The 56,634-nt window shown below is 71.7% G+C and carries 51 protein-coding genes (2 of these 51 cut by a window edge); 24 read left to right on the forward strand and 27 right to left on the reverse strand.

Annotated elements, in window-relative coordinates; all coding sequences use genetic code 11:
- Positions 1-273 carry the beginning of a peptidoglycan bridge formation glycyltransferase FemA/FemB family protein gene (locus tag DI272_RS29895; RefSeq protein ID WP_109498309.1) on the reverse strand. Its footprint begins 885 nt before the window's first position, so 273 of the gene's 1,158 nt are visible here — the first part of the coding sequence; its start codon is at positions 271-273; its stop codon lies beyond the left edge, outside the window.
- A 160-nt stretch (positions 274-433) separates the two neighbouring features.
- On the opposite strand from DI272_RS29895, the gene DI272_RS29900 reads away from it, so the two are divergent.
- Complete coding sequence (locus tag DI272_RS29900) at positions 434-1,558, forward strand: HAMP domain-containing sensor histidine kinase (protein ID WP_109501113.1); 1,125 nt, start codon at positions 434-436, stop codon at positions 1,556-1,558.
- Positions 1,559-1,624: 66 nt separating this feature from the next.
- Here the strand turns inward: DI272_RS29900 and DI272_RS29905 are convergent, their stop codons facing one another.
- Positions 1,625-2,521, reverse strand: a complete 897-nt coding sequence (locus tag DI272_RS29905; RefSeq protein ID WP_109498310.1) for an aminoglycoside phosphotransferase family protein — start codon at positions 2,519-2,521, stop codon at positions 1,625-1,627.
- A gap of 229 nt (positions 2,522-2,750) precedes the next feature.
- Between DI272_RS29905 and DI272_RS29910 the strand changes: the two genes are divergently transcribed.
- On the forward strand, positions 2,751-3,680 hold the full coding sequence (locus DI272_RS29910; protein ID WP_109498311.1) for a LysR family transcriptional regulator: 930 nt from the start codon (positions 2,751-2,753) through the stop codon (positions 3,678-3,680).
- An 82-nt stretch (positions 3,681-3,762) separates the two neighbouring features.
- On the opposite strand, the gene DI272_RS29915 is transcribed toward DI272_RS29910, so the two are convergent.
- The 4 genes from DI272_RS29915 to DI272_RS29930 form a co-directional block, all read right to left on the reverse strand.
- Positions 3,763-4,956 (reverse strand): cytochrome P450, encoded by a 1,194-nt coding sequence (locus DI272_RS29915; RefSeq protein WP_109498312.1) that lies wholly within the window; start codon positions 4,954-4,956, stop codon positions 3,763-3,765.
- 151 nt (positions 4,957-5,107) lie between these two features.
- A complete protein-coding gene (locus tag DI272_RS29920; RefSeq protein WP_109498313.1) occupies positions 5,108-6,325 on the reverse strand; it encodes a metallophosphoesterase in 1,218 nt (405 codons plus the stop codon).
- Positions 6,326-6,503: 178 nt separating this feature from the next.
- Positions 6,504-8,183: an FAD-dependent oxidoreductase gene (locus DI272_RS29925; protein WP_109498314.1), complete on the reverse strand. Its 1,680-nt coding sequence runs from the start codon at positions 8,181-8,183 to the stop codon at positions 6,504-6,506.
- Between the two features lie 38 nt (positions 8,184-8,221).
- A complete protein-coding gene (locus DI272_RS29930) occupies positions 8,222-9,136 on the reverse strand; it encodes a diiron oxygenase (protein WP_109498315.1) in 915 nt (304 codons plus the stop codon).
- Between the two features lie 247 nt (positions 9,137-9,383).
- On the opposite strand from DI272_RS29930, the gene DI272_RS29935 reads away from it, so the two are divergent.
- Complete coding sequence (locus DI272_RS29935) at positions 9,384-9,659, forward strand: hypothetical protein (RefSeq protein ID WP_109501114.1); 276 nt, start codon at positions 9,384-9,386, stop codon at positions 9,657-9,659.
- A gap of 93 nt (positions 9,660-9,752) precedes the next feature.
- Here the strand turns inward: DI272_RS29935 and DI272_RS29940 are convergent, their stop codons facing one another.
- A complete protein-coding gene (locus tag DI272_RS29940; RefSeq protein ID WP_109498316.1) occupies positions 9,753-10,259 on the reverse strand; it encodes an SRPBCC family protein in 507 nt (168 codons plus the stop codon).
- 129 nt (positions 10,260-10,388) lie between these two features.
- Positions 10,389-10,811, reverse strand: coding sequence for a DUF6003 family protein (locus DI272_RS29945; RefSeq protein ID WP_109498317.1), 423 nt, complete (start codon positions 10,809-10,811; stop codon positions 10,389-10,391).
- Between the two features lie 357 nt (positions 10,812-11,168).
- On the opposite strand from DI272_RS29945, the gene DI272_RS29950 reads away from it, so the two are divergent.
- The gene (locus DI272_RS29950) at positions 11,169-12,167 is read left to right on the forward strand and encodes a mechanosensitive ion channel family protein (RefSeq protein ID WP_109498318.1); all 999 of its coding nucleotides are present in this window, start codon (positions 11,169-11,171) and stop codon (positions 12,165-12,167) included.
- 53 nt (positions 12,168-12,220) lie between these two features.
- Here DI272_RS29950 and DI272_RS29955 read toward each other — a convergent pair whose 3' ends face one another.
- Entirely contained in the window at positions 12,221-13,345 is a 1,125-nt protein-coding gene (locus tag DI272_RS29955; RefSeq protein WP_109501115.1) for a serine hydrolase, read from the reverse strand.
- A 222-nt stretch (positions 13,346-13,567) separates the two neighbouring features.
- Between DI272_RS29955 and DI272_RS29960 the strand changes: the two genes are divergently transcribed.
- A complete protein-coding gene (locus DI272_RS29960) occupies positions 13,568-14,320 on the forward strand; it encodes a DUF4097 family beta strand repeat-containing protein (protein ID WP_109501116.1) in 753 nt (250 codons plus the stop codon).
- Between the two features lie 106 nt (positions 14,321-14,426).
- Entirely contained in the window at positions 14,427-16,337 is a 1,911-nt protein-coding gene (gene htpG / locus DI272_RS29965; protein ID WP_109498319.1) for a molecular chaperone HtpG, read from the forward strand.
- 109 nt (positions 16,338-16,446) lie between these two features.
- Here the strand turns inward: htpG and DI272_RS29970 are convergent, their stop codons facing one another.
- From DI272_RS29970 to DI272_RS29995, 6 genes are all read right to left on the reverse strand, one after another.
- Positions 16,447-18,234: a serine/threonine-protein kinase gene (locus DI272_RS29970; RefSeq protein ID WP_109501117.1), complete on the reverse strand. Its 1,788-nt coding sequence runs from the start codon at positions 18,232-18,234 to the stop codon at positions 16,447-16,449.
- Positions 18,235-18,550: 316 nt separating this feature from the next.
- Positions 18,551-21,565, reverse strand: a complete 3,015-nt coding sequence (locus DI272_RS29975; protein WP_109498320.1) for a glycoside hydrolase family 38 C-terminal domain-containing protein — start codon at positions 21,563-21,565, stop codon at positions 18,551-18,553.
- A 61-nt stretch (positions 21,566-21,626) separates the two neighbouring features.
- Positions 21,627-22,883 (reverse strand): glycosyl hydrolase, encoded by a 1,257-nt coding sequence (locus DI272_RS29980; protein ID WP_109498321.1) that lies wholly within the window; start codon positions 22,881-22,883, stop codon positions 21,627-21,629.
- 51 nt (positions 22,884-22,934) lie between these two features.
- Entirely contained in the window at positions 22,935-23,843 is a 909-nt protein-coding gene (locus DI272_RS29985; protein ID WP_109498322.1) for a carbohydrate ABC transporter permease, read from the reverse strand.
- On the reverse strand, positions 23,840-24,742 hold the full coding sequence (locus tag DI272_RS29990) for a carbohydrate ABC transporter permease (protein WP_109498323.1): 903 nt from the start codon (positions 24,740-24,742) through the stop codon (positions 23,840-23,842). Before DI272_RS29990 ends, DI272_RS29985 begins: the two co-directional genes overlap by 4 nt.
- Positions 24,743-24,748: 6 nt before the next feature.
- Complete coding sequence (locus DI272_RS29995; protein WP_109498324.1) at positions 24,749-26,041, reverse strand: sugar ABC transporter substrate-binding protein; 1,293 nt, start codon at positions 26,039-26,041, stop codon at positions 24,749-24,751.
- Between the two features lie 297 nt (positions 26,042-26,338).
- On the opposite strand from DI272_RS29995, the gene DI272_RS30000 reads away from it, so the two are divergent.
- Complete coding sequence (locus tag DI272_RS30000) at positions 26,339-27,346, forward strand: LacI family DNA-binding transcriptional regulator (RefSeq protein ID WP_181387353.1); 1,008 nt, start codon at positions 26,339-26,341, stop codon at positions 27,344-27,346.
- A gap of 304 nt (positions 27,347-27,650) precedes the next feature.
- Positions 27,651-29,207, forward strand: coding sequence for a polysaccharide lyase family 1 protein (locus DI272_RS30005; protein WP_109498326.1), 1,557 nt, complete (start codon positions 27,651-27,653; stop codon positions 29,205-29,207).
- 28 nt (positions 29,208-29,235) lie between these two features.
- On the opposite strand, the gene DI272_RS30010 is transcribed toward DI272_RS30005, so the two are convergent.
- The 4 genes from DI272_RS30010 to DI272_RS30025 all read right to left on the reverse strand — a co-directional run bounded on the left by DI272_RS30010 (position 29,236) and on the right by DI272_RS30025 (position 35,047).
- Positions 29,236-31,176 (reverse strand): GAF domain-containing protein, encoded by a 1,941-nt coding sequence (locus DI272_RS30010; RefSeq protein WP_109498327.1) that lies wholly within the window; start codon positions 31,174-31,176, stop codon positions 29,236-29,238.
- A 116-nt stretch (positions 31,177-31,292) separates the two neighbouring features.
- Complete coding sequence (locus tag DI272_RS30015) at positions 31,293-32,660, reverse strand: MFS transporter (RefSeq protein WP_109498328.1); 1,368 nt, start codon at positions 32,658-32,660, stop codon at positions 31,293-31,295.
- Between the two features lie 68 nt (positions 32,661-32,728).
- Positions 32,729-33,523: a 3-hydroxybutyrate dehydrogenase gene (locus tag DI272_RS30020; RefSeq protein WP_109498329.1), complete on the reverse strand. Its 795-nt coding sequence runs from the start codon at positions 33,521-33,523 to the stop codon at positions 32,729-32,731.
- Positions 33,524-33,619: 96 nt separating this feature from the next.
- The gene (locus DI272_RS30025; protein ID WP_109498330.1) at positions 33,620-35,047 is read right to left on the reverse strand and encodes a 3-hydroxybutyrate oligomer hydrolase family protein; all 1,428 of its coding nucleotides are present in this window, start codon (positions 35,045-35,047) and stop codon (positions 33,620-33,622) included.
- A 406-nt stretch (positions 35,048-35,453) separates the two neighbouring features.
- Here DI272_RS30025 and DI272_RS30030 point away from each other — a divergent pair, with 406 nt between their 5' ends.
- The 6 genes from DI272_RS30030 to ykgO all read left to right on the forward strand — a co-directional run bounded on the left by DI272_RS30030 (position 35,454) and on the right by ykgO (position 39,503).
- The gene (locus DI272_RS30030; RefSeq protein ID WP_375138079.1) at positions 35,454-36,917 is read left to right on the forward strand and encodes an alpha/beta hydrolase family esterase; all 1,464 of its coding nucleotides are present in this window, start codon (positions 35,454-35,456) and stop codon (positions 36,915-36,917) included.
- Positions 36,918-37,098: 181 nt separating this feature from the next.
- On the forward strand, positions 37,099-37,875 hold the full coding sequence (locus tag DI272_RS30035) for a CoA transferase subunit A (RefSeq protein ID WP_109498332.1): 777 nt from the start codon (positions 37,099-37,101) through the stop codon (positions 37,873-37,875).
- Position 37,876: 1 nt separating this feature from the next.
- Entirely contained in the window at positions 37,877-38,536 is a 660-nt protein-coding gene (locus DI272_RS30040) for a CoA transferase subunit B (protein WP_109498333.1), read from the forward strand.
- Between the two features lie 335 nt (positions 38,537-38,871).
- Complete coding sequence (gene rpmG, locus DI272_RS30045; protein WP_109498334.1) at positions 38,872-39,036, forward strand: 50S ribosomal protein L33; 165 nt, start codon at positions 38,872-38,874, stop codon at positions 39,034-39,036.
- Positions 39,037-39,082: 46 nt separating this feature from the next.
- Entirely contained in the window at positions 39,083-39,343 is a 261-nt protein-coding gene (locus tag DI272_RS30050) for a type B 50S ribosomal protein L31 (protein WP_109498335.1), read from the forward strand.
- A gap of 37 nt (positions 39,344-39,380) precedes the next feature.
- Entirely contained in the window at positions 39,381-39,503 is a 123-nt protein-coding gene (ykgO, locus tag DI272_RS30055; RefSeq protein ID WP_109498336.1) for a type B 50S ribosomal protein L36, read from the forward strand.
- Positions 39,504-39,625: 122 nt separating this feature from the next.
- On the opposite strand, the gene DI272_RS30060 is transcribed toward ykgO, so the two are convergent.
- On the reverse strand, positions 39,626-40,519 hold the full coding sequence (locus DI272_RS30060) for a phosphorothioated DNA-binding restriction endonuclease (protein WP_109498337.1): 894 nt from the start codon (positions 40,517-40,519) through the stop codon (positions 39,626-39,628).
- A gap of 19 nt (positions 40,520-40,538) precedes the next feature.
- On the opposite strand from DI272_RS30060, the gene DI272_RS30065 reads away from it, so the two are divergent.
- Complete coding sequence (locus tag DI272_RS30065) at positions 40,539-40,874, forward strand: small membrane hydrophobic protein (RefSeq protein WP_109498338.1); 336 nt, start codon at positions 40,539-40,541, stop codon at positions 40,872-40,874.
- 79 nt (positions 40,875-40,953) lie between these two features.
- On the opposite strand, the gene DI272_RS30070 is transcribed toward DI272_RS30065, so the two are convergent.
- Positions 40,954-41,832, reverse strand: coding sequence for an alpha/beta fold hydrolase (locus DI272_RS30070; RefSeq protein ID WP_109498339.1), 879 nt, complete (start codon positions 41,830-41,832; stop codon positions 40,954-40,956).
- A gap of 207 nt (positions 41,833-42,039) precedes the next feature.
- On the opposite strand from DI272_RS30070, the gene DI272_RS30075 reads away from it, so the two are divergent.
- Positions 42,040-44,022, forward strand: a complete 1,983-nt coding sequence (locus DI272_RS30075; protein WP_109498340.1) for a BTAD domain-containing putative transcriptional regulator — start codon at positions 42,040-42,042, stop codon at positions 44,020-44,022.
- Positions 44,023-44,299: 277 nt separating this feature from the next.
- The gene (locus DI272_RS30080) at positions 44,300-45,988 is read left to right on the forward strand and encodes a GAF domain-containing sensor histidine kinase (protein ID WP_258314720.1); all 1,689 of its coding nucleotides are present in this window, start codon (positions 44,300-44,302) and stop codon (positions 45,986-45,988) included.
- Positions 45,989-46,246: 258 nt separating this feature from the next.
- Here DI272_RS30080 and DI272_RS44665 read toward each other — a convergent pair whose 3' ends face one another.
- Complete coding sequence (locus tag DI272_RS44665) at positions 46,247-46,390, reverse strand: hypothetical protein (RefSeq protein ID WP_181387354.1); 144 nt, start codon at positions 46,388-46,390, stop codon at positions 46,247-46,249.
- A complete protein-coding gene (locus tag DI272_RS30085; protein WP_109498341.1) occupies positions 46,387-46,806 on the reverse strand; it encodes an arsenate reductase ArsC in 420 nt (139 codons plus the stop codon). The genes DI272_RS44665 and DI272_RS30085 overlap by 4 nt, the downstream gene beginning before the upstream one ends.
- Before the next feature lie 120 nt (positions 46,807-46,926).
- Between DI272_RS30085 and DI272_RS30090 the strand changes: the two genes are divergently transcribed.
- Both DI272_RS30090 and DI272_RS30095 read left to right on the forward strand, forming a co-directional pair.
- On the forward strand, positions 46,927-47,241 hold the full coding sequence (locus tag DI272_RS30090) for a helix-turn-helix transcriptional regulator (protein ID WP_109498342.1): 315 nt from the start codon (positions 46,927-46,929) through the stop codon (positions 47,239-47,241).
- 140 nt (positions 47,242-47,381) lie between these two features.
- Complete coding sequence (locus tag DI272_RS30095) at positions 47,382-48,119, forward strand: aquaporin (protein WP_109498343.1); 738 nt, start codon at positions 47,382-47,384, stop codon at positions 48,117-48,119.
- Here the strand turns inward: DI272_RS30095 and DI272_RS30100 are convergent.
- A complete protein-coding gene (locus tag DI272_RS30100) occupies positions 48,094-48,468 on the reverse strand; it encodes a helix-turn-helix transcriptional regulator (RefSeq protein WP_109498344.1) in 375 nt (124 codons plus the stop codon). The two genes, DI272_RS30095 and DI272_RS30100, sit on opposite strands and share 26 nt — an antisense overlap.
- A gap of 154 nt (positions 48,469-48,622) precedes the next feature.
- Here DI272_RS30100 and DI272_RS30105 point away from each other — a divergent pair, with 154 nt between their 5' ends.
- On the forward strand, positions 48,623-49,993 hold the full coding sequence (locus tag DI272_RS30105; RefSeq protein ID WP_109498345.1) for an FAD-dependent oxidoreductase: 1,371 nt from the start codon (positions 48,623-48,625) through the stop codon (positions 49,991-49,993).
- 28 nt (positions 49,994-50,021) lie between these two features.
- A complete protein-coding gene (locus DI272_RS30110) occupies positions 50,022-50,480 on the forward strand; it encodes an ArsI/CadI family heavy metal resistance metalloenzyme (RefSeq protein WP_109498346.1) in 459 nt (152 codons plus the stop codon).
- A 369-nt stretch (positions 50,481-50,849) separates the two neighbouring features.
- On the opposite strand, the gene DI272_RS30115 is transcribed toward DI272_RS30110, so the two are convergent.
- From DI272_RS30115 to DI272_RS30125, 3 genes are all read right to left on the reverse strand, one after another.
- Entirely contained in the window at positions 50,850-51,521 is a 672-nt protein-coding gene (locus DI272_RS30115) for a hypothetical protein (protein WP_109498347.1), read from the reverse strand.
- 236 nt (positions 51,522-51,757) lie between these two features.
- The gene (locus tag DI272_RS30120; RefSeq protein ID WP_109498348.1) at positions 51,758-52,504 is read right to left on the reverse strand and encodes a phosphotransferase family protein; all 747 of its coding nucleotides are present in this window, start codon (positions 52,502-52,504) and stop codon (positions 51,758-51,760) included.
- 108 nt (positions 52,505-52,612) lie between these two features.
- Positions 52,613-52,879 carry a hypothetical protein gene (locus DI272_RS30125; RefSeq protein WP_146238400.1) on the reverse strand — a complete coding sequence of 89 codons (267 nt, stop codon included), beginning with the start codon at positions 52,877-52,879 and terminating at the stop codon, positions 52,613-52,615.
- A 227-nt stretch (positions 52,880-53,106) separates the two neighbouring features.
- Between DI272_RS30125 and DI272_RS30130 the strand changes: the two genes are divergently transcribed.
- The 3 genes from DI272_RS30130 to DI272_RS30140 form a co-directional block, all read left to right on the forward strand.
- Positions 53,107-55,317, forward strand: coding sequence for an MMPL family transporter (locus DI272_RS30130; RefSeq protein ID WP_109498350.1), 2,211 nt, complete (start codon positions 53,107-53,109; stop codon positions 55,315-55,317).
- A gap of 90 nt (positions 55,318-55,407) precedes the next feature.
- The gene (locus tag DI272_RS30135) at positions 55,408-56,613 is read left to right on the forward strand and encodes a histidine kinase (RefSeq protein WP_109498351.1); all 1,206 of its coding nucleotides are present in this window, start codon (positions 55,408-55,410) and stop codon (positions 56,611-56,613) included.
- A protein-coding gene (locus tag DI272_RS30140) for a response regulator transcription factor (RefSeq protein ID WP_109498352.1) crosses the window boundary here: on the forward strand, positions 56,610-56,634 show its beginning. It continues 674 nt past the right edge of the window; only the first 25 of its 699 coding nucleotides appear in the window; the start codon lies at positions 56,610-56,612; its stop codon lies off the right edge, out of view. Before DI272_RS30135 ends, DI272_RS30140 begins: the two co-directional genes overlap by 4 nt.

A 56,634-nucleotide genomic window follows, 5' to 3' on the forward strand; every position in this document is an offset into this window, starting at 1 on the left:
GTCGATGACCGGGCCCTCGGGCAGATACGCCAGCGTGAAGCGGTCGAGCCGGGGCACCGGGCGGTGCAGGACGAGACCGGCACCCACCAGGCGTCCACCGTCGAACCAGCCGAGGGACTCGCTGCGCCACTCGGTCTTGACGCGGCCCCACGCCGGAGTCTGCAGAAAGCTGACCGACCGCTGGGCCCGCACGAATGCCCCGTGCTCGGCGGCGCTGATCGGCCTGACGACCGGGTACCCGGCTGTTGCTCGTACTGGTTCGCTGGAGAACATGCCCGCAGTCAAAGAGGCGGGGTGTTGTCCGGGCGTATGCGGTTCTCGATACGCGGACGATATGTGCCGCCTCATAGCTTTGACGCATGCGTGTCTTGATCGCCGAGGACGAGATTCGTTCGACACCGCACCCCGTGACCCGGCAGGGGCGGTGGTGACGGTGCACAGGCAGCCCGGCTTGAGCGTCCGCCTCAAACTCACCCTCAGCTATGCCGGGTTCCTCATGCTCGCGGGCGCCCTGCTGCTCGTCGCCGTCGGGGTCTTCCTCCTGCGGCAGGGATGGTTGCTGACCAATGAGTCGGGGGCCGTGCGGGTGACTCCGGGCACCCTCTTCGTGCGGGGTTTCGCCCCGACGGCGGCGGCGGTCACGGTCTTCCTCCTGATGTTCGGCCTCCTGGGAGGCTGGATCCTCGCCGGACGCATGCTCGCGCCGCTGGACCGCATCACCCACGCCACCCGCATGGCCGCGACCGGGTCCCTGTCCCACCGGATCCGCCTGCCGGGCCGCAAGGACGAGTTCCGCGAACTCGCCGACGCCTTCGACACGATGCTCGCGCAACTGGAGGCACACGTCGCGGAACACCGGAGATTCGCCGCCAACGCCTCGCACGAACTGCGCACCCCGCTGGCGATCTCGAAGACGCTCATCGACGTGGCCCGCGCCGACCCGGACCACGACACCGGCGAACTCGTCGAACGCCTCCACACCGTCAACACCCGGGCCATCGACCTCACCGAGGCGCTGCTCCTGCTCAGCCGCGCCAACCAGCGGTCCTTCCCCCGAGAACCCGTCGATCTGTCCCTCGTCGCGGAGGAGGCGGCGGAGACGCTCCACCCGCTCGCGCAGAAGCACGGCGTCACCGTCGAGACCAGCGGCGACATCGCCCTGACGAGCGGCTCACCCGCGCTCCTGCTGCAACTCACCATGAACCTCGTACACAACGCGATCGTCCACAACCTGCCGCAAGAGGGCACCATCCGGATCCGTACCGCAGTCCACCACCCCGCAGTGGTGCTGTGCGTCGAGAACTCCGGCGAGCACCTGCCCCCACACCTGGTCGCGACCTTCACCGAGCCCTTCCAGCGCGGCACCGAGCGCACCCACACCGACCAGGCGGGCGTCGGCCTGGGCCTGGCCGTCGTCGAGACCATCACCGAGGCACACGACGGAACCCTCACGCTCGCCCCACGCCCGGCCGGCGGACTGCGCGTCACCGTGGAACTGCCCGCGGCGGGCGGAGGGCGGGCCACTGTGCCCGGCCCTCCACCGTCGAGGGCCAGTTGAGGCCCGGAGCCGACCGGGGCGGCGGCACAGAGGTGCGTCCGGCCCGAACCGCCCGACGGGCCGGCATCACTCGATCGACTCCAGAATGCGGTCGAGCGTCCGGCGCCCCATGCTGCTCATCGCCGGATTGCTCTCGGCGTAGTACCAGATCAACCCCATGGCCTGCTGGAACGCCCACGCCTTGCCGCGCTCCCACTCCAGATCGTCACAGCCCAAGGCCCGTCGGAGCACGTCCCGCGGGCCGGGCTGCAACAGGTGCCAGGCGCCGACCAGATCCAGCGCGGGGTCGGCCGGGCCGTAGCCGCCGGTGTCGAGTACGCCGCCGAGCCGGCCTCCGGTGACCAGTACGTTGCCGGGGATCAGGTCGCCATGGCTCATCACGTCGGCACTCGTGCGGGGCAGCTCCCGGAACTGGGCCCAGAGGCGGCGCAGCCGGGGCACGTCGAGCAGCCCCTCGCTCTCCTCGAAGCACTCCGCCATCCAGGCGTCGTGGTGAGCGAGAACGCCGCCACGGTTGTCGCCGCTGAAACACCGGCCCCGTGTGTCGGCGCCCCGCAGCGCTGCGATGAAGACCGCCAGGTCCTCGGCGAAGGCCTCCGAGCCACTGCGGTCGGCATCCGAGGCGCCCGTTCCCGGCAGCCATGTCTGGACCGACCACGGCATCGGGTATCCCGCTCCCGGCTTTCCCAGGGCGACGGGTTTTGGCACGGGGAACCGGGACACCGCCGCCAGCTCTGCGCTCGCCTCGGCTTCCTTCTCCAGGACCGTCAGCGTCTCGGCGGCACCGGCCAGACGCAGGGGGAGACGCGCGGCGAGATCGTCCCCGATGCGGAAGACGGCGTTGACCGTTCCCGTCGACGACAGGCGGCGGATCGTCCTGCCGCTCCACTCGGGGAACTGCTCATGGACCAAGGCCGCAACGGTTTGGGTGGTCACGTCCACTTGGTCATCGTGCATGGTCATGCTCACACGCCCGTCCACTGGTTCGATCCGGAACCCCGGAAGCAGATCAGATCAACCGCGACGACAGCCACTCCTTATTGGCCGGGCTCCGCTTCGACCGCGTTTCACGTCGGTGCGCCGAGACGGCAGCCCCCGCTGGCCGAGCGGGCCCTGGGACGACTGACTGCCACGGCCGGCTGCCACGGCCGGCCGCCTCGCGGCTGAGAGGGCCGGCCGCGTGGCGCGTAGCATGACGAGCGTGGAGCTGCGCCAGCTGAGGTACTTCGTCGCGGTCGCCGAGGAACTGAACTTCGGCCGGGCCGCCGAACGCCTGCTGATCGCCGGACCCTCGCTGTCCCAGCAGATCAAGGCGCTCGAACGCGACCTGGGTGTCCGGCTGTTCGACCGGGACCGTCGCTCCGTCTCCCTCACTCCGGCGGGCGCCTCCCTCCTGCCGCACACCCGGGCACTGCTGGAGCAGGCCGATGAGCTGCGGCGCCGTGCCGGTCGGTTGTCGGCGTCGGAGTCGGTCCGGCTCGGTTACGTGAACTGGCTTCCCCCGGACCTGACAGCACGGACCGCCGCCGTGGCCAAGGTGCACATCGACGCCTGGGTCGCGCCGTCGCACGCGCAGGCCGCCCGGGTCGCCGACGGCAGTCTGGACGTGGCCGTGTGCTGGGTGCGCAACCAGGACCTGGCGAAGCTCGGACTGCGGGCCCGGCTGATCGGCGCCGCCCGGCTCTACGCGGTGGCGGTCGGCACTGACAGCGACGACATACCGGCGGGGGAGACCGACGTCCTCGTCGACGACGACCTGACCTCCTGGCGGTCGTGGAACGACTACGCCGCGGAACTGGCCCGCACCACAGGCGCCCGTGCGGTGCGCATCTCGGACGGCGCCGTCACCGGCCCGGCCTTCTTCGACCACGTCCGCCAGTGCCGCCGTCCGGTCGTCAACTCGCCCAAGGGGCAGACCGCGCCGCTGCCGCCGGACCTGGTGCGGCGGGAGATCGTGGGGCCGAAGGTGTACTGGACCTGGTCCCTGGTCTGGCGCGAGACGGAGGAGCGCGCCGAGGTTCTCGCCGTGGTCGACGCCTTGAGCGACGGCGTCGGCGACCTCGGCATCCACGCTCCGGACGCCTGGCTGCCCACCGACGATCCGTACCCGCGCCCGGCGTGACCTATGTCTGAAACCAAGGCGTCGCCAACCCGTTGATCCGCTCCTGCGCCGATGTGGCGACGGCCGCGTACCGCCACTGAGGTCAGCGCCGGTCGACGGCTACGCGCAGTCCGCGGATCGCATAACCGCCGATCTCGTCCTGGAAGGTGAGGCGGGGCGGTGTGAGCATGCGGACGTTCTCGAGGGCCAGGAGACGGCCGAGGAAGACGTTGGTCTCCATCAAGGCGAGGTCGGCACCCGGGCAGCGGTGCGGTCCGTCGCCGAAGGACAGGGCAGCCGCGTACCGGCCGGTTGTCGCGGGCCGGCCGGGCCGGATGGCGGTGGGGGCGGCTCCCACGGCCTGCGGGTCGGTGTTGGCCTCGTCCACGAGGATGTCGACGAGCGCGCCGGCGGGCACGGTGACCGGCCCGTTGGCGCCCGGCACGTCCAGTGCGCCGGTGGTCCTGCGCCGCAGACGTGCGACGGCGGGTTCCAGGCGCAGGATCTCGTGGATCACCGCCAGGCGTTCGGCCTCGCTTCCGGTCTCGTAGCGCTCGCGCAGCGTCTCGGCGGTGAACAGGTGCCATGCGGCGACGCACATGAACTCGCGGGTGGTGACCATGCCGGCAGCGGCGTAGGTGAGGCACTCGCCGAGGATCTCGGCGGTCGAGCACCCCTCGGCGAGAAGGTGCGAGATCAGGTTGTCGGCGGGCCGTTCGCGGTGGGCGCGGACGGCCGGGCGGACGTCGGCGAGGTAGATGCGCAGCCAGTTGGTGTTCTGGCGGAACAGCCAGCGGAGCCCGTGCCAACTGGTGAAACCGGGCTTGCCGAACTTCTCGGGGAAGAAGCGTTCCAGCCGGCGCTGGATGCCGGGTCTGCTGTGGGTCAGGCCGATCACCCCGCACGCCACGTCGATCGCGACACCGAAGGTGAGGTCCTCCAGCCATGCCTCACCCTCGGTCCGCAGGGTGTCCAGGTGGCGCTGCGTGACACGTTCGGTGAGGTCCCGGTAGTGCTCGTCCACGCGCCGGGGCGTGAAGTAGCGGGCGGTCTGGCGGCGGTGTTCCCGGTGTTCGAGCCCGTCCCGGTACAGCACGGGCCGCCGGACGCGGGCGGGCAGCTTCTCCACGGTCTCGATGCCCAGACCGGCCTGCACGGTGTCGGTGCTGCGCAGCAAGGCGCGCGCCGCCTGATAGCCGCGCACCTGCCACGTGCCGTCGTGGCCGTGGTCGATCGGGCAGCCGGGACCGCCGTGCTCCCGGCGGGTCTTCCGTACGTCGTGATCGGCTCGGTCCATCGACTGTCGCCTCCGGCTGGGATCGGTGTCTGTACCCGGGAGAAGGTCCGCTGTCAGGCTTCCGCGGTCGTGCGCGGACCCAGACTTCAGGACGAGTGCCGCCACCGCCAGTGCCTGGACCGCCTGGACCGCCGTACCGGCCCTTCCGCCGCTACCCGGCGGCCGGTCGTGGGGAGCGGAGCACGAGCAGGGTGATCTCGCTGGGGGCGAAGATGCGGAAGGGCGGACCCCAGAAGCCGGTGCCGCGGCTGGTGTAGAGCAGGGTGCGCTCGCCGTGGTGGCTGAGGCCGGCGAGGGCGGGCTGGTCGAGGCCGACCAGGTGGTGGAAGGGCCAGATCTGGCCGCCGTGGGTGTGGCCGGAGAGCTGGAGGTCGACGCCCGAGGCGGCCGCCCGGTCGACGAACTTGGGCTGGTGGGCCAGGAGCAGAACCGGCAGTTCGGGGTCGGCGCCGTCCAGGGCCCCGGCGAGGTGGGCGCGGTGCCCGGCCAGGCCGGAGGATTCGGCGGTGACGTCGTCGACGCCGGCGACCACGAGGGTGTCGCCGCCGCGTTCGAGCAGCAGATGACGGTTGCGCAGCGGTTCCCAGCCCAGCTCGTCCATCAGGTCGACCCAGCCCTGGGCCTCGCTGTAGTACTCGTGGTTGCCGGTGACGTAGACCCGGGCCCGGGTGGCCCGCACGGTGCCCAGCGGGGCGGCCTGGGCGCGGCGGCGGGCGGCAGTGCCGTCCGCGATGTCGCCGGTGTGGCAGACGAGATCGGCCTCCAGGGTGTTCACCACCTCGCAGACCCGTGCCGACCAGCGGGCGCGGTCGAGGGGGCCGTAGTGCGTGTCGGTGATGAGGGCGACCCGGGTGCCGTCGAGCCCGGCTCCCAGGCGCGGAAGCGGCACGTCCAGTGCGCGCACGCGGGGCACGCGACGGGCCTCGGTGTACCCCCAGACGAGCAGTACGGCGGCCGTGCCGAGGACGGCCCAGGTCACGATGCGGGCCCGGTCCTGGCCGTCCCCCGCGCCGGCCACGGCCAGGGCCGGCCGCAGCAGGACGCCCAGCAGTACCGACCAGGTGAACAGGACCCAGCTGCTGCCCAGCAGGGTGACACCGAGGATCGCCCACCGGTCCTGCTGGCGCCGGCCGTGGCCGCGCACCATCGCGAGCGGCATGGTGATCAGACCGATGGCGAACAGGGCGGTGACGACCGCCGTGACGGGCAGCGGCCAGTGCTGCCCGGAGTACAGCAGCACCCAGCAGGGCACCGTCCACAGCAGGACGGGCGCGATCAAGGGGAGGTAGCGCGTCAGGCGGAGCAGCGGACTCCGGCGAGTCGTCTGCGCTGCGTCGTCCGCGGGGCGGGTGTCGCTGGTATCGGTCACGCTGCTCCTCTTGCCGTCCTGTCCGACACATGATGCCCGCTGCGGTGTCGGAGGGGGACGGCGGAGTCGTAGGAGCCGATCCGTAGCCGTGTCAGCGCGCGGTGTGGTGGCCCGCATCCGTGTCAGCCCGTGGTGCGGTGGCGGGTGGCGGAGTCGTGGGAAGCGGGCCGTGTTCGCGTCAGCGTGTTGTGCGGCGGCGGGCGGCGGTGACGAGGTCGCCGATGGTGGTGAGCTTGGTGCGCGGCCTGCCGTCGCTGTCCCCGAGGGCGCGTTCCGTCCGGTCGATGGCAGCCATGCCACGCGCGTCCACGACCTGCGGGGCCCGCCGTCGGGCCAGCCGCGCGAAGGCCTTGACCGGGGTCGTCGGCCGGGGCAGGGTGCCCTCGATCGCGTCGGCGATCAGCGTGCCCACCGTCTCCGCGGCGCAGGTGCGGTTGGCGCCGATGCCGCCCGACGAACCGCGTTTGATCCACCCCACGACGTAGGTGCCGGGCAGGCCCGTCACCCGCCCCCGTTCGTGCGGGACGGTCCCGGTCGCCTCGTCGAACGGGAGACCCGGCACCGGTGTTCCCCGGTAGCCGATGGCCCGCAGGACCATCGAGGCACGGAGCAGGACATCGCCGTCGCTGCCGGCCGCGCCGCCCGTGCCACTGACCCGCACGGCGCTCACCCGTCCGTCGGGAGCTGTGCCGCCGTCCCCGACGATCTCCCTCGGTGCGGAGTGGAAGCGCAGCACGATACGCCTGCCCTCACCCGGCGTTCGCGACCAGTCGACCTTCTCGCGCGGCACCTCCCGCAGCAGGGACGCGAGTTCACCCGGCGCGGCCGAGTCGATCGCGGCGCCCGCCCGGGGGTCGTGGTCGTCGATCACCAGCCGTACGCCCGGGAGTTGGGTGAGCGCGAGCAGTTCGGGCCGGGTGCAGGCCGCGTCCTCGGGGCCCCGGCGGCCCAGGAGTACGACCTCGCGCACGGCGGAGGCGCGCAGGGCCCGCAGGGCGTGGTCGGCGATGTCGGTGCCGGCCAGCCGCCCGGGGTCGCCGACGAGGATGCGGGCCACGTCGAGGGCCACGTTGCCGTTGCCGACCACGACGACACGCTCGGCGGACAGGTCGATCGCGTCCGGCGCGACATCGGGATGGCCGTTGTACCAGGCGACGAAGTCGGTCGCGGACACGCTGCCGGTGCGGTCCTCGCCGGGGATGCCCAGGCGCCGGTCGGCGGAAGCCCCGACCGCGTACACCACCGCGTCGTGGTGGGCGGCGAGTTCCTCCGCGCTGACCTGCTCCCCGACCCGCAGGCCGAGCAGCATCCGCACGCGGGGGTGGTCGTGGAAGCGGGCGAAGGTGTCGCCGATCTTCTTGGTCGCCGGGTGGTCGGGGGCGACGCCGTAGCGCACCAGCCCGCCGGCCACCGGCAGCCGGTCGATGAGCGTGACCTGGGCGTTGGTGTGCAGGAGCAGATCCTGGGCGGTGTACATGCCCGCAGGCCCGGTACCGACGACCGCGACCCGCAGCGGCCGGAAGTCGGCGGGCAGTGCGCGCTCGAACGAAGGCCGGTCCCAGGCATGGAAGTTGGGGCTGCCCGCGGCCGGCCCGGGGGCCGGGGTGCCGTCGTAGTAGGCGGCGTTGATCTCGGCGTACGCCTTCTGCGGGCCGGTCAGCCGGTCCACGGGGATGATGGCGTCCACCGGGCAGGCGTCCGCGCAGGCGCCGCAGTCGATGCAGGCCCGCGGGTCGACATGGAGCATCTCGGTGCTGCCGAACGCCCGCTCCTGCGGCGTGGGGTGGATGCAGTTGACCGGGCAGACGGCGACACAGGTGGCGTCGGCGCAGCAGGTCTGGGTGATCGCGTAGGTCATGGTGTCCGCTCTGCTCGGCAACGCTGCCGGGGGTCGGGTCAGATCAGGTGGGCACGCTTGTAGAAGGCCAGGGCGGGCTTGGTCAGCAGCCGGGCCGAGGCGAGGAACTCCATCAGGCCGGCGCAGCTGGAACGCAGCATCGCCTTGTGGTGCTCGTTGGCGCGGGCCTCGGCGACGGCCCGCTCGGAGTCCAGGCCTGCGTTGGCGTACACGGACTTGTTCACCATGCTCGTGACGATGACGTACGCCGCCACCGCGATCACGAACGCGTGGATCTGCCGGCGCACCCGGCCCGCCTTCGCCAGATGGCGGCGGGTCTCCTCGCGCGCGAACTTCATGTGGCGGGACTCCTCGACCACATGGATGTTGTTGATGGTCCTGACGAACGGCACGACCCGCTCGTCGCGCATCCAGTCGCGCTGCATGACGTCCAGGACCTCCTCGGCGACGAGGATCGCCGCGTAGGCGGCCTCGCCGAACGCCAGGGTCTTGAACGCCCTGCCCAGTTCGACCGCCACCCGGCGCGGCCGGTAGGCCGGGGCCCGGAGCTTCTTGGCGCCGCGGGCGAACATGATCGAGTGCCGGCACTCGTCCGCGATCTCGGTGAGGGCCCACTGGACGGCCTCGTCGGTCGGGTCCTTGGCGTAGACGTCCCGCAGGATCAGCTGCTGGAGGATCATCTCGAACCAGATGCCGGTGCTGGCGACCGAGGCGGCCTCCTGCCGGGTCAGCTCCTTGCGCTGCGCCTCGGTGAGCTCGGCCCAGTACGAGGTTCCGTACAGGGTGCTCCACTCGGGGCTCGTGCCGTGGAAGTCCTCGTCCAGGGGGGTCTCCCAGTCGACCTCGTTCAAGGGGTCGTAGGAGAGCTGCCGGGCCGAGTCGAGCAGTCGGCCGGCGATGTCCGCGGCCTGGACATCGTGCTCGGCTTCTGGCCGGACCGTGCTGCTTGCCATGCTCCCAACTCCTCAGTGTCGAGTGACGCGACGGCTCCGCCGTACGGGCGTGGATGCGGCGGCGCGGGGTCCGGCGGCCTCGTGAGGCCGTCGGGGCACCACGGGTCCCGGTGGCGCGCGGCCCCCGCTCGTTGTTAGACGGAACGTATAACAAGCACTCGTGCTGAGCCTACCCCTGAGTAAGTAAGAACCGTCGGGATGTTCTGTGAGCGGGGCGTTGTCAGTGGTGGATGCGACGCTGACCCGTATGGAATGGGCGGATTGGGCGCAGATCATGCGCGGTCGTGTCTACGGCGCCGATCACGAGGATGCCGGGCCCCGCCCGGACCGTGTCTACGCCGAACTGGTCGCGGGCCCGCTGGACGGGCTGCTGCTGGACATCACCGGCAGGCCCGGGGGCGAGCTGCGGGCGGGGGTGGAGCTGCGCACGGAGATAGGGGCCCACGGGCGGGGCGGCCGGGCGCGGTACGCACTGCGGGACGGGCCGGGCCGGTATCTGGACTGGCGGGGGGACACGCCGTGACCGGCGTGGGCGCCGGAGTGGGGCGGAGGGGGCGCCCGCGCGGACTGCGGCCCGCGTGCGGCGGCATGCCGGCCCCGTCCGCGCGGGATGTGCTCAGGCGCCCTTCGTCTCCAGTTCGCGCTTGAGGTTGCGCAGTGTCGTCTCGATGTTGCGGGCCTGGAAGGCGGCGAAAGTCCGGCCGGAAGTCGCCAGCCGGTCGAACGCGTTCGCCGCGAAGTCCGGCCACCGGCGCCGGTCGTCGGTCCAGATCTCCGTCACCCGGGTGCCGGCACCGACCGGCTCGAAGCGGTACTCCCAGGAGGCGATCGGCCCACGCAGCCAGGGCGTGCGGACCCCGATGGCGTGGACGCGGAAGGCGAACCGGCGGGCCGGCTCGGCCGCGGTGACGGTGCAGCGTGTCACCCACCTGAAGCGCCCGCGCTTGTTGCGTCCGGTGAAGGTGCCGCCCACGACCGCCGGGCCGCCCGCCGACGCCCCGGTCGTCCCCAGGTTCTCCGGGCTCCAGCGGCCCATGTCCTCGGGGCGGCTCACCGCCCGGTAGGCGACCTCGGGCGTCACGTCGATGACGATGCTGCTGCTCACGGTGAACACTCGGGCCACTGCGCTGCCTCCCACGGACGGATGACGACTCTGTTCGCAGCAGCCGCCGGTGCAGAAGCTACTGCTCGGTAGTGAGCATGCCATGAGACGCGCGGGGCGGGCACCGAGGCGTCCGCTTCGCGCGGACGGTCAGCGGACCATGCCCTTCACGACGGCCAGATCCTCTCCGGTCAACTCCGCGACGCGGTGGGCCGGTACGCCCGCCGCCAGGGCGCGGGTGAGCAGCGCGTCGCGCCCCTCGGTCCGGGAGCGGTAGTCGAGCAGTTCCTCCTCCAGCCGGGCGAGGTTCTCGGGCGCGAGATGGTGGCGGAGCCGGAGCAGCTCCTCTTCACCGAGCGGTACGGGGATCCGCTCGGCGTCCTCGGGGATGGCCGCCGTCTCCTCGGGCGGCAGCAGGCGTAGCTCCGGCGACGTCGCGGAGACGCCCTGGGCGTCCAGCCACGCCCGTACCGCGGGGGTCTCCATGCAAGCCGGTTCGCCGATGGCCGCGGGCGGTACGCCGAGGTTCGGAGCCGTGTCGTCGATCAGGACCAGGTAGGCGTCGTCGGTCATCCTCGGGTTCCTCACAGGTGAAGAAGGTTGCTGACGGCGGCACAGATACCCCCGGGCGGGCGTCTTACGTCCGGTGCGGGGTGTGTCGTGCCGGGCCTCTTGCGCTCGGTCCGGTGCGGGGTGTGTCGTGCCGGGCCTCTTGTGCTCGGTCCGGTGCGGGGTGTGTCGCGCCGGGCGTCTCGCGTCCGGTCCGGCCCGGGAGGTGCCTCGCGTCGGTCTGCTGTCGGCCCGTCCGCACGCACCCGGGGAGCCGCCCCGCCCTGTGCCCCGCTCGCCTCCCGAAGCAGAGGATCATGCTTTCGCGAGGCCTGGGTAGGCGCGGCCGACGACATTCCACAGCCGAGGAACGGAGACACCGTGCCGACGACACCGCCGCCCGCCGCTCACGCCCCGCATCCGGACCTCCAGCTCGCCGCGGGCTGGACGCACTGGTTCGGTGACCACACTGCCGCGCTGATCGAGATACCCCTGCGCATCGTGCTGATCATCGTGGTGCTCGCCGTGGTGCGCTGGCTGGCCGGGCGGGCCATCACCCGGATCGTGCGCCATGTGCTGGAGCCCGCGCCGGGGGAGGGCGAGTCCAGGCCGGCGAGGCGCCGCGGGCGCGGGCTGGCCGTGCTGCAACGGGACCGCTCCCGGGTCCGTCAGCGCCGCGAGCAGCGGGCCCGCACCATCGGCACGGTCCTCGGCAGCACGGTGACCATCATGCTGTCGCTGGTCGGCGTGGCCATGGTCCTCGACCAGGTGGGCATCGCGCTGGGCCCGTTGCTGGCCAGCGCCGGCGTGGTCGGTCTGGCGATCGGCTTCGGCGCGCAGAGCCTGGTCGCCGACTACCTCTCCGGTCTTCTCATCATGATCGAGGACCAGTACGGCGTCGGCGATTCCGTGGACCTCGGTGAGGCCGTGGGCGAGGTCGAGCACGTCGGCCTGCGGCTGACTCATGTGCGCGACCTCAACGGCGGTCTGTGGCACATCCGCAACGGAGAGATCCTGCGGGTCCGCAACGACAGCCAGGACTGGGCGCGCGCCGTCCTGGACGTCTCCGTCTCCCACACCGCCGATCTCACCACGGTGCAACGGGTGCTGGAGGAGACCGGCCGGGAGCTGCGCCGGGACCCGGCGATCGGGGACCTGCTCCTCGAAGACCCGTCCGTGTGGGGGGTGCAGTCCCTGGACGCGGACGGCATCGTCGTACGCCTCGCCGTGAAGACGGTGCCCCAGGAGCAGTGGGGCGTCACCCGCGAGCTGCGCCGCCGGGTGAAGGACGCCCTCGACGAGGCGGGCGTCGACATTCCGTTCCGGCAGCACACCGTCTGGCTGCGCACGGAGAACCCGGCTCACGCCTCGATGAATTGAACGTTTCAATTTCCCTTCCCGGTAAGGCTGCTAACGGTGAGCGGAGCCGCCGGTCAGTCGCAGAAGGCCTGGTCCAGGAAGGCGTCGACCGCGTCGTCGGCGTCGCCCCGGAAGTCGGGTGTGAGGGCGACCGTGACCTGACGTCGCCCGTCCTCCGTCGCGAACGACCAGGCCTGGTACGCCAGGGCATCGCCGTCGTTGCCGTACACCCGGACCCCGCACGAGGTGTCCTTCCAGGCCAGCCCCAGCCCGTAGTGCCTGTCCGGGACGCCCGGTGTCTTCATCTCGGCGAGGAGGTGATCCGGCAGCAGTCGGCCGTCGAGCAGGGCGGCGACGAACCGGTTGAGATCCTTCGTGGAGGAGATGATCTCGCCGCCCGCGCCCATCACGGAAGGGTTCATCTCCGTGTAGTCGACGAGGCTCGTTCCGTCGCCCTGCGCGATCGGCACATAGCCGTGGGGGTGGGGCCCGTCGAGGCGCGGCGACGTGCCCGGCAGCGAGGTGTCGCGCAACCCCAACGGCCGGATGATCCGGCGCTCGATCTCCGCACCGTACGTCCGTCCGGTCGCCTCCTCGATGACCTGGCCGAGCAGCAGGTAGCCGGTGTTCGAGTAGCTGTAGGCCGAACCCGGCGGTTCGAACGTCGGCGCGTGCACCACGGCGCGCTGCACCAGTTCGGCCGCCGTCCAGGTCCGCCAGCGGTTGGCCAGGAACTCCGGCCCGGGCGGCATCGGCAACGTGCGCAGGTAGTCGTACAGCCCGCTCGTGTGGTTGAGCAGCTGCCGCAGCGTGATGTGGTGGCCGTTCGGCGCGACACCTGGCAGCCACTTCTCGACCGTGTCGTCGAGCCGCAGCCGGCCCTCGTCGGCGAGTTGCAGGGCGACGGTGGAGACGAACGTCTTGGTGATGCTGCCCGCCCGGAACCTTCCGGCCGCCGGAACCGGTCGCGTCGTGTCCAGTTCGGCGACCCCGCTGACACCCCGCCACGTTCCGTCCGCGTCACGCACCTCCGCCAGCGCACCCACGGCTCCCGTGGCCACGACGCCGTCCAGCGAGTCCTGAAGCCCCGCCCGACCCCCGTCTCCCGGTGTCGCCGCGACCGCAGTCGGGGCCGCCAGTACCGCCACCGCCGCCAAAGCCGTCGTAGCGGTCAGCAGCGTCCGTCGCACGTGTCTCATCTCGACCTCGCCTCTCGGGCAGCGCATCAGTTTCGTCTCGTTCGGTACGCACTGAGCTTGCTGGAGGGGGGCGGGTCGCAGCGATGGGGGTGATCACCGTATCGGGCCGGGGGGTGCCCCTACCCTTCCGGGACATCCCGTAGGGCCGGGCCACGGTCCGCCCGTCCAGCCGATACGGTGCGCGCCGCCATGGCCGTGTCGATGCGGGGCAACCGTAGGGGCATGATGGTGATGCCCCCACGGCGCCTGCTGTCCCCGACGTTGTTGCTGCTGCTTGCACTGCCGTTCGCGAGTTCCTGCGACGACGGTGGTTCCGACGCCGCCCGGGCCGACAACGCACTGCGTGCGGCAGCGTCCGGGGACGAGGTGCTCATCAGCACCGACAACGGGCTGCGGCTGCGCCCGGCCGACGGCGACCACATCACCGTGGACGACCGGATCGACGCCCACTGGTCCCGCCACGACGACCGCTGGACCCTGGACCTGGGCTGCGCCGACCACGACGGCCACGGCTGTCCACGGATGCCGTACGTCACGATCCCCGACGGCGCGAAGGTCACTGTCACCGCCCGCAACGCCGGCATCGACGTGGTGGACGTGGCCGCCGCGTTGGACGTGACGACCGTCAACGGCGACGTGACGGTGACCCACTCCGGTCAGGACGACGCCCCGCTGCGCCTGTCCACCCGCAACGGATCGGTGCGCGCGTCCTCTGTCGAGGCCGACGGGTTGCGCGCGACCACCGTCAACGGCGATGTGGTGCTGCAGTGCGCCGCCGCGCCCACGGGCGTGACCGCGCGGACCGTCAACGGCTCGGTCGATGTCACCGTCCCCCGCGATGCCCCGGCCTACCACGTCACCATGGGCACCGACAACGGGCGCACCACGACCGATGTGCACGCCCAGGGCGCCGACCGAAACCGCCTGATGACCCTGTCCACGGTCAACGGTGACGTCACGGCCCGCCGGGACTGAGGCGTGACGGGCTGTCAGTTTCACGTGAAACACCCTGACGTGGTGTTTTAAAGTGACTGTCGCTCGTTTTTCCGCGACTCAGGGACCTGTGAGGGACACGCGAACCATGTCCACCGAAACGTTTGAGTTTCAGGTAGAGGCCCGTCAGCTGCTCCAGCTGATGATCCATTCGGTCTACTCGAACAAGGACGTCTTCTTGCGGGAGCTCGTCTCCAACGCCTCCGACGCGCTCGACAAGCTGCGCCTGGCCGCCCTGCGCGACGACGGCCTCGACGTGGACCTGTCCGACCTGCACATCCAGATCGACGTCGACCCGGAGGCCCGTACGCTCACCGTGCGGGACAACGGCATCGGGATGTCGTACGGCGAGGTCGGCACATTGATCGGCACGATCGCCAACTCCGGCACGGCCGCCCTCCTCAAGGAACTGGAGGAGGCCAAGGACGAGGCGGGTGCGGAGGGGCTGATCGGCCGGTTCGGCATCGGGTTCTACGCCGGATTCATGGTGGCCGACGAGATGACCCTGGTGACCCGGCGCCTGGGCGAGAGCAGCGGCACACGCTGGTCGTCCCGCGGCGAGGGCACCTACTCGCTGGAGAAGGTCGAGGAGGCGCCCCAGGGCACGTCCGTGACGCTCCACCTCAAGCCCGCCGACCCCGAGAACCAGCTGCACGACTACACCTCCACCTGGAAGATCAGGGAGATCGTCAAGCGGTACTCGGACTTCATCACCTGGCCGATCCGCCTCGTCCCGCAGGCCGGCGACGGCGAGGAGACGGCGGAGCCGGAGACGCTGAACTCGCGCAAGGCCCTGTGGGCGCGCTCGCGCGAGGAGGTCTCGGCGGACGAGTACCACGAGCTCTACAAGCACGTCAGCCACGACTGGCGCGACCCTCTGGAGACGATCCGGCTCCAGGCCGAGGGCACCTTCGAGTACCAGGCGCTGCTGTTCCTCCCGGCCCACGCCCCGCACGACCTGTTCACCCGGGACTTCCGGCGCGGTCTCCAGCTCTACGTCCGACGCGTGCTGATCATGGACGACTGCGAGGCGCTGCTGCCGCCGTACCTCCGCTTCGTCAAGGGCGTCGTCGACGCGCAGGACCTGTCGCTCAACGTCTCCCGGGAGATCCTCCAGCAGGACCGCCACATCAGGATGATCCAGCGACGGCTGACCAAGAAGGTCCTGTCGTCGGTCAAGGAGATGAAGGCCAACGACCCCGAGAAGTACGCCACGTTCTGGCGTGAGTTCGGCGCCGTGCTCAAGGAGGGACTGCTCGGCGACCCCGACAACCGCGATGCCATCCTCGCGGTCACGTCCTTCGTCAGCACCCATGAGGGGGACGAGCCGACGACGCTCCAGCAGTACATCGAGCGGATGAAGGACGGTCAGGAGCACATCTACTACCTGACCGGCGAGTCCCGGCAGAGCATCGAGAACTCCCCGCACATGGAGGTGTTCAAGGCCCGAGGCGTCGAGGTCCTGCTGCTGACCGACCCCGTCGACGAGGTGTGGGTCGACGCCGTGGGCGAGTTCGAGGGCAGGCAACTGCGGTCCGTCGCCAAGGGCGAGATCGACCTCGACGTCCAGGGCGGCGAACAGGAGGACAGCGCACGGCAGGAGCAGGACGAGAGCTACGCCGGTCTGCTGGAGTGGATGAAGGAGCAGCTGGGGGAGGAGGTCAAGGACGTCCGGCTGTCGACCCGCCTGACCGTCTCACCGGCGTGTGTCGTCTCCGACGCCCATGACCTCACGCCGGCGCTGGAGAACATGTACCGGGCGATGGGCCAGGAGGTGCCGGTCACCAAGCGGATCCTCGAACTCAACCCCGGTCACGCGCTCGTCCGCGGCCTGCAGCAGGCCTACGCGGAGCAGACGGGCCAGGAGGACCGGGCGGAGCTCGCCGAGACCGCCCAACTGCTGCACGGCCTCGCCGTCCTCGCGGAAGGCGGACAGCCCAAGGAGCCCGCCCGGTTCGTCAAACTGGTGGCGGAACGGCTGGAGCGCACGCTGCGCTGAGCGTGAGGCCGTCGGCGCGGCACGGCGGTTGTGCTCCCGACCGGGGCGCGGCCGCCGTTGTGGAGGAGTCACGGGGCTCCGCCACGGGCCCGGTGCGCCGCGCCGGGGGTCATTCGCTGCTGCGCAGGGCGACCCAGGTGCCGCGTGCCACCACCCCGTCGGCATCCAGGCCCCGGTCGCTCTGGAACTCCCGCACCGCGGCCTGGGTGCCGGTCCCGAACTCCCCGTCCCCGTCGGCGTTTCCCATGCTGTACCCGCGTTCGGTCAGCATGCACTGCACCTGCTGGACGCGTGCCCCGTTGTCACCGAGGCGGGTGCGTCCGCTGCCGGAGTAGTAGGTGCACTCGGAGAGCCAGGGGGCGGTGCCGCTGCCGGCGGACGGGGCGGCGGCGGACGCGGTGGGGGAGAGGGAGCCGACGGGGACGCCGGTGGGAGCGGCGACGCCGTCACGCGCGTCGGCGGCGCCGTCGGCGGAGCCCGGGACTTCGGACGGTGAAGCGGCGGCCCCGGTCCTGCCGTCGAGGTTCTCGTTCAAGGCACCGTCGACGTCCGGATGGGTCAGCCCGCTGGTGCCGGAGGGCACAGGGGCGGGCGAGCGGCCCCCGGGCACGGTTCCGACGGTGCTGTCGGCGCCGGCCTCCGGCGAGGAGGCGGCCGTCGGCCCTTCCTCAGGGATGCTCCAGTAGACCGCCGCAGCCAGCAGGCAGGCCGAGACCGAGGCGCCGGCGACCCATAACGGCCTCCGGCGCCGGGACGGGGTCACGGCCCGCTCCGGCGGCCCCGCTGGTGCCGTCCGCGGGTCGTCACCGCCCCGCGACGGGCCCGCCACGGCGGACGGGACAGGGTCCGTCGCCCGCGCGGACGGCACCGCGACGAGACCGGCGGACGATCGCAGGCGGGGCAGGTTCGCCACGGGCAGCCGGTGCAGCGCCTCGTACGCTTCCTGCCGGACCAGCAGCTGGCCGCCCAGCGGATCGGGCCAGACGGAAGGCACCGCACGCGCTTCGGCGGCGTCGATCAGCTCCCGCGGGGTGGGCCGCTGCGCGGGCTCCTTGGCCAGGCAGGCGGTCAGTAACCGGCCGAGCTCCGCGTCCGCCCCCGAGATCTCGCCGATCACCTCCGGGCGCGGCTCCTCGTACGCCACTCTGTGCATCACGTCGACGCCCGTGCCGTCGCCGAACGGCGCGCGCCCGGTCGCCGCGTAGACCAGCGTCCCGGCCAGCGAGAACACGTCGGAGGAGGTGTCCGACAGGCCCTCCCTGAGGTGCTCGGGCGACATGTACGCCGGGGTCCCGACGCGATTGCCGGTGCCGGTGATCGCACTCGCGTCGGCGGCCTTCGAAACACCGAAGTCGATCACATGGGCCCCCTGAACGGACAGCAGCACATTGGACGGCTTGAGGTCCCGGTGCACGATGCCGTCGGCAGCCAGCGCCGCCAGGGCCCGTCCGAGCTCGGCCACCAGGCGCCAGACGCCGGCCGTCGCCAAGGGGGCGTCCTCGCGTACGGTCTCGGCCAGGTCCAGGCCGGGAAGGTATTCCGTGGCCATCCACAGCAGGTCGTCGTCGAAGCCCGTCCCGCACAACCGAGGTGCGTACGGCATACGGAGCCGGGCGTGCACCGACGCTTCCCGCTCGAAGCGGCGCCGGAACCTGGGGTCCTCCGCGTACTCCGGCCGGATCACCTTGACGGCGACCAGACCGGGGCTGTCGTCCGCGGGGCGCGCGAGGTAGACGCGCCCCATACCGCCGCTGCCGAGCAGCGCCAGGGGCACATAGGGGCCGACCCGCCGCGGGTCGCCGAGTCGCAGGGGCGAGGCGCCCGTCCGCCGCAGCGCGGCAACCGTGTCGTCCGCCGGCTCCGACCGCTGTCCCGACAAGAAATCCCCCGAAGTCATGTTCGACATACGCCAGTTCACTCGTGGTGGAAGAGGAGGCTAACCCAGCCGAGCCGCACGTTCAGCGAATCGGCGACTTCGCCCCCGCCGGGTGCCGGTGCGGCGTCATCGAGTGTGCTGGTCGATCACTTCGCCCGGACGGGGCGGAGCGCGTCGTGACGACGAGTGAGGCGCCCGAGGAGGTCCGCGCGTCGTAGGCATCCTCTGCCTGCTCGAACCCCCCGCCAGCCGCAGGGCCCGGAGCGTGCCGGGCGGGGTCCCTGCTACCGGCCGGCGACCGGACCGGGCCTGTCCGGCCCGGTCCGGTCCGCGCGGCTCAGGCGCGCTTCAGCCGCAGCGTCACCAGCTCGAACGGGCGCAGCCGTACGTCGATCCGGTCGCCGTCCACGGCCGGCGCGGTCGCATCCGCGAGGGGGCGTTCCAGCAGGTCGGTGACGGCGACCGAGGCGACCGGGAACCCGGCCGTCAGCGTGGCCCGCGTCCGGCCGCCGTGCGCCTCGTGGAAGCGGACCACGACGTCCCCGCTGCCGTCGTCGGCCAGCTTCACGGCCGTCACCACCACCGCATCCTGATCCACCGTCACCAGCGGCGCCACCTCCGCGCCGCCGGTCAGCCGCCGTTCGGGCAGGTTGATCCGCCAGCCCTCGCGGACCGCGTCGCCGATCCCGGCGCCGGGCACCAGCGCGTGCCGGAACCGGTGCGCCCCCTGGTCGGTCTCCGGGTCGGGGAAGCGCGGGGCCCGCAGCAGCGACACCCGGAGCGTGGTCGTCGTACCGCCGTCGGCGCGGACCGTGCGGGTCACGTCGTGGCCGTACGTCGAGTCGTTGACCAGGGCCACGCCCCAGCCGGGCTCCTCCAGGTGGACGAAGCGGTGGTTGCACGCCTCGAACTTGGCCGCCTCCCACGAGGTGTTGGTGTGGGTGGGGCGGTGGAAGTGCCCGAACTGGGTCTCCGAGGCGTACCGTTCGGCGTGCACGTCGAACGGGAAGGCCAGCTTGAGGAACTTCTCCGTCTCGTGCCAGTCGACTTCCGTGTCGATGACCAGGCGGCGCTCCGCGGGCGCGAGCGTCAGCACCTGGGTGACACGGGAGTCACCGAAGGCCCGGACCACCCGCACCGACGCCCCGTCCTCCCCGGGCGTGACCGACTCGACGCCGGTCAGGTCGGTGACGGTGTTGCGGTAGAACTCGTCGACGTCCCAGGCGTCCCACATGTTCGGGAAGTCGGGGTGGAGCTGGAGAAGGTTGGCGGCCCGGCCCGGTGCGACCGTCTCGCGGGCGCCCTCGATGTCGTACGCCGACACCACCAGGCCCTGGGCGTCCACCTCGATCCGCAACAGGCCGTTGTCCAGCACGAACCCGCCCTCGCCGCGGGAGGTCAGCCGGGTCTCGCCGTCGGCCACCGGGGCCGCCACGGCACCGGCCGCGACGCCGTGCCGGCGGTGCGGCGCGGAGTTGAACAGCAGCTCGGCACTGCCCTCACCGGCCAGGGCGCGCTGGGCGGACTCGATGATCCCGTCGAGCTCGGCGGCGACGCGGTCGTACGTCGCCCGCGCCTCGCGGTGCACCCAGGCGATGGACGAGCCCGGCAGGATGTCGTGGAACTGGTGCAGCAGGACCGTCTTCCAGATGCGGTCCAACTCCTCGTAGGGGTAGGCGAATCCGGTGCGTACGGCCGCGGTCGCCGACCACAGCTCGGCCTCGCGCAGAAGGTGCTCGCTGCGCCGGTTGCCCTGCTTGGTCCTGGCCTGGCTGGTGAGGGTGGCGCGGTGGAGTTCCAGGTACAACTCGCCCACCCAGACCGGCGGCTCGGGGTACTCGGCCTCGGCCTGCGCGAAGAACGCCGCCGGGGTCTCCCACACCACCGTCGGGGAGCCCTCCAGGTTCCGCACCCGGGCCGCCTTCGCGACCATCTCCCGGGTGGTGCCGCCGCCCCCGTCGCCCCACCCGGTCGGTGCGAGGGAGTGCCGGGCGCGGCCCTTGTCCTTGAAGTTCTTCTCCGCGTGGGCGAGTTCGCTGCCCTTCATGGAGCAGTTGTAGGTGTCGACGGGCGGGAAGTGGGTGAAGATCCGGGTGCCGTCGATGCCCTCCCAACGGAAGGTGTGGTGCGGGAACTTGTTCGTCTGCGACCACGAGATCTTCTGCGTCAGCAGGTACTTCGACCCGGCTGCCTTGATGATCTGCGGCAGGCCCGCGGCGAAGCCGAAGGTGTCCGGCAGCCACGCCTCGTCGTTCTCGATACCGAACTCGTCGAGGAAGAACCGCTTGCCGTGCACGAACTGCCGGGCCATCGCCTCCGAGCCAGGCATGTTGGTGTCCGACTCCACCCACATGCCGCCCGCCGGTACGAACCGCCCGTCGGCCACCGCCTTCTTCACCCGCGCCCACACCTCGGGACGGTGCTCCTTCACCCACGCCCACTGCTGGGCCTGGGACATGGCGAAGACGAAGTCCGGCTCGTCCTCCAGCAGCGCGGTCATGTTGGAGGTCGTACGGGCCACCTTGCGGACCGTCTCGCGCAGCGGCCACAGCCACGCCGAGTCGATGTGCGCGTGGCCGACGGCGCTGATGCGGTGCGCCGAGGGGACGGCCGGCGTCGCCAGCACCTGTTCCAGCTCGGCGCGGGCGCGGGCCGCCGTGCCGCCCACGTCCTGGAGGTCGACGGCGTCCAGGGCCCGTTCGACGGCGCGCAGGACGTCGTAGCGGCGGGCGGAGTCCACCGGCAGTTCGGCCATCAGCTCGCCGAGCACCTCCAGGTCGATCACCAGCTGCCACACCGTCTTGTCGAAGACGGCGAGGTCCATGCGCGTCAGGGTGTACTGCGGCTGGTCGCCCGCGGTCTCCTTGTCGCCCAACTGCGTGGGCAGGAAGGGGTGGTAGTCGAGGATGACGGGGTTGGAGGCGGCCTCGACGTGCAGCCGCACCTCCTCGCCGCCCTCGACCGGCGCACCGATCCGCACCCACTGGTTGCGCGGGTTGAGGCCCTTCACCGGGGTGCCGTCGGGCCGGTAGACCAGGCCCTCGCACTGGAAGCCGGGCATGTTCTCGTCGAAGCCGAGGTCGAGCAGGGCCTCGACGGTCCGGCCGGCCCACGCCTCGGGCACGGTCCCGGTGACCAGGAACCAGCTGGTGCCCCACGGCGCGCCCCAGCGTGCGCCGACGGCGATCGGCTTGGGTTCGGCCGCCAGCCCTTCGGCGACCGGCACCGGCTTGCCGGGGGCGTGCCAGACCGCCACGTCCAGGGGCACGGACTCGGGGTGGACGGCGGGGCGGATGCGTTCGTCGAGGACGCGCTTGAGCCGGGCCTCGACCAGGGTGCGGTCGTCATGCATGCGGGGTGCTCCGTAGGTCGTACGTCAGCGGGTGGTTGTCAGCGTGGGGCGGTCGTGGCGTTCAGGCGAGGGTGCCCGGCCGCGGGGCGGGGAGCACCTGCTCGGCCGTGACGACCTCGGTGATGCCGCGGGCGCGCAGATGGTGCTCGTCGTCGGCGCGGACGTCGAGGACGGTGGTGGGCCGGGCGCCGTCGGCGGTCAGCCGGAAGAACGCCTCGTACACGTATCCGCCCGGGGCGAGCGCGGCGCGCAGTGCGGGATCGGCGGGCACCGTCAGGGCGGTGGTGCGCGGCGCGGGCCGCGGCACACCGCTGCGGGCGGCGGCGGCCAGCGCCTCGGCCGTGTCCTTGGGCCGCCGGTCGTTGGTGAGCAGACCCAGGGAGTATTCGAGTTCGGGGAAGTCGGCGAGGTCGCGGGACACGTCGTGGGAGCACCACCAGGTGATGCCCCACAGGTCGGGGCAGTCCAGCGCGTGGGCGATGGTGGCCTCGGTGAAGGCGGCGGCGTGCTCGGCCGGGATCAGCGGCGCGGGCGCGCCGACCTCCTGCAACCAGACCGGCCGGTGCGGCTCCTCGGCCCAGGCCTTGCTCAGTTCGACGAGGTAGGCCGCGTGGTGCTCGGTCGGCACGGAGGTGCGGCCGTAGCGCTGGGCGGTGCCGTTGAACACCCAGGAGTGCACGGCGGTGACCGTTCCGCGCCGGGCGGCCTGCGCCGGGGTGAAGGGCTGGTCGGGCTGGTACCAGGTGGCGTCGTACTCGGCGTGCAGGTGCAGCCGGCCGGGTGCGCCCTCCTCGCAGGCGGCGAGCATGCGCTCCAGCCAGGCGTCGACCTGTTCGGGCGTGGCCCGGTCGGGGTCGGGGTGCGGGCCGGCGGAGAACTGGTTGATCTCGTTGCCCAGGGTCATGCCGATGAAGTTGGGCCGGTCGGCGAGGGCGGCGGCCAGGGTGCGCAGGTAGGCGGCCTGGCCGTCGAGGACGTCCGGGTCGGTGAAGAGGTTGCGCCGGTGCCAGGTCTGCGTCCAGGCCGGCAGGAAGTCGAAGCTCGACAGGTGTCCCTGGAGGCCGTCCACGTTGACGTCCAGACCGCGTTCGGCCGCCGCGTCGGCGAGCGCGACGAGCTGCTCCACCGCGCGCGGGCGGATCAGGGCGCGGTTGGGCTGGAAGTACGGCCACAGCGGGAAGACGCGGACGTGGTCCAGGCCGAGCGCGGCGATGGAGTCCAGGTCGGCGCGGACGGAGTCCAGGTCGAAGTCGAGCCAGTGGTGGAACCACCCTTCGCTGGGGGTGTAGTTGACGCCGAAGCGCACGGCAGGGGGCATGCGGTTGTCCTTGAACTGGGGGGTGGCGTGGCGCGGTGGAACGGGTGCGGCTCAGCCCTTGACGGCGCCCTCGCCGACTCCGCGGAAGAAGTACCGCTGGAGGCAGGCGAAGAGGACGATGAGCGGGGCGACGGCGATGATCGTGCCCGCGGCGACCAGGCGCTGGTCGTTGGCGAAGGTGCCGTGCAGGTAGTTGAGGCCGATGGTCAGGGTGAACTTGGACGGGTCGTTGAGCACGATGAGCGGCCAGAGGAAGTCGTCCCAGGCGCCCATGAAGGCGAAGATGGCGACCACGGCGAGGGTGCCCTTCACCGACGGCAGCGCGATGTAGCAGAAGCGCTGCCAGACGTTGGCGCCGTCGACGTAGGCCGCCTCCTCCACCTCGTGGGGCAGATTGAGGAAGGCGTTGCGCATCAGCAGTACGTTCAGGGAGCTGACGCAGCTGGGCAGGATCACCCCGATGAGGGTGTTGTTCAGGCCCAGCTCCCGCATGGTCGTGAACTGGGCGATGATGATGCTCTCCACGGGCACGAGCATCGCCAGCACGAACACCAGGGTGAGCGCGCGCCGGCCCGCGAACCGCAGCCGGGCCATGGCGTAGCCGGCCAGCGCCGAGCCGACACAGTTGGTGACCACACTGGCGACGGCGACCTTCAGCGAGTTCAGGACGTAGTCCCAGACGGGGATGGTGTCGGCGACCCGCGTGTAGTTGTGCAGGGTGGGGTGTTCGGGCAGGAAGGACGGCGTGGAGCTGTAGATGTCCTCCGTCGGCCCCTTCAGCGACGTCGACAGCTGCCACAGGAACGGGCCGATGGTCAAGGCCAGGACCGCGAGCAGCAGCACGTAGCGCACCATCAGCTCCCACGCCCGGACCGGCCGCCCGTCGCGGTCGGTGCGCCCGGACCGGCGCACGGGTACGGTCGCCGGTCGCTCGGGACGCGTTTTCTCCGTCACGCTCATGACTCGTCCTTCCGGTCGGCGCGCAGGACCAGCAGCATCAGGACCACGGTGATCACGAAGACCACCAGGGAGATGGCGGAGGCGTAGCCGACCCGGCCGCTGAGGCCGGTGCCGGTGCGCTCGACCAGCATGATCAGGGTGGTGTCCTCGCCGGCCGGGCCGCCGTCGGGCCCGGCCATCAGGTAGACCTCGGAGAACACCTTGAACGCGGCGACCGAGGACAGTGCCGCGACCAGGACCATGGTCGAGCGCAGGGCGGGCACGGTGACGGTGAGGAACCGGCGCACCGGGCCCGCGCCGTCGACGGCGGCGGCCTCGTGCAGCTCGCGCGGCACGTTGGCCAGCGCCGCCAGATAGATGATCATGTAGTAGCCGAGGCCCTTCCACACGGTGACCGTCATGGCGCTGATCAGCAGCAGCCACTGGTCGCTGAGGAAACCGACCGGACCGGCACCGAGCTTGCCCAGCAGCGAGTTGACCAGGCCCCGTTCGTCCAGCAGCCACACCCAGATCAGGCCCACCACGACGATCGAGGCGACGACCGGGGTGTAGAAGGCGGACCGGAAGAAGGCGATGCCCGGGATGTTCTTCTCCACCAGCAGCGCGAGCAGCAGCGGCAGCACGACGAGCGCGGGGACGACCCCGACGACGTACAGTGCGCTGTTGCGCAGGGCGATCCAGAACATGTCGTCGTGGAGCAGCTCGCGGAAGTTGGCGAGGCCCACGAAGCGGCCCGGGAGCAGTGTGCGGCGGTCGGTGAAGGAGTTGACCACCGTCGAGACGAACGGCCACAGGATGAACGCGGCGATCACGGCCAGTCCGGGTGCGGCGAACAGCCAGGGGCTGGTCGGCAGTTGACGCCGTACCCGGGTGCCGGACGGAACAGTGGAACGGGCCATGACGAATCAGCCCTGCTGGAGCAGCTGGTCGCAGGCCTTGACAGCGTTGTCAAGAGCTTCCTTGGGGCTCTCCTTGCCCTGGAGAGCCTTGGCGACCTCGTTGCGCAGCGCCGTCTTCATCTGGTCGCTGAAGAGCACCGGTGTGTAATTGACCGCCGTCTGCAGCGACTTGGCGGCGGCCACCCGCACCCGGGTCTCGTCGGTGCCGTCCTCCTTGGTGAAGTAGGGGTCGTCCAGCGAGCCCTTGGTGCTGGGGAAGATGGCGACCTGCTTCGCGAACGCCATCTGGTTCTCGGCGTCGGTGACGAAGTGGGCGAAGGCGACCGCGGCCGGCTTCTGCTGGGACTGGGCGTTCACCATGATGTTCTGCACGTACATGTTGACGTGGCCGGTGCTGGTGATCTGGTCCGTGATGCCGATGTTCTTGTACAGGGTCGGCGCCTGGGTCTTGAAGTTCTTCAGGTCCAGCGCGCTGCCGGGGTTCATGGCCACGGCGCCGGTGAGGAACTTCTGGCCGGAGGACTCCGGGGTGGCGGTGAGGGCCTGCGGGTCGAGGGCCTTGGCGTCGTACAACTCCTTGTACTTGCCGAGCAGTTCGACGCCCTTCGCGTCGTTGAAGGAGAAGGCGGTGCCCTGCTTGTTCATCAACGGGACGCCGTAGCGGCCGAAGTCCTCGATGGTGGGCACGTTGGCGAGGGTGGCGACCTTGCCGTCGGTCCTCTTGGCTATCTCCAGGCCGTCCGTGAACAGTTCGGCGTACGTCTTCGGCGGCTGGTCCGGGTTGAGGCCGGCCTCCTTGAACAGGGCCTTGTTGTAGAACAGCGGGCCGGTGTTGAGGTACCAGGGGAAGGCGTAGGTGCCGCTCAGGCCGGGCATCTGGCTGCTGGCCCAGGCGCCGGGCAGGTACTCGCCCTTGTACTTCGCCGCCGCCTTGTCCTTGTCCAGGTCCATGGCGAGGCCGGCCTTGGCGAGCGGGGCGGCCAGGTCGGGGGAGACGTTGACGACGTCGGGGAGCGTGCCGCCGGCCGCCTGCGCGCTGAGTTTGTCGGCGTAGCCCTCGGCGGGCTGGTCGACCCACTTCACGTGGGTGCCCGGGTACTGCTTCTCGAAGTCGGAGATCACGCCCTCGAAGTACGACTTGAAGTTCGCCCTCAGATTCCAGGTCTGGAAGGTGATGTCGCCCTGGACCTTGCCCGAGGCGTCGCCCGACGAACTGTCGTCACCGGAACCACAGGCACTCAGGGGAAGCAGGACCGCGGCGGTGGCAGCGGTGGCGAGGATTCTGCGGGAGATGCGCACGGCTGAAGGCTCCTTTACACGGCGGGTCACGGCGACGATGTCGGCCACGGGTACAGGGGCAGACCTTGCATCCTTCTCCGGGAAAAAGTCAATGGATTCAGAGCGTAAGGTCACCGAGGGATACCTAAAGTCCAGGTCAGAGTGGGTGCTGCGTTAGCAACTCGGCTGATCGCTAATGCGCTTTAGTGGGTCTCAGCTCAAGCGCATTAGTGTGTTAGGGTGGCGGTACGTGCCGGAAGCTGTCGCGGAATGGGGGAAGCGGTGACAGGCAAGCGTTCGCCCGCACGTCGGCCGACGATGAAGGACATTGCCCAGCGCGCCGGGGTGTCCGAGAGCGCGGTCTCCTTCGCGCTGAACGACCGTCCGGGCGTCTCGGAGGTCACCCGTGCGCGGGTGCGCCGGGTGGCCGAGCAGCTCGGCTGGCGGCCCAGCACCGCGGCACGCCAGCTGTCCGGCGAGGGCGCCGCCACGGTCGGCTTCGTCCTGGCCAGGCCCGCGCACACCCTCGGCGTCGACTCCTTCTTCCTCCAACTCGTCTCCGGTATCCAGGAGGTGCTGTCCGAACGGCACCTGGGGCTGTTGTTCCAGGTGGTCGACGACATCGAGGACGAGTGCGCCGTCTACCGCCGGTGGTGGGCCGAGCACCGGGTCGACGGGGTCCTCATGGTCGACCCGCGCACCGACGACCCCCGGCCCGGCCTCCTCGACGAACTCGGCCTGCCCGCCGTGGTGATCGGCGGCGCCCCGGAGGCCTCCCATGCCGCGCTGTCCACGGTGTGGGCGGACGACGTCGCCGCGATGCGGGTGGTCGTGGACGAGCTGTACGCGCTCGGCCACCGCCGCATCCTGCACATCGCGGGCCTGCCCGGACTCGCCCACACGCAGCGCCGGGTGGAGAGCCTGCGGGCCGAGGCGGAGCGGCGTGGCCTGGGTGAGGTCCGCTCGGTGACGACCGACTACTCCGACGCGCAGAGCGCGGCCGTCACCCGCGAGGTGCTCGGCGAGCCGGCCGCACCGACCGCGCTGATCTACGACAACGACGTGATGGCGGTGGCCGGTGTCGCCGCGGCCGCCGAGCTGGGCTTCGCGGTGCCGGCCGACGTGTCGGTGGTGGCCTGGGAGGACTCGGCGCTGTGCCGCATGGTCCGGCCGGGACTGTCCGCGCTCTCCCGCGACAGCGTCGCCTTCGGCCGTACCGCGGCCAAGGGCCTGCTCGCCCTGCTGGACGGGGCCCCGGCCCGGACGGTGGGGGTGCCGCTGCCGCAGCTCATCGTGCGGGAGTCGACAGGGGTGGCGCGCGGCTGACGAAGTGCACGCCTCGGGGCATCACATCTCTCAAAAGAATGACTTAAGTTCACATACCTGATCCATAGATCCCACTCTTGGTGAGCATCGAGGGATTTTGTTCGAGGTTGTGAACCGAAGTTCTGTCAGTGGGCTTGTCAGCCCCTTCGGCTCCCCCTATCGTCTGCCGCCAGTAAGCGCTTTCCCCGGTGCTGGGAACACCCGGAGAGTCGACCGTCGCGCGAGCCGCCGCGACGTGTGTGTTCCCGCGGCCGCACCTGTGTACCACCCGCGAGACGCAGCACGGTGAACTCAGGAGGCGAAGATGAAAAGACCCGTCGCACTGCGACTGTCCGCAGCGTCGGCCGCGTTGGCCCTGTCGGCCGCCGTCGGCGTGGCCCTGTCGGTCGCGACGCCGGAGGCGTCGGCGGCGACCGGCACCGCCACCGGCTACGCCACCCAGAACGGCGGCACCACCGGCGGGGCCGGGGGAACCACCGTCAAGGCCACCACCGGGACCCAGATCCACCAGGCCCTGTGCAGCCGGGCCAGCAGCAGCACCCCGATCACCATCCAGGTCGAGGGCACCATCAACCACGCCAACACCAGCAAGGTGTCCGGCGACAGCTGCAACACCGCCGACGGCGTGATCGAGCTCAAGCAGATCAGCAACGTCACGATCGTCGGCGTCGGCAACGGTGCCGTCTTCGACCAACTGGGCATCCACGTAAGGGAGTCCAGCAACATCATCATCCAGAACGTGACCGTCCAGAACGTCAAGAAGTCAGGCTCGCCCACCTCCAACGGCGGCGACGCCATCGGCATGGAGACGGACGTCCGCAACGTCTGGGTCGACCACGTCTCGCTCATCGCCTCCGGCGGCGAATCCGAGGGCTACGACGGGCTCTTCGACCTGAAGGACAACACCCAGTACGTCACCCTCTCGTACAGCACGCTGCGCAACTCGGGCCGCGGCGGACTCATCAACTCCAGTGACAGCAACGTCAGCAGCAGCTACGTCACGTTCCACCACAACCTGTACGAGAACATCGACTCGCGCGCCCCCCTGCTGCGCGGCGGCACGGCCCACATGTACAACAACTACTACGTGAGCCTGAACGAGTCGGGCATCAACTCCCGCGTCGGCGCCAAGGCGAAGGTCGACAACAACTACTTCAAGGACTCCAAGGACGTCCTCGGCACCTTCTACACCGACCTCGCCGGGTACTGGCAGGTCAGCGGCAACATCTTCGACAACGTGACCTGGTCCGCCCCCGGCGCCGAGAACAACCCGGCCGGTCCCGACCCGGTCTCCAACACCACGGTCTCCATTCCGTACGCCTACACCCTCGACCAGGCCTCGTGCGTCCCCGACATCGTGAGCCGCACGGCGGGCGCCACCACCGGCCTGAAGGTGTCGGACGGCAACTGCACGGCGCAGACGCCGACTTCGACCCCGACGACCACCCCGACGGCCACGCCCACCACCACACCCACGGCGACCCCGACCTCGCCCACCGGCACCAACCTCAGCATCGGCGCCGGCTCCGACGGCTCCAGCAAGGCCGACGGCACCAGCTACGGCAACGTCCGCGACGGCGACATGAGCACGTACTGGTCGCCGAGCGGCTCGACCGGTTCCATCTCCGTCAAGTGGGGCTCGGCCACCACGGTGTCCAGCATTAACATCCGTGAGGCCGCCGGAGCGACCGGCGCCATCGGCACCTGGCGGGTCCTGAACGCCGGTACGGGAGCCGTCCTGGCCTCCGGCAGCGGCGCGGGCGTCATCACCTTCCCGAAGACCTCACTGACGAAGATCACCTTCGAGATCACCGGGGCCACCGGCACACCGAGGGTGGCCGAGTTCGAGACCTACGCCTAGGTGTACTGATCACGAGCGGCGGCGCCGGTCAGACGTCGGCCGCCGCCGTCCCGCGGGTGAGCTGGTGGAGGCGCAGCGCCAGCTGCGTCTCCAGGGCTCTGGCGGGAGAGTTCCAGTCGGGCCCGAGCAGTTGGGCCACCCGTTCGAGCCGCTGCACCACCGTGTTCACATGCACGTGCAGCGCGTCCTTGGCGCGCGAGAGCCCGGCGCCGTGGCGGTAGTAGGCGTGCAGGGTGCGCAACAGCTCGGTGCCGCGCTCGGCGTCGTAGGCCAGGACGGGACCGAGGACGCGCTCGACGTACGAGGTGACGTCGGCGCGGTCGCCCAGCAGGACGCCGAGGAAGCCGAGGTCGGCGATGTCGGCACCGTCGCCGGTGCGGTCGAGGGCGTGCAGTGCGGTCAGGCAGCGCACGGCTTCGGCGTGGACGGCGGCGAGGTGGTCCGGGCCGTGTCCGGGGCCGGCGGATCCGACGGTGACGGGTGTGCCGAGGACGCGGGCCAGGTCCATGGCGAGCGTGCGGGCCAGGGCGCCCGGCTGGTCGCACGGGACGAGCAGCACGACGTGACCGGCCCGGGTGCCGGACAGTCCGCCCGACTGGCGGGCTCTGCGGGCGGCTTCGGCGGCGAGGCGCGCCCGCAGGGGCGGTTCGCAGTCGAGGACGGCGACGGTGTGCGGCTGCGCCAGGTCGACGCCGAGGCGGCGGCCCCGCAGCGTCAGGCTTCCGCCGTCCCAGCGCGCGGCGGAGGCGGGGCCGTCGAGAAGGTCGTCGAGGAGTTCGCCGCGCACCCGGTCCTCGGCCTCGGCCACGGACCGGCGCATCAACAGCAGCAGGGCGGTGACCAGTGCCGACCGCTCGAACAGGCGGCGATCGGCCTCGGACAGGTCGGCCCGTCCGGTCAGCATGATGCTGCCGAGGGGTTCGGCCCCGGCCAGGACGGCGCAGGTCCACACGCCGTCGGCGTGGACCGCGCGGCCGTCGCTGGGGGAGGCCGCCGGGGTCCCGGCGCGGGGTGCGAGGGGCAGGGTCCCGGCCCGGGCCAGCTCGCTGCCGTCGGTGTCGTGGACGGCCACTCCGCCGCCGAGCAGGCCCGCGATCTCGGCGGCCATGTCGTCGATCCCGGCGCCGCGCAGCACCAGCTTGGTGAGGCGGTTGTGGGCGTCGGAGGCCCGGTGCAGCGCGTTGCTGTGGGCGCGGGCCGTCGCGTTGGCGGCCTCCAGCCGCGCCAGCGTCCTGCGGGTCTCCTCCAGCCGACGGGCGCTGTCGAGCGCCACGGCGGCGTGGTCGGCGAGCGAGCCGAGCAGGGCGATCGCGTCCGGCGGGAACTCGCGCGGAGTGCGGTCCGCCGCGAACAGCACCCCGATGATCTCCTCGCCGACCCGCAGCGGGACGCCGAGGATGCCGCGCAGCCCTTCCTCGGCCACACCGCCGTCGATCGTCCCGGTGTGCCGGAACCGCAGATCGGTCCGGTAGTCCGTACTGGCGTAGGGGCGCGCGGTCTGCGCGACGAGGCCGCCCAGGCCTTCTCCCATGCCGAGCCGGAGCTGCTGGAAGGCCGCGGAGACGGAGCCGTCCGTGACGCGCATGAACGTGTCCCGCGCGACCGGGTCGTTGAGCGTCAGATAGGCGACATCGGCACCCAGGAGGGTCCGTGCGCGGCGCACGATGGCGCGCAGCACGGCATCGACGTCCCGCAGCCCCGCCAGGTCGCCCGCGGTGTCGAACAGGGCGACCAGTTGGGCTTCGCGGCGGCGGTACTGGTCGAGGACGCGCCGCACGGACAGGGCGACTTCGGTGGTCTCCTCGATCCATGCCGCCCGCGCGCCGCTGCTCCCCTCGGCGCGGGAGCGGGCCGGTTCTGCGGCGAGCTCCTCGGCCGGGGCGTCGGCGGCGAGGAGGTCCAGCAGGCGCCGTGCGGCCGCCTCGTCGCGCGGTGGTGTCCGCGGTCCGGTGGGACGGCCGGCGGTCATGGCTGCTCCTCTCGGGGCGTCGGGGCGTCGGGGCGTCGGGGCGTCGGGGTGCCCGGGGTGCCGCGTCAGGTCCGTCGGCGCGGCAGCCCGGGTGAGTGACGTCCGCGAGGAAGGGCCTACGCCCGGTCGCCCGCGGTGACGGCGTCGGCGGCGGTGGCCGGTGCGTCGTCCTGGGAGCGGCTGAGATCGCGGCCCCGGGTCTCCTTGGTGACGGCCACGGTGAGGGTGGTGATCACGGCCGCCGCGCAGAGGTAGAGGCTGACGGGGGTCGAGGAGTCGTACTCCTTGAGGAGTTCGACGGCGATGATCGGGGCGAGCGCGCCGGCGACGATGGAGGCGAGCTGGGAGCCCATGGAGGCGCCCGAGTAGCGGACCTTGGTGTCGAACATCTCGGAGATGAACGCGGCCTGCGGTCCGTACATCGCCCCGTGCAGCAGCAGGCCGACGGTGACGGCCAGGGTGATCACCGTGAACGACGTGGAGTCGACCAGGCCGAAGAAGACGAACGCCCAGACGGCCATGCCGAGGGAACCGACCAGGGTCACCGGGCGCCGCCCGACGCGGTCGGACAGGGCACCCCAGGCGGGGATCGTCACGAAGTGCACGGCCGAGCCGATCAGCACCGCGTTCAGGGCGGTGCTCTTGGGCAGCTCCAGGTGCACGGTGACGTACACCAGCAGGAACGAGGTGAGGATGTAGTAGGAGATGTTCTCGCCGAAGCGGGTGCCGATCGCCGACAGGACCTCGCGCCAGCTGCGCCGGAACACCTCGACGACCGGGGGCTTCTCCTTCACGCCCTGCGCGGCGGCGGCCTCGGCCTTGGCCTGGGCGGCGAGGAAGACGGGCGACTCGGAGACCGACACCCGGATCCACAGGCCGATCACCACGAGCACCCCGGACAGCAGGAACGGGATGCGCCAGCCCCAGGACTGGAAGGCCGCCTCCGACTGGAATGCGGCCAGCAGCGCCAGCACACCGGTGGCCAGCAGGTTGCCGCCGGGAGCGCCCGCCTGCGGCCAGGACGCCCAGAAACCGCGGTGCCGGTCGCCGCCGTGCTCGGAGACGATCAGTACGGCCCCGCCCCACTCGCCGCCCAGCGCGAAGCCCTGGATCAGCCGCAGCACGGTCAGCAGGATCGGCGCGCCCACGCCGAAGCTGTCGTACGTGGGCAGCAGACCCATCGCGAAGGTCGCGCCGCCCATCATCAGCAGGCTGACGACCAGCAGCTTCTTGCGTCCGATCCGGTCGCCGAAGTGACCGAAGACGACGCCGCCCAGCGGCCGGGCGGCGAACCCGATGGCGTACGTGATGAAGGCGATCAGCGTGCCCACCAGCGGGTCGGCGCTGGGGAAGAACAGCGTGTTGAACACGAGGGCGGCGGCCGAGCCGTAGAGGAAGAAGTCGTACCACTCGATGGTGGTGCCGATCAGGCTCGCGGCGACGATGCGGCTGATGCCGCCGCGGGGCGTGGTCGTTGCAGACATGGGTTCACCGGGTTTCACGAACGGGACGGGGTGAGGCGGTGCGGGGAGGCGGTGCGGGCGGGCGGCGGTCAGCCGGCGGTCCAGCCGCCGTCGAGAGGCAGCGAGGCTCCGGTGAGGCAGCCGGTGTGCGGGCCGCACAGCCACAGGACGGCGGCGGCGACCTCCTCGGCCTCCAGGAGCCGCTTGACGGGGGAGCGGGCCAGCATGACGTCCGAGAGCACGTCGCCCTCGCTGATGCCGTGCGCGGCGGCCTGGTCCCGCACCTGGCCCTCGACGAGCGGGGTGCGGACATAGCCGGGGTTGACGCAGTTGCTGGTGACGCCGTGCGGCGCGCCCTCGACGGCGGCGACCTTGCTCAGGCCCTCCAGGGCGTGCTTGGCCGCGACATAGGCGGACTTGAAGGCGCTGGCGCGCAGTCCGTGGACGCTGGAGACGTTGACGATCCGGCCCCAGCCGCCCGCGTACATGTGCGGCAGGGTGCGGCGCATGAGCAGGAACGGGGCGGTGACCATCACCTTCTGGATGAGCTCGAAGCGGTCCGGCGGGAACTCCGTGAGCGGCGCCACGTGCTGCAGCCCGGCGTTGTTGACCAGGATGTCCACCTCGGCCGGGAGCAGGTCGACGGCCCCCGGGTCGGCGAGATCGGCCACGTGCGCCTCGCCCCCGGCGATCTCCGCGACCGCCTTGGCCGCCGCCGTGTCCCGGTCGACCACGTGCACCAGGGCCCCGGCCTGCGCCAGGGCGAGCACACAGGCCCGGCCGATGCCACCGCCGCCGCCGGTGACCAGAGCGGTGCGTCCGCTCAGGTCGACCGCGGCGGTGGGCGGCGGCAAGGGGGCCGGGGCGGGAAATGTGTTCGTCATGGCCGGAAACAGTAGGGAGAGCGTGCAACGGCTCCCATGTATGCGACCGCTATAAACCCCGCACCAGCGGTGGTGTCGTCCACCATGGGACGGGGGTCAGGTGCCCAGCGAGCAGGTGTTCACGAGGGTCCCGGGTACCACGCCGGCGGGGAGGCCGACGGTCCGGGAGGCCGGTGGCCGCTGCCCGGCCCCGATCCAGCTCTCGAGCGCCCGGAACGCCGTCCGGTGGCACGGCGTGAGCGGACGCAGCCGGTCCGGGAACGTGTCGACCAGCGAGTCGGTGTGGGTGCCGCCCTCGACGCGGTAGTAGCGGAACAGGTGTCCACGGCCCGCCTCCCGCACCATCCGGGCGTAGACGTCGGAGTCCTGGCTGATCGGCAGCAGAACGTCCAACGTGCCGTGCAGGGTGATCAGGGGCTTGCCGATCCGCCCGGTGAGCGCGATCCTCGCGACGGCCTGGCGCACCTCGTCAGGGCGTGTCGCGTAGTCGTAGTCGGTGTCGCAGGCCGGTGCCCCCGGGGCGCAGTACGGCGTTCCCGCCTCGGTCGCCCCGTCGAAGCCGGGATCGACCTCCTCCCGGTAGATGCGCTGGGTCAGATCCCAGTAGACCTTGTAGTGGTACGGCCACAGGAACTCCGACCCGGCCGGGAACCCGGCGGCGTGCAGGGCCTGTCGCGCCTGGTCGGCGCCCTCGCCGCCGGCGGCGTACACGGGGTAGTGGCGCAGCGCCGCGGGCAGGAAGTCCAGCAGCGTGGGCCCGTCGGAGCGCCACAGGGTGCCCTCCCAGTCGACGCCGCCGTCGTACAGCTCGGGGTGGTTCTCCAGTTGCCAGCGCACCAGGTACCCGGCGTTCGACAGGCCGGTCACCAGCGTGCGCGTCGGCGCGCGGTGATAGCGCTGGGTGACCGTGGCGCGGGCGGCCCGGGTGAGCTGGGTGACCCGGTCGTTCCACTCGGCGATCGCGTCACCCGGCGCCTGGCCGTCCCGGTAGAAGCCGAGGCCGGTGTTGCCCTTGTCGGTGGCCGCGTAGGCGTAGCCGCGCGAGAGCACCCAGTCGGCGATGGCCCGGTCGTTGGCGTACTGCTCGCGGTTGCCGGGCGTACCGGAGACCACCAGGCCGCCGTTCCAGCGGTCGGGCAGGCGGATGACGAACTGGGCGTCGTGCTGCCAGCCGTGGTTGGTGTTGGTGGTGGAGGTGTCGGGGAAATAGCCGTCGACCTGGATACCGGGGACCCCGGTCGGCACGGCCAGGTCCTTCGGCGTCAGCCCGGCCCAGTCGGCCGGATCGGTGTGCCCCGAGGCAACCGTGCCCGCGGTGGTCAACTCGGCCAGGCAGTCCGCCTGTTGGTGGGCGGCGCCCGGCACCCGCACCTGCGCCTGGCGCGCGCAGTGCCCGCTCGTGCCGTCGGTGGCGGCCGTGGCGGACAGGGGGGTGAAGGCGAGGGCGGCCAGGGCGAGGGCGGCCGGAGCACCCCGCCGCCAGGAGCGGGGTGGGGAGCCGGGGGTGCCGGGGGAGCGACGCATCAGCGGTGCCTCCGAGATCGTGGGTAAGGACGCGCGGAGGCTATGACGTCGAATCGCCGCAATATATGGGTTCGTCAACCACCGTCTGACTCCTGACGATGGGTCGGGACACCACCCCAGCCTGTGCCGCGGTCCGGCTCGCCGCCATACACGGCCCGTCATGAACGCGGCCATGGACGCCGGTTACACACGCCCTCCGCCAACCGTGTTTGTCCGGCCCATGTCAGCCCTGACGCGGGTGCCTCGATGATGCACGGCACGCCGATCCCGGGCCGGGCCCCGGCATCGGTCCAGGACGTGTTCACCCCGTCAGGAGAGACAAGCCGTGATGACAGAGCCGCACCCCCCGAAGCGCCAGGCGACGCACCTCCGGAAGCACCTCGCGAAGCACCTCGCGAAACACCTCGTGAAGCACCCCCCGAAGCATCGCCCGGGCGGCATCCGCCGCTGGCTCACCGCCGCCGCCGGAGCCCTGGCCCTCACCGCCGGACTGGTCGCCGCAGGTCCACCGGCATCGGCCGCGAGCCTGACCCAGGTCACCGGCTTCGGCACCAACCCCGGCAACCTGTCCATGTACACCTACGTGCCCGACGGCCTGCCCTCCGGCGCCCCGCTGGTGGTCGCCCTGCACGGCTGCACGCAGAGCGCGAGCGACTACTACGCGCACTCGGGCTGGCCGAAGTTCGCCGACGGCTACGGCTTCGCCGTCGTCTTCCCGCAGACCAGCAGCGCGAACAACGCCAACTCCTGCTTCAACTGGTTCCAGCCGGGCGACAGCGCGCGCGGACAGGGCGAGGCGCTGTCGATCAAGCAGATGGTCGACAAGGCCGTCGCACAGTACGGCAGCGACACCCGGCGGATCTACATCACCGGCCTGTCCGCCGGTGCCGGCATGACCGCGAACATGCTCGCCGCCTACCCCGACGTCTTCGCCGGCGGCGCCATCGACTCCGGACTGCCCGCCTCCTGCGCGAACAGCGTGTCCACGGCCTACACCTGCATGTACAGCCCGCCCGACAAGACCCCCGCCCAGTGGGGCGACCTGGTGCGCTCCGCCGCGCCCTCCGGCACCACCTCCTGGCCCCGGGTCGCGATCTGGCAGGGCACGGCCGACACCACCGTGGCACCCGCCAATGCCACCGAACTGCGCGACCAGTGGACCGACGTCTGGGGCATCGGGCAGACGCCCTCCCGCACCGAGAGCCTGAGCGGCGGCACCACGCTGAGCGTCTACGACGACACCTCGGGCCGGCCTGCCGTCGAGGTCTACTCGATCGCCGGCATGGCCCACGGACTCGCCGTCGACCCGGGCAGCGGCACCGACCAGTGCGGTACCGCCGGCACCTACTACCTCGACACGATCTGCTCCAGCTACCACACCGCCCGCTTCTGGGGCCTGGACGGCGGCGACCAGGGCGGCGGCACCCTCGCCGCGCCCACCGGACTGACCGTCACCGGCACCACCGACACCACCGCCGGCCTGAAGTGGAACGCCGTCGACGGCGCCGCCTCGTACGCCGTCTACCGCGGCGGCACGAAGGTGGGCACCACCACCTCGACCACCTACACCGACACCGGCCTGGCGACCGGCACGTCGTACGGCTACACGGTGGCCGCCGTGGACACGGCGGGCGCGGCCGGTGCCGCCTCCTCCACGGTGACCGCCACCACCACCGGCTTCACCCCCACCTGCCACACGGCCAGCAACTACGACCACGTGGCCGCCGGACGCGCCTACCAGAGCGGCGGCTACGCCTACGCCAAGGGCTCGGGCCAGTCCATGGGTCTGTGGAACACCTACACCACGCACACCCTGGAGCAGACCTCCGCCGGTTACTACGTCCTCGCCGACTCCGGCTGCCCGGCCTGACGCGTCCGTCGCAGGGTGGTGGTCACTTGGTGGCGACCACCACCCCCGAGGGGGCTGCTATGTGGATGGCAGCCATGGCTCCGCCCGTGCCCGCTGCCTAGGCTCGCTGCCCGTCGGTTGGACCGGCACCGGCTCTGACCTGCACCGTCAGTGGCCCGGTGACCCGAGGGAAAGGGACCGTATGGGTCTGGACAAGACAGTCGCGAGCGCGGTGGAGGCGGTGGCCGACATCCCGGAGGGAGCCTCGCTCGCGGTGGGCGGCTTCGGGCTGTGCGGCATACCGGGCACCCTGATCGACGCGCTGTGGCAGCGCGGGGTGAACGGCCTGAAGGTCGTGTCGAACAACTGCGGTGTCGACAACTGGGGCCTGGGCATGCTGCTCGCGGCCGGACAGATCTCCCGCATGACGAGTTCCTACGTGGGCGAGAACAAGGAGTTCGCCCGCCAGTACCTGAGCGGCGAGCTGGAGGTCGAACTCGTGCCCCAGGGCACGCTGGCGGAGCGGCTGCGGGCCGGCGGGGCCGGCATCCCCGCCTTCTACACCCCCGCCGGCACCGGCACTCAGGTCGGGGAGGGCGGACTGCCCTGGCGCCACGCCCCCGACGGCTCGGTCGCCGTGGCCTCGCCCGCCAAGGAGACCCGGGACTTCGGCGGCCGTCCGCACCTCCTCGAACACGGCATCACCACCGACTTCGCCCTGGTCCGCGCGACCATCGGCGACCGGCACGGCAACCTCGTCTTCCGTTCGTCCGCCCGCAACTTCAACCCGCTGGCCGCCATGGCCGGCCGCATCACGGTGGCCGAGGTGGACCACCTCGTGGAACCGGGCGAACTCGACCCCGACGAGATCCATCTGCCCGGCATCTTCGTCCAGCGTGTGGTCCGCGTGACCCCCGGCGACCCCGCGGCCGAGCGCCGCATCGAACGCCGTACCGTACGGCAGGAAGGCACCGCCTGACATGGCCCTCACCCGCGAGCAGATGGCGGCCCGGGCCGCCCGCGAACTCACCGACGGCAGCTACGTCAACCTCGGCATCGGCCTTCCCACCCTCATCCCCAACCACCTGCCGCCCGGCATCGAGGTGGTCCTCCAGTCCGAGAACGGCATCCTCGGCGTCGGCCCCTACCCCACCGAGGACGAACTCGACGCCGACCTCATCAACGCCGGCAAGGAGACCGTCACCACCCTGCCCGGCGCCTCCTTCTTCGACTCCGCTTTGTCCTTCGGCATGATCCGCGGCGGCCACATCGACGCCGCCGTGCTCGGCGCCATGCAGGTCTCCGAGAACGGCGACCTGGCCAACTGGATGATCCCCGGCAAGATGGTCAAGGGCATGGGCGGCGCCATGGACCTGGTGCACGGCGCCGGCCGGGTCATCGTCCTCACGGAGCACACCGCCAAGGACGGCACCCCCAAGCTCGTCTCCCGGTGCTCCCTGCCCCTCACCGGCCGCGGCGTCGTCCAACGGGTCATCACCGACCTGGCTGTCCTCGACATCACCGCGTCCGGTTTCGTGCTGACGGAACTGGCTCCCGGCGTCACCGTCGAGCAGGTCAGGGCGGCCACGGGGGCGGAGCTGTCGGTGCCGGCCGACGTCGACCGCGGGGCGGCGGCCTGAGATCTCCGCGCCGGGAATGCCGGCCGGGGCGGGTGTGTTGAAGGGCGCGTGGGAGTGAAGGGGACAGTGTCCCCGGGCCTCACCTATTGCCTGCGGGGACGATCGTTCGGCTGAAGCCCCGCAGAGCCTTTCGCCGCGTAGGCGACCGCCCTTCACCCCCATGTTCTTCGCCGCGGTCCGGGCGGGCAGGAACGCCCGCCCGGGCTTCGGCCGCACCGCTTCGGCCCGTACCGAGGGCGGTGACCGTCCGGGAATGCAATGCCCCCCGGCGGTGTTGAGGAAGGCGTCTGACATGTCCGAGTCAATCAGCTCGGACGCTGGGGAAGGAGCACCTCATGGCACGCAGCACCACGCGCGCCGTCGTCAAGCTCAAGTCGACGGCCGGCACCGGAGTCACCTACGTGACCCGCAAGAACCGCCTGAACGACCCCGACCGACTGGTCCTGCGCAAGTACGACCCGCAGGTCGGCGCGCACGTCCTGTTCCGCGAAGAACGCTGACCCCGCCTCCACGGCTCCCCGCCGGAGGCACCAGAAAGGCCACCCCATGAGGCACGGCATCCACCCCGTCTCCCGCCCCGTCGTCTTCCGCGACCGCGCGGCAGGCTTCCAACTGCTCACCACCTCCACCGTCGACACGCACGCCACGGTCGAGTGGGAGGACGGCACCACGTACCCGGTCGTCGACGTCGAGATCTCGTCGGCGAGCCACCCGTTCTACACCGGCACCTCGCGCGTCGTGGACACCGCGGGCCGCGTGGAGCGCTTCCGGAGGCGCTACGGCACGACCGCTCCCGTCCGCCCCTGACGGCGGACCCTGTTCCTGTCCCCGGGAGGAGACCGCGATGAAGGTCCGCAAGTCCCTGCGCTCACTGAAGGCCAGGCCCGGCGCCCAGGTGGTGCGCCGACGGGGCGTCACCTACGTGCTCAACAAGAAGGATCCGCGCTTCAAGGCCCGCCAGGGCTGACGCACTGAGCGGCGACCACGATCCGGCCCGGCACCGCAACGGCGGTGCCGGGCCGTTCGCTGCCGAGCCGAGGGCAGGGGGAGGGGCGGCACTCGGCTCGTCGGCGCCACCGGGCGGACGCGTCAGGCGGTGCCGGCGGGACGCGGCGGGCCGTGGAAGACCTGGCTGGTGTGCCAGGCGCGGTGGGCTGCCGCGACCGGGCGGGTACCCGGCTGCGGGCCGAGCAGCGGACGGCCCGCGAGCGCCGTGACATGGTCCCGGGCCGCCGGACTGTGACCGACGAAGCGCTGCGAGACCAGGATGCGGTGACCGTCGCCGACCCCGAGCACACCCTTGTCGAAGAGTTTGTGGTGCAACGAGCACAGGCACAGCCCGTTGTCGACCTCGTCCGGACCGTCGAACGCCCACCAGCGCACGTGCGCGGCCTCCAGCCCCACCGGGACCGCGCCGATCCGGCCGTCGTAGCCGCAGAACGCGCACCGGTGTTCGTACGCGGTCAGCACCAGATCGCGCATCCGCCGACTGCGCTGCCGACGTCCGTCCGCAGGCCGACCGGTCTCCGCCGGTTCCAGCTCCAGCCCGACGGCCTCGCACAGGTCGCCGTGGAGGGACGGCGGAAAATGCAGATCGAGCAGCACCCGAGCGACACGGGCGAGCAGCGACGGTTCACGCCGCAGCGCCGCCCGCAGCTCGGGGGCGAGCCGGCCCGCCGCGCCGGTCTCCCGCAGATCCCGCACACCGCTGCCCGGGCTGCCCGGCCCCCGGTCGGTGCGCACCTCCCACACCCCGTCGCTGACGAGGTGGTGGAACGGGTAGGCGGGGGTCGTCCTGTGGGGCGGCCCGTACTCGGCCAGCAGCCGCGCCAGGTCCTCCTCCACCGCGCTGTAGCGCAGCTCGCCGTCGGCGTCCTGCTGGAACCGGCCCAGCGCGTAGAGAAGGAGCAGCGGCTTGTGCGGTGCCCGCGCACCACCCCTGCTCCACTGCCGCAACTGCGCGGTCCGTTCGAGCCAGTCCATGACCGGTGATCGTAGAGCAGTGTCTCTGAAGAAGATCAACACCGTTATGGCCGCCGCCTTCATCGTCTTCATCCTCTGGTTCGGGACGGGGTTCATGCTGAGCCCGGAGGCAACGGTGGTGGGCTTCGGCCTGCCGAGCGCGCCGTCCGGCGACGGCGGCGGCTTCCTGGTCGTCACCACCGTGCTGACCCACCACGGCTCCCTGGCCACCGCGTTCGGCGTCCACTGTCCGACCGCGACCCTGATGGTGGCCAACGGCCTGCTGATCATGCGGGAGACCCGCGAGGCCCGCGAGGCCCGCGAGGCCCGCGAGGTCGCCGTCGCTCCGGTGGGGTCCGCCGTGCGGCCCGCCTGACCTTGCGGGTGCAAGGGAAACACGCCGGGCATTCCGCGGGCTGCTCCTCAACGGCCCGACGCCGCACGCGGATCCGGGCTCAGCGTGCCAGCAGGCCGCGCAGCGACTTCGTGATCGTCTCCGGATCTTCCTCGGCCATGAAGTGACCGCAGGAGACGGTCGAGTGGTCCAGGTCCGCGGCCCAGGCGCCCCACAGTGCGGCGGCCTCGTAGCCGAGCGCGGCACCCCAGTCCTGCTGGAGGACGGAGACCGGCATGGTGAGCCGCCGTCCCGCGGCCCGGTCGGACCGGTCGTGCTCGATGTCGATGCCCGCCGAGGCCCGGTAGTCGGCGACGATGGACGGTACGGACCGGCGGCAGGCATCGAGGTAGACCTGACGCACGCCCGGCGGCATCGCTTCGGGGTCGTTCGCCCAGATGTCCAGGAAGTACGAGAAGAACGCGTCCGGACTGTTCTGGATCAGCTGCTCGGGCAGGCCGGGCGGCTGCGCCATCAGGTACAGGTGGAAGCCCACGGCCGCCTGCACACCGTGCAGCGCCTCCCACATGTCCAGGGTCGGCAGGACGTCGAGACAGGCCAGGTGGGTGATGCTGTCCGGGTGATCGAGCCCGGCGCGGAACGCCACGAGCGCCCCTCGGTCGTGGCCCGCCAACGCAAACCGCTCGTGACCCAGCGCGCGGGCCAGCGCCACGATGTCATGGGCCATGGTGCGCTTGGAGTACACGTCCGGTCCGACCTCGGCCGGCTTGTCGCTGTCGCCGTATCCGCGCAGGTCGGGACAGATGACCGTGTGATCGGCCGCCAGGTCCGTGGCGACATGCCGCCACATCAGGTGGGTCTGGGGAAAGCCGTGCAGCAGCACGACGGGGCTGCCGGAGCCGCCGACCGCGGCGTTCAGCCCGATGCCCTCCGCCACTTCCACGCGTCGGTAATCGAAACCGGGGATGTTCTGTGTCATGGCTTGCTGCCTCTCGTTGCCTGGATCCCGCCCTGTCGACGGCATCCGCTCGATGACCGTGGGGCCGGCGGCCCTGACGGACCGAGACCGCCCCACGCGGTGTCGCAAGCCTTCCGGCAGCCGATCAGCACCGAATGAACGCGCGCGGGCTCGACTAGATTTCTCCTGGTCGACGAGGCCGAGGGACGAAGAGGAACAGACAGCGGCATGCGCGTGGAATTCGGGGTGCTGGGGGCTGTGAGCGCCTGGGACGAGGCCGGGGAGCCGCTGCGCCTCAAGGGGCCACGGCATCGGGCGGTGCTGGCCCGGCTGATCGTCGCCCGCCGCCGGGTGGTGCCGGTCGCCCGCCTCGCGGAGGACCTCTGGGAGGAGCCGCCGGGCGACGCCATCAGCTCACTGCGCACCTTCGTCGGCGACCTGCGGCGCGCCCTGGAACCCGACCGGCCGCCCCGGACCCCGCCGCGTCTGCTGGTCACCGAGGGCTCCGGATACGCCTTGCGGGTCCCGAAGGACGATGTCGACGCATGGCGGTTCGAGGAGGTCGTGGAGTCGACCGGAAACGCCGGTCCCGCCCAGACGGCCCAACGGCTGGCGGAGGCGCTCGGCTGGTGGCGCGGGCCGGCGTTCGCGGACTTCGGCGACGAGCACTGGCTGCGAGCGGAGCGGGCCCGGCTGACCGAACTGCGCTTGCATGCCGTCGAGCGCCGCGCCGAGGCCCGTATCGCCCTGGACCTGGCTGCCGAGGCAGTGCCCGACCTCGACGCACACGTCACCGATCACCCCTGGCGCGAGGACGCCTGGCGGCTGCTGGCGCTCGCCCTGTACCGGTCGGGCCGGCAGGCCGACGCCCTGTCCGTGCTGCGCCGGGCCCGTACCCTGCTCCGCGACCAGCTCGGAATCGACCCCAGCCCGCGCCTGCGGCGTCTGGAGGAGGACGTCCTGCGGCAGGACGACCACCTGGCCCAGGACTCCGACGCCTCGGTGAACCGCGTGTGGGAGCGGGCCACGGCCGCCTACGAAGGTGCCCTGGGAGCCCGCGCCCGAACGCGCCTCGAATCCACGGTCGGTCTGATGCGCGACCTCGCGGTCACCGGGGGCGGCGGCTTGGAGGCGGCCCGCCGGCACCGCGTGGCCGCCGTCGCCGCCGCGGAGCAACTGGGCGATCCGGAGCTGACCGCACGCGTCATCGGGGCCTACGACGTCCCGGCGATCTGGACCCGCTCCGACGACCCCGAGCAGGCCCGCCGACTCGTGGACACCTCCGAGCGCGTCCTGCGTGCCCTGGCGCCAGGCAGCCATGACGCGGCGCGCTGTCGGCTGCTGGCAACCATCGCGGTCGAGTCCCGCGGCACCCTGCCCGTGGGAGAACCGGCGCCCGGAACGACACTCCGACCGCTCCAGGCCGCCGGACAAGCCGAGCAGATCGCCCGGCGCCTGGGCGACCCGCGGCTGCTGGCCTTCGCCCTGAACGGCACCTTCATGCAGTCCTTCCTGCGCACCGGGCTCGCGCCGCGCCGTGACGGGATCGGCGCGGAGATCGTGGCCCTTTCCGGCCGCCACGGCCTGGTCCGTCACGAGGTGCTCGGACACCTCATCCGGGTCCAGGCGCGGTGCGCGCTGGCGGACCTGGCTGCGGCCGACCGGCACGCGGATGCCGCGGACGAACTGGCGGACCGTCATGACCTGCCGCTGGTGTCGGTGTTCACCACCTGGTACCGGGCGCTGCGCACGGCCTCCACGAGCTCGCGCGAAGCGGCCGAGGCCGCGTACGCGCAGGCGGCCGACTCGCTGCGCGACGCGGGGATGCCCGGGCTGCAAGGCGGCCTGCCCGCGCTGGCCCGGCTGTCGGTGCGCTTGCGGCACGGCGCATCGGCGGCGGATGGACACACGGACGCGGACTGGGGACCGTACGAACCGTGGGTACGGCCGCTGCTGCTGATCGAGGCGGGCCGGACGGCGGAGGCGCGCGCAACCGTGCGCGCCATGGCGGCACCGCCGCGCGACCTGATGAGTGAGCTTCTGTGGTGTCTGACGGCCCGGGCCGCGATCGCGGTGGGCGACCGCGAGGCGATGGAGCGCGCCCGCACCCAGCTGCTGCCCGCCGCGTCGGAGACGGCCGCCGGCAGCGGGCTGATCACCCTCGGCCCGGTCGCCGCGCACCTGGCCTCGCTGGAGGAGGCCATGGCCTGACGTCAGCGACGAGCCGACCGGCAGCGGCGGACCCCGCGCGACCGCAGGACCGTCCGAGGGGGCGCGTCCGCGTCGGCCGGTGTCGACCGTCGTGTTCACGGCCGGGTTGCCCGGGTGGCGCGCCGGGTACCCGATGGGATGGCCAGTGCGGCGGGGTTGCGCTCCGACAGGGTCGTTCGGGCACGCTGGAGGCGTAGGCCGGTTCGAGCACGAGGGGACAGGTGCCGTGAACGACCGATCGGATACGAGCGGTGACAGCTCCGTCCCGCAGCTCAGGATGGACGCTCTCCTGAACGAGCTCCAGGCCCATGTCCAGCGCGTACGCAGCAGCCGGGACCAGATGCAGACGCTGCTGAACGCCGTCGTGGCGATCGGCAGCGACCTGGACCTGGGGGACCTGCTGCGGCGGATCGTGCAGTCCGCGGTGGAGCTGGTGGACGCCGAGTACGGCGCGCTGGGGGTGCTGGGTGAGGAAGGGCGCATCCGGCAGTTCATCACCGTGGGGATGGACGAGGAGACCGTCGCGCGGATCGGTCACTACCCGGAGGGCCACGGCATCCTCGGCCTGCTCATCCGCGAGCCCCGCTCGCTGCGGCTGGAAGACCTCGGCGCCCATCACGAGGCCGTCGGCTTCCCGCCGGGGCACCCGCCGATGCGCACCTTCCTCGGCGCCCCCGTGCAGGTGGGCGAGAAGGTGTTCGGCAACCTGTACCTCACCGACAAGCGGGGCGGGCGGCAGTTCGACGCCGACGACGAGGCGGTGCTGCGCAGCCTGGCCGCGGCCGCGGGCGTGGCCATCGACAACGCCCGGCTGTACGACGAGAGCCGCCACCGGGAGCGGCAGCTGGCCGCCGGCGCGGACCTGACCCGGGCCCTGCTGTCCGGCGAGCCCCCGTCCCGGACCCTGCGGTCACTGGCCGACATGGTGCGCGAGATGACCGGCGCGGACCTGGTGACCCTGGCCCTGCCGATGGGCGACGGCGGGGACCTGGTGGTGGAGACGGCCGCCGGTGAGGCCGCCGACCGGGTGATGGGCCTGGCTCTGTCGGCGACCACGCTGGCGGCGAAGGTCTATGCGACGGGACAGACCATCAGCAGCGACGCCCTCAGCGAGGATCCCCGCTCCTTGGGGGGCAGCGCCTCCGTCGTTCCGCTGGGGCCCGCGTTCTTCGTACCCGTCGGCACCCGGGAGCGGGTACGCGGTGTGCTGCAGGTCGCCAACGCGCCCGGCGGGCCGTCCTTCAACGAGGCGGTGGTGCACATGGTGGAGTCCTTCTCCGACCAGGCCGCCCTGGCCCTGGAGATCGCCGAGCACCGCCGGGACGCCGAGCAGCTCACCCTGCTCGGCGACCGTGAACGCATCGCCCGCGACCTGCACGACCTGGTCATCCAACGGCTGTTCGCCGACGGCCTGAGCCTGCAGTCCGTCCTTCCGCGGCTCGGCGGCCGGGCGGATGAGGCGGAGCGCGTCCAGCGGGTGGTCGATGATCTGGACGACACGATCAAGGTCATCCGCTCCACCATCTTCGGCCTTCAGCACCATGAACGACCCGGCCGCCGCATCGGCCTGCGCTCCCAGCTCGCCACCCTGGTCGGCGAGGCGCCCAGGACGCTCGGCTTCGCGCCGGCCCTGCGCATGACCGGCCTCCTCGACACCGACGTACCCGCATCGCACGCCGGCCACCTGGTGGCCGTCCTGCGCGAGGCGCTGTCCAACGTCGCCCGGCACGCGCATGCCACCGAGGTGGAGGTCGCCGCCGAGGCCACGGACCGGACGCTGCGGCTCACGGTCGCCGACAACGGACGCGGCCTCGATCCCGCGGTCACCCCGCGCGGCGGACTGGCCACCATGCGGACCCGCGCCGAGGAACTCGGCGGGACTCTGACGCTGACCAGGCACGAACCGACCGGAACCCTCTTGGAATGGACCGTCCCACTGCCGACCGACGCCACCACCGCCGACTGAACCGCTGACCGCGGTTGCCGTAGGACGGCACCTGCGCCGACCGAGCCATCGACCGCGATTTCTCATGCCGGGGGAGGCTTCCACGACGACGTGGCCCTGCTCGCGGCCCGCCTGACAGCGTGACGATGCGCGCACGGCGGCACGCTCGACGGGGAGGGCCCCAACCGCTTCTCGCGGTTCCTGATTGCGCGGTGCGCAGCCCCCCCTGCTGCTCCTCCGCGTCCTTCGTGCGGGGCCCTCCCCGTCCCCTTCACTACATCACTCCAGCACCGGTTCCACGAGGGCCGTACGGCCCTGACAGCCGCCCCACCCGTCTCCTTGACACCCCAGTTCCGCCGGGCCGAGCCTCGCACGCACCTTGAGGGTCGTGGCCGCGAGCGGATCGGCGGCCACCGTGGTCACGCCTTCTGCTGCGCGTCGATCTCCGCGATCAGGGCCTCGACGCGCCTCCGGATCTCGTCGCGGATGGGACGTACGGCCTCGACGCCCTTGCCGGCCGGGTCCTCCAGGGCCCAGTCGAGATACTTCTTGCCGGGGAAGACCGGGCAGGCGTCGCCGCAGCCCATGGTGATGACGTAGTCGGACGCCTGGACCGCCTCGGTGGTGAGGATCTTCGGCCTGGCCTCGGAGATGTCGACACCGGCCTCCCTCATGGCCTCGACCGCGGCGGGGTTGACCTGGTCGCCGGGGACGGAGCCGGCGGAGCGGACCTCGATCCGGTCGCCCGCGAGGTGGTTCAGGAATCCGGCGGCCATCTGCGAGCGGCCGGCGTTGTGAACGCAGACGAACAGCACGGAGGCGAGCGGGCTGGAGGGCATCGGTTCTTCCTTCGCGAGGGGGAGCAGGCGGACCGTGCGAGGAGGGGGTGACCGGTCGGTCCAGGCGTCGGCCGCCCGCCGGGCTGGTATCAGTGGGGGCTGATGTGAAAATATCAGTCCATGCTGACGTCAGTCGACACTGATCTGCTGCGGGTGCTCGCGGACCCGCTCCGCCTCCGGATCGTCACCCTGCTGGCCCGGGAGACGCTGTGCTCCACGCATCTGATCGAGGAGACCGGGGCGAGACAGACCAACCTCTCCAACCATCTGAAGGTGCTGCGCGAGGCCGGGGTCGTGGAGACGGAACCTTGCGGCCGGTTCACCTACTACCGGCTCAAGCCCGACGTCATCGCCACCCTTGCCGGTCAGTTCGCCGACCTCGCGGAGGCCGCGCGTGCCACCGCCGAGAACGACGTCAAGCGGTCCTGTCCCTGATCCCCGCCGTCGTACGGCGCCCGCTCCGAGGAGATTCGTTGACCGCCGCAGAGGCCGCAGAGGCCACAGGGGGCGCAGGGGGCGCAGAGGCCACGGAGGCCTTCGAAACCCCCGAGCGCGGCAAGGCCGGGGAAGCCGCCATGGCCCCCACCGCCGCACCCCAGCCCGCCCCGGGTGCCACCCCGCCCCAGGCTCCGCCACTGATCGCCCGGGCCGCGGCCGAACTCGTCGGCACGGCCGGGCTGGTCGCGGTCGTGGTCGGGTCCGGCATCCAGGCCACCGAGCTGACGAAGGACGTCGGGGTGCAGCTGCTGGCCAACTCCACGGCCACCGTCTTCGGCCTCGGCGTCCTGATCCTGCTGCTGGGGCCGGTCTCCGGCGCCCACTTCAACCCGGTGGTCACCCTGGCCGAGTGGTTCACCGCCCGCCGCGGCGGCGCCGGGGTCACGGCCCGGGAGGTCGCGGTGTACGTCCCCGCGCAGGTGGCCGGAGCGATCGCGGGCGCGATTCTGGCGGATGCGATGTTCGGCGAGCCGCTGGTCAAGTGGTCCACCCATGACCGGTCGGCCGGCCACCTGCTGCTCGGTGAGGTGGTCGCCACCGCCGGGCTGATCCTGCTGATCTTCGGCCTGGCCCGCGCGGACCGCCTGCGCTTCGCCCCCGTCGCCGTCGCCTCCTACATCGGCGCCGCGTACTGGTTCACTTCCTCCACGTCGTTCGCGAACCCGGCGGTGACCATCGGCCGCGTCTTCACGGACACCTTCGCGGGTATCGCGCCGGGCTCACTCGCGGGCTTCATCGGCATGCAACTGATCGGCGCCGCGGTGGGGCTGGCGCTGGTGGCGGTCATCTTCATGCGGCGGTCGGCGCCATGCTGAGCAGCTTGCCCATGGCCGCCAGCACCGAGGACTCGACCCGGTAGTAGACCCAGGTGCCGCGCCGCTCGGAGGTCAGCAGCCCGGCCTCCTTGAGCTTCTTCAGGTGGTGGGAGACGGTCGGCTGGGAGACGCCGACGTCGGAGATGTCGCACACGCACGCCTCGCCGCCCGCGTGCGAGGCGACCGCCGAGAACAGCCGCAGCCGCACCGGATCGCCCAGCGCCTTGAACATCCGCGCGGCCGTCTCGGCTTCCTCGGCGGTGAACGGACGCTCGGTCAGCGGCGGGCAGCACGGCGCCACGTCATCGGCCCCGGCTTCGAGCAGCGGCAGCACCTTCGTCTTCGACATACATCTATGTTGACACATGTCGAAACAGCCCGGCGAGGGTCGCCGTCGACCCATGCTCTCTGATTCGACGAACGTCTATGTTGACGTTCATCGATATGGGTGCCATCCTGGGCCCTGCAAGACATCGACAGACGTCGAAACAAAGGGGAGTCCTGTGAACGCGCCCGCCACCGACCAGCTGCCCGTCGTGGTGATCGGAGCCGGCCCCGTCGGCCTGGCCGCCGCCGCCCACCTCGTCGAGCGCGGTCTGGAACCGCTGGTTCTCGAAGCCGGCCCGTCCGCCGGCAGTGCCGTCCGCGACTGGGCGCACGTCCGGCTGTTCTCCCCTTGGGCCGAGGTCACCGACGCCGCCGCCGAGAAGCTCCTGGCCCCCACCGGCTGGGTGCGCCCCGACGGCGCCGCCTACCCCACCGGCGGCGACTGGGCCGAGCACTACCTCCAGCCGCTCGCCGACGCGCTCGGCGACAAGGTCCGCTACGGCACGACGGTCACCGGCGTGGCCCGCGCGGGGCGGGACCGCATCGTCGACGCAGACCGCGACGAACAGCCCTACACCGTGCACCTCCGGACGGCCGACGGCCGCGAGGAACGCCTTGCCGCCCACGCCGTCATCGACGCCTCCGGCACCTGGACCATCCCCAGCCCGATGGGCGCCGACGGCCTGCCCGCCCTCGGCGAGCGGTCGGCGGCCGATCACATCGCTTACCGCATCCCCGACCTCAGGGACCCGTCCGCCCGGACCCGGTACGCGGGCAGGCGCACCGCCGTGATCGGCTCCGGCGCCTCCGCCTTCACCGCGCTCGCCCACCTCGCCGACCTGGCCGAGGACGAACCGGGCACCCACGCGGTGTGGCTCCTCCGCCGTGCCATCGGCGCGAACACATACGGCGGGGGAGAGGCCGACCAGCTCCCCGCCCGCGGCGCCCTGGGCCTCCGTGCCAAGGCGGCCGTCGAGGCCGGCCATGCGAGCGCGGTCACCGGCTTCCGTACCCGGGCCGTGGAACGCGACGGTGAGCAGCTCGTCCTCGTCGCCGAGGACGGCCGCCGCCTGGACCCGGTCGACGAAGTCATCGTCCTCACCGGCCTGCGACCCGACCTGTCCTTCCTCTCCGAGGTCCGCCTCGGCCTCGACGAACGCCTCCAGGCCCCGACCGCGCTGGCCCCGCTGATCGACCCCAACATCCATTCCTGCGGCACCGTCTACCCCCACGGCGTGAACGAGCTCTCCCACCCGGACAACGGCATCTACCTGGTCGGCATGAAGTCCTACGGCCGCGCCCCCACGTTCCTCGCCATGACCGGCTACGAACAGGTCCGCTCCATCGCCGCCGCCCTCGCGGGCGACCAGGAGGCCGCCGAACGCGTCGAACTCGTCCTCCCCGAGACGGGCGTGTGCAGCGGAGGCGGACTCCTCGACGCGACCGAGACGCCGCGCGGCGATGACGCCGGCGGTTGCTGCACAACCCCGGCCGCCACCCTGCAGATCGGCGTCGGCATGCCGGCCGCCGGTACCGGTGGCTGCTGAACCCGCATTCCCACCAAGGAGGTTCGCCATGTCCCGCGTACAACTCGCCCTGCGCGTCCCGGATCTGGACGCATCCGTCGCCTTCTACAGCAAGCTCTTCGGCACCGAACCCGCCAAACTCCGCGACGGCTACGCCAACTTCGCCATCACGGAACCCCCGCTCAAGCTCGTCCTGATCGAAGGCGCCCCCGACGAGGCGACCCGCCTGGACCACCTCGGCGTCGAGGTCGGCACGAGCGAAGCCGTCCACTCCGCCACCACCCGCCTCTACGAAGCCGGCCTGGCCACGACCGAGGAGAACGACACCACCTGCTGCTACGCCCTCCAGGACAAGGTCTGGGTGCACGGACCCGGTCAGGAACCCTGGGAGGTCTACGTGGTCAAGGCCGACGCCGACACCCTCACCAAGCAGCAGGGCAGCACCTGCTGTTCCACTCCCGGCGCGGCCGACGCCAAGGAACCGGCCGCCGCGGAAGGCTGCTGCTGACGCCCGCCGATGACCGCCCCGCACGCCGGCGGGCCGTGACCGGCAGGGACACAGGCCCCCTCTTTGCGGCGAGCAGCGCTGTGATGACGTGTCCTTCTGCAGTTACCAGCCGCGCAGCGGGACGATGAGAAACGCTCTCGTTGTCGGCATGCCCTAGTGGAGTGACCTGGGACTTGGAGGTCGAAGTGGCTGCTTCAGTGCTCTTCATGCCGATGCCGATGTCGCTCAACGGTCGGCCATCGGCCACCCGAGATTGCGAGGGGTGCAGGCCCCCGGCTGCGCGCCGCGCCCCGCCGTCCCGGCGGCGGGAGTGTTCCTCCCCGACCCTGGTGGCAGGCACGCGCGGTCGGGGACCCGTCCGCGGCTGTGTCAGGGGGTAAAGACCTGCTCGAGGCGGTCGATGGCCCCGTCCGCGCCGAGGTGGTACCGGAAGACCAGGCCGCTGTCGGGGTTGGCCTCCAGCCAGTCCAGGAACTCCTGGACACCGATGGGCTGATTCTCGGTGCTGGTCACGATGGGGTTGGTGACGGTGATGTACGCGGCCTGGTCCATGGGGAGATAGGTTTCCTTGCCGACCGTCTCGAACGGCGCGCCGTCCGAATCCGGTGTGCCGCAGCCCCAGTTGCCGTGCCGGAAGATCAGGCTGAGGGTGCCGCCTTCGGGGGTGTAGCGGTAGACGGCGATCTCGTCCGGGGAGATGGGCATCTTGTGGTCGCAGCCGTCGTCCTCGCCGCCGCCCCCGGCAGCAGCCGGCTCGCCTGCGGGCGAGGCCGCCGGTGATGCAGCGGCGGCCGGGGCGGCGGACGCCTTGCTGCCGGGCGACGACGAGACCTTGCCGGCGGGCAGCGCATTGGCCGACGCAGACGCGGTCGCCTCGGTGCCGCTCTCGCCCTTGGCCGGCGAGGAACTGGCGGTCGGCGCCGGGCTGTCGGCTTCGGAGGAGGCCGACGAGCAGGCGGTGAGCGCCAGGGCGCCGGCTGCCCATGCGCTCAGGACGAGCGTGCGGATTGCGATCCGTCTGCGGCGACGCGTGATCATCATGATGTGTCCCCCAAGGTGATGGCAGCGGCTACCTGCGTAACCGCGTGAGTCGGAGAGACCATATTCAGCCACGCGGTGGGCTTTTCGATCACCTGGGCGCCGTCCGTTGCGAAGCGGTGACCAGACGCGGGCAATACGGGGGAACGGTTGCCGGTGGAGCACAATCCGGATCAGGTGGCCGGCGCCGGGCGAGGGCGGCATACGAACCGTTTCGGCCGGGAGCGCGCCGCGCAGGCTCACATCCGGGATCTCAGCACGTCGACCTCGCACCCCGGCGCGAACGGGTCGAAACCGTGCTCGACCAGCCAGCGGATCACCAGCAGGCTTCGCAACGACCACCACCCGCGGATCACGTCGAGGTCGACGTCGGCGCCGTATCCGGCCATGACGTCGCCGAGGTGCTTCTCGTGCCCGAGTGTGAACGTGGCGAGGTCGTACAGGGCATCGCCCTGGCCGGCCTCGGACCAGTCGATGATGCCCGTGACCTCGTCGCCGTGGACAAACACGTGCGCGATCTGGAGGTCGCCATGGGTGAACACCGGGGTCCACGGCCGGAGCGCGGCTTCGGCGACCTGACGGTTGCGGGCGACCAGGTCCGCGGGCAGGACGCCGCCTCTCACCAGCCGCTCGCACTCGTCGTCGAGCTCCGCCACCAGCGCGGCGATGCTCCGGCCGGCCTGGCCAAGCCGGGGCGGCGGCGGTGCGTCGTGCAGCGTCCGGATGGCGGCGCCCGCCGCGGCCCACCCCGCCCGCGACCCGGTCGACGGCCCGCCGAGGCGCCCGAGCGGTGCCCCCGGGACCGCGGCGACCGCCAGCACGGGCGGCTTGCGCCACAGCACCTGCGGGGTCGGGACCGGTGCGAGGGACATCGCCTCGACCTCGACGTCGATGCGCGTCTGATCGGCGTCCACCTTGAGGAACACATCACCGACACGCAGGGTCGCGCGCTCGGAATGGGCGACGACGACTTCGACCTCATCCATGGGCGACCAGTATCCCGGGGACGATCGCCGACGTCGCCGGGTTTCTCACGTGCGGCGGTCAGCAGCCCCCAGGCATTGTGGCCGCCGTACAGGGCATGCGCACCGTCTTCAAGCGTTCGGCGCGGTCTCGGCAACCGTGACCTGGGCTGTCCACGATCCGGGTTCCCGAGGCGAATCCCAGGTCACGTCGACGGCAACTTCGTGGACGTCGTGTGCGAGGCCCACCACCATGGCGGCCGCGGCGGCCCGTGCCTCCGCTGGGTCGGTGTCGGGCGCCACGTCGGCAAAACGCCCGCAGATCATTCCGCCGTCCTCTGTGAGAACACTGTGGCGCCAGCCTTCCGGTGTCGCGAGCAGGACAACGGCTTCCGGCATGCCGAGGGGAGGCCGTTTCCTCGTTCCACGCTCTCGTCCCGCCATGGAGCCATCCAACCCTGTCGTCCCGGCGCCGTAGCCACCGGTCCTCCTGGAGGAGGACAGCAGGGCGTCGACTCATGCAGGGGCACCAAGCCGGAATGCGAGCACCCGCACGATGCCCCGGCGCGGCCCCTCCCGGCAGGCTGGGCACCCACCCGAAAACCTGACCTGGAGACCCCTTTCCCGTGGCTACCTTGCTCTACCGGCTGGGCCGGACCGCCTTCCGACGGCGCTGGCTCGTCGTGCTGCTGTGGGCGGTGATCCTCGGCGGTGCCGGGGCCGGCGCCGCCACGGCACCGGCCTCGTCCGACGACGGCACGTCGTTCATGCCCGGCATCGAGGCGCAGAAGGCGTTCGACCTGATAGGGGAGCGCTTCCCCGGCACGGACGCCGACGGCGCCACCGCCCGCATCGTCTTCGTCGCACCCGACGGCCAGAAGGTGACCGCCTCCGGCAACCGGGCCGCCATCGACGCGCTCGTGGCGGAGGCGGCCGACGAGCCGAGGGTCCTGAACGCCGTGAACCCGTTCACGGCCGGAGCGGTGAGCGAGGACGGCGCCACCGCATACGCCACCGTGAACTACAAGGTGAAGGCCGACGACCTCACCGACACCGACAAGGCCGCCCTGGAGAAGACCGTCGACGAGGCCCGCCGCGCCGGCCTCACGGTCGAGGTCGGCGGCACTGCACTCGCCGAGCAGCCCGCCGCCGGCGGCAGCGCCGAGTCCATCGGCATCGGTCTCGCCGCGGTGATCCTGCTGATCACCTTCGGTTCCCTCGCCGCCGCGGGTCTCCCCCTGCTCACCGCGGTGATCGGCGTCGGCATCAGCATGGCCGCGGTCATGGCCCTGGGCAGCGTCTTCGGGCTCTCCCTGACCACGGGCACCCTCGCCTCCATGCTCGGACTCGCGGTCGGTATCGACTACGCCCTCTTCGTCGTCTCCCGCTACCGGGAGGAGCGCGTGAACGGACACGCTCCGGGCGAGGCCGCCGGGCTCGCCGTCGGTACCGCCGGTTCCGCCGTGGTCTTCGCGGGGCTCACGGTCGTCATCGCGCTGGTCGGCCTGACCGTGGTCGGCGTGCCGATGCTGACGAAGATGGGCCTGTGCGCGGCGGGTGCGGTGGTCGTCGCCGTGCTGGTGGCCCTCACCCTGGTGCCCGCACTGCTGGGCATGTGGCCGAACGCGGTGCTCTCCCGCCGTACCCGCAAGGGCAGGCCGGTCTCGCTCTCCGCGGCGACCGGCACCGGCGGGGCCCGCTGGGCGCGCTTCGTGCTGCGCCGCCCGGTGGCCGTCCTGGTGGCGTGCGTCGCGGGTCTGGGCGTGCTGGCGCTGCCCGCCGCGAGCCTGGAGATGGGCATGCCGGGGGCCGAGTCCAAGCCGGTCTCGTCGACGGAACGGCGTGCCTACGATGCCCTCGCGGACGGCTTCGGCGCGGGCTTCAACGGCCCGTTGACCGTCGTCGTCGACGCCCGGGGAGCGGTCGACGGCAAGGCGGCCGTCCGGGAGATCGCCCGGGAGATCGGCGGCACCGACGGGGTCGTGTCCGTCTCCTCGGCACGGTTCAACCCGGCCGGTGACACCGCGCTGTTCTCGGCGGTGCCGTCCACCGGCCCGAACGACGAGCACACCAAGGACCTCGTCCGCGCCATCCGCTCCGAACGCGCCGCCCTGGAGCGGGACACCGGGGCGACCTTCGAGGTCACCGGCAGCACCGCGATGAACATCGACGTCGCCGAGGCCCTCCAGGCCGCGCTCGTGCCCTATCTCGCCGTCATCGTCGTCCTGGCCCTGCTCCTGCTGCTGGTGGTCTTCCGTTCGGTGCTGGTGCCGGTCAAGGCGGCGTTCGGGTTCCTGCTGTCGGTGCTGGCCGCCCTCGGCTCGGTCGTCGCGGTCTTCCAGTGGGGCTGGGGCGCCGAACTGCTGGGCGTGGAGCAGCCGGGGCCGATCATGAGCCTGATGCCGATCTTCCTGGTGGGCATCGTGTTCGGCCTGGCCATGGACTACGAGGTGTTCCTCGTCGCCCGGATGCGGGAGGCGTACGTCCACGGGGACAGGGCTCCCGACGCGGTCGTCTCCGGCTTCCGGCACAGCGCCCGCGTGGTCGTCGCGGCGGCGGTCATCATGATCGCGGTGTTCTCCGGGTTCATCGGGTCCGGCGAGTCGATGGTCAAGACGATCGGGTTCGGGCTCGCCGTCGCGGTGCTGTTCGACGCCTTCGTCGTACGGATGGCCCTGGTGCCCGCGGTGCTGGCGCTGCTCGGCGACAGGGCGTGGTGGCTGCCGGGGTGGCTGGACCGGCTGCTGCCCCGTGTGGACGTGGAGGGGGCGGGGCTTGCGACACCGCCTCCGGTGGCGGGCGGCGGGCCCGTGCCGCAGGAGCCGGCGCGCGTCTGACACCCGCACCCGGGGTGGGGCGCCGAGCACCACGGCGCCCCGCCCCGCGATATGTGAGCATGGCTGTCCCCTGGAGTGTTTCGGAGCGTGATGAGTACCAGCTGGCGGCATCGGGCGGTGACCCGCCCGAAGGCCCTGGACGGCGCGCTGCTGGTCCTGCTGTTCGCGGCCACCGTCACCGGCGTCCTCGTCACGCGCGCCCCGGCCTCCGGCCCCCTGACACTCTGGCCGGGCCTCGCCCTGTCCGCGCTCTCCTGCGCCGCCCTGAACCGGCGCCGGAGCCACCCCCTGACCGTGCTGGCCGTCACCGCGCTGTGCACGATCGCCGTCGGAGCCCTGGGCTACCTCCTGACGCCCCTGCTGATGGGGCCGCTGCTGGTCGCGCAGTACGAGACCAGCCTGCGCACACCCCGGCGCACCGGGTGGAACAGCGCCCTGATCGTCACCGGCTGTGTGGTGGTCAGCGGCCTGCTCTTCCCCTCCTTCCTCCACTCCGTGATCTTCACCGTCGTCAACCCCACGGCGTGGATCCTGCTCTGCGCGGCCCTCGGCGGCTACCGGCGGGTGCGCCGCGAGTACGCCGTGGCCCGTGCCGAGCACGCCGACCGGCAGCGTGAGGAGGAGGCACGCCACCGGGTCGTCCAGGAGCGCATGCGCATCGCACGCGAACTGCACGACGTGGTCGCCCACCACCTCACCCTGGCGGACGCCCAGGCCGGAGCCGTCAAGCACCTCCTGCGCACCCGGCCCGACCAGGCCCAGGAGATCATCGACAGGCTGCCGGAGACGACGGCGGCGGCCCTGCGGGAACTCAAGGCCACCGTGGGGCTCCTGCGGCACGAGGGCGACCCCGCCGACGACCTGGCCCCCGCCCCGGGGCTGGACCGGCTGCCCGACCTGGTGGACTCCTTCGCGGCGGCCGGCCTCCGTGTCGGCGTCACCGTCGACGGGGAGCGACGCCCGCTCACCCCCGTACTCGATCTGACGGCCTACCGGATCCTCCAGGAAGCACTCACCAACGCCACCAAACACGGTGCCGGACGCACCGCCGAGGTGCGGCTCGCGTTCGCCCCCCGGCGCCTGACACTGACGGTCACCAACGACACCGCCGCCGACCGCACCCCCGTGCCGTCCGGCCCGGGAAGCGGGTTCGGCCTGATCAGCATGCGCGAGCGCGCCACCTCGGCGGGCGGCACCTTCCACGCGGGACACCGCCCCCGGGGCGGCTTCCAGGTGGTCTGCGCCCTGCCGCTCGACCTGCCCCCCGACCGTCGCGACGAAAGCGCCGCCCCATGACCATCCGCGTTCTGCTCGCCG

Source organism: Streptomyces sp. Act143, from assembly GCF_003143935.1.
Classification (GTDB): domain Bacteria; phylum Actinomycetota; class Actinomycetes; order Streptomycetales; family Streptomycetaceae; genus Streptomyces.

Bases quoted from the DNA above. Each gene is read 5' to 3' on its own strand.
- DI272_RS29905 (WP_109498310.1), bottom strand. From the start codon at position 2,521: ATGACCATGCACGATGACCAAGTGGACGTGACCACCCAAACCGTTGCG.
- DI272_RS29910 (WP_109498311.1), top strand. From the start codon at position 2,751: ATGACGAGCGTGGAGCTGCGCCAGCTGAGGTACTTCGTCGCGGTCGCC.
- DI272_RS29915 (WP_109498312.1), bottom strand. From the start codon at position 4,956: ATGGACCGAGCCGATCACGACGTACGGAAGACCCGCCGGGAGCACGGC.
- DI272_RS29925 (WP_109498314.1), bottom strand. From the start codon at position 8,183: ATGACCTACGCGATCACCCAGACCTGCTGCGCCGACGCCACCTGTGTC.
- DI272_RS29930 (WP_109498315.1), bottom strand. From the start codon at position 9,136: ATGGCAAGCAGCACGGTCCGGCCAGAAGCCGAGCACGATGTCCAGGCC.
- DI272_RS29935 (WP_109501114.1), top strand. From the start codon at position 9,384: ATGGAATGGGCGGATTGGGCGCAGATCATGCGCGGTCGTGTCTACGGC.
- DI272_RS29945 (WP_109498317.1), bottom strand. From the start codon at position 10,811: ATGACCGACGACGCCTACCTGGTCCTGATCGACGACACGGCTCCGAAC.
- DI272_RS29955 (WP_109501115.1), bottom strand. From the start codon at position 13,345: ATGAGACACGTGCGACGGACGCTGCTGACCGCTACGACGGCTTTGGCG.
- DI272_RS29960 (WP_109501116.1), top strand. From the start codon at position 13,568: ATGATGGTGATGCCCCCACGGCGCCTGCTGTCCCCGACGTTGTTGCTG.
- htpG (WP_109498319.1), top strand. From the start codon at position 14,427: ATGTCCACCGAAACGTTTGAGTTTCAGGTAGAGGCCCGTCAGCTGCTC.
- DI272_RS29970 (WP_109501117.1), bottom strand. From the start codon at position 18,234: ATGACTTCGGGGGATTTCTTGTCGGGACAGCGGTCGGAGCCGGCGGAC.
- DI272_RS29975 (WP_109498320.1), bottom strand. From the start codon at position 21,565: ATGCATGACGACCGCACCCTGGTCGAGGCCCGGCTCAAGCGCGTCCTC.
- DI272_RS29980 (WP_109498321.1), bottom strand. From the start codon at position 22,883: ATGCCCCCTGCCGTGCGCTTCGGCGTCAACTACACCCCCAGCGAAGGG.
- DI272_RS29985 (WP_109498322.1), bottom strand. From the start codon at position 23,843: ATGAGCGTGACGGAGAAAACGCGTCCCGAGCGACCGGCGACCGTACCC.
- DI272_RS29990 (WP_109498323.1), bottom strand. From the start codon at position 24,742: ATGGCCCGTTCCACTGTTCCGTCCGGCACCCGGGTACGGCGTCAACTG.
- DI272_RS30000 (WP_181387353.1), top strand. From the start codon at position 26,339: ATGAAGGACATTGCCCAGCGCGCCGGGGTGTCCGAGAGCGCGGTCTCC.
- DI272_RS30005 (WP_109498326.1), top strand. From the start codon at position 27,651: ATGAAAAGACCCGTCGCACTGCGACTGTCCGCAGCGTCGGCCGCGTTG.
- DI272_RS30010 (WP_109498327.1), bottom strand. From the start codon at position 31,176: ATGACCGCCGGCCGTCCCACCGGACCGCGGACACCACCGCGCGACGAG.
- DI272_RS30015 (WP_109498328.1), bottom strand. From the start codon at position 32,660: ATGTCTGCAACGACCACGCCCCGCGGCGGCATCAGCCGCATCGTCGCC.
- DI272_RS30020 (WP_109498329.1), bottom strand. From the start codon at position 33,523: ATGACGAACACATTTCCCGCCCCGGCCCCCTTGCCGCCGCCCACCGCC.
- DI272_RS30025 (WP_109498330.1), bottom strand. From the start codon at position 35,047: ATGCGTCGCTCCCCCGGCACCCCCGGCTCCCCACCCCGCTCCTGGCGG.
- DI272_RS30035 (WP_109498332.1), top strand. From the start codon at position 37,099: ATGGGTCTGGACAAGACAGTCGCGAGCGCGGTGGAGGCGGTGGCCGAC.
- DI272_RS30040 (WP_109498333.1), top strand. From the start codon at position 37,877: ATGGCCCTCACCCGCGAGCAGATGGCGGCCCGGGCCGCCCGCGAACTC.
- rpmG (WP_109498334.1), top strand. From the start codon at position 38,872: ATGGCACGCAGCACCACGCGCGCCGTCGTCAAGCTCAAGTCGACGGCC.
- DI272_RS30050 (WP_109498335.1), top strand. From the start codon at position 39,083: ATGAGGCACGGCATCCACCCCGTCTCCCGCCCCGTCGTCTTCCGCGAC.
- ykgO (WP_109498336.1), top strand. From the start codon at position 39,381: ATGAAGGTCCGCAAGTCCCTGCGCTCACTGAAGGCCAGGCCCGGCGCC.
- DI272_RS30060 (WP_109498337.1), bottom strand. From the start codon at position 40,519: ATGGACTGGCTCGAACGGACCGCGCAGTTGCGGCAGTGGAGCAGGGGT.
- DI272_RS30070 (WP_109498339.1), bottom strand. From the start codon at position 41,832: ATGACACAGAACATCCCCGGTTTCGATTACCGACGCGTGGAAGTGGCG.
- DI272_RS30075 (WP_109498340.1), top strand. From the start codon at position 42,040: ATGCGCGTGGAATTCGGGGTGCTGGGGGCTGTGAGCGCCTGGGACGAG.
- DI272_RS30080 (WP_258314720.1), top strand. From the start codon at position 44,300: ATGGACGCTCTCCTGAACGAGCTCCAGGCCCATGTCCAGCGCGTACGC.
- DI272_RS30085 (WP_109498341.1), bottom strand. From the start codon at position 46,806: ATGCCCTCCAGCCCGCTCGCCTCCGTGCTGTTCGTCTGCGTTCACAAC.
- DI272_RS30090 (WP_109498342.1), top strand. From the start codon at position 46,927: ATGCTGACGTCAGTCGACACTGATCTGCTGCGGGTGCTCGCGGACCCG.
- DI272_RS30095 (WP_109498343.1), top strand. From the start codon at position 47,382: ATGGCCCCCACCGCCGCACCCCAGCCCGCCCCGGGTGCCACCCCGCCC.
- DI272_RS30100 (WP_109498344.1), bottom strand. From the start codon at position 48,468: ATGTCGAAGACGAAGGTGCTGCCGCTGCTCGAAGCCGGGGCCGATGAC.
- DI272_RS30110 (WP_109498346.1), top strand. From the start codon at position 50,022: ATGTCCCGCGTACAACTCGCCCTGCGCGTCCCGGATCTGGACGCATCC.
- DI272_RS30115 (WP_109498347.1), bottom strand. From the start codon at position 51,521: ATGATGATCACGCGTCGCCGCAGACGGATCGCAATCCGCACGCTCGTC.
- DI272_RS30120 (WP_109498348.1), bottom strand. From the start codon at position 52,504: ATGGATGAGGTCGAAGTCGTCGTCGCCCATTCCGAGCGCGCGACCCTG.
- DI272_RS30125 (WP_146238400.1), bottom strand. From the start codon at position 52,879: ATGCCGGAAGCCGTTGTCCTGCTCGCGACACCGGAAGGCTGGCGCCAC.
- DI272_RS30135 (WP_109498351.1), top strand. From the start codon at position 55,408: ATGAGTACCAGCTGGCGGCATCGGGCGGTGACCCGCCCGAAGGCCCTG.